This window comes from Mesorhizobium sp. M0898 (genome assembly GCF_040319695.1).
Classification (GTDB): domain Bacteria; phylum Pseudomonadota; class Alphaproteobacteria; order Rhizobiales; family Rhizobiaceae; genus Mesorhizobium.
In genome coordinates, this window is record NZ_JAMYOE010000032.1 from 1 (window position 1) to 57,671 (window position 57,671).

General features: G+C 55.9%; 46 protein-coding genes, 1 tRNA gene and 4 pseudogenes (1 of these 51 running past the window's edge). 41 read left to right on the plus strand and 10 right to left on the minus strand.

Translation table 11 applies throughout. The annotated features are described in order from the left end of the window. Nucleotides 1-911: 911 nt before the first annotated feature. Nucleotides 912-2,978: a hypothetical protein gene (locus NKH90_RS25615; protein WP_352821666.1), complete on the minus strand. Its 2,067-nt coding sequence runs from the start codon at nt 2,976-2,978 to the stop codon at nt 912-914. Between the two features lie 1,212 nt (nt 2,979-4,190). On the opposite strand from NKH90_RS25615, the gene NKH90_RS25620 reads away from it, so the two are divergent. Further along, on the plus strand, nt 4,191-5,183 hold the full coding sequence (locus NKH90_RS25620) for an NAD-dependent epimerase/dehydratase family protein (RefSeq protein WP_352821668.1): 993 nt from the start codon (nt 4,191-4,193) through the stop codon (nt 5,181-5,183). A gap of 940 nt (nt 5,184-6,123) precedes the next feature. On the opposite strand, the gene NKH90_RS25625 is transcribed toward NKH90_RS25620, so the two are convergent. Beyond that, nucleotides 6,124-6,972: an IS3 family transposase gene (locus tag NKH90_RS25625; RefSeq protein WP_352821770.1), complete on the minus strand. Its 849-nt coding sequence runs from the start codon at nt 6,970-6,972 to the stop codon at nt 6,124-6,126. Between the two features lie 106 nt (nt 6,973-7,078). Here NKH90_RS25625 and NKH90_RS34895 point away from each other — a divergent pair. Further along, a pseudogene (locus tag NKH90_RS34895) lies at nt 7,079-7,243 on the plus strand (transposase); the annotation flags it as partial. A gap of 44 nt (nt 7,244-7,287) precedes the next feature. Here NKH90_RS34895 and NKH90_RS25635 read toward each other — a convergent pair. Beyond that, nucleotides 7,288-7,362 (minus strand) — tRNA-Gln (locus NKH90_RS25635). Nucleotides 7,363-7,468: 106 nt separating this feature from the next. Continuing rightward, nucleotides 7,469-7,827: pseudogene (locus tag NKH90_RS25640) on the minus strand (VOC family protein). Nucleotides 7,828-8,014: 187 nt separating this feature from the next. Between NKH90_RS25640 and ppdK the strand changes: the two are divergent. From ppdK to NKH90_RS25655, 3 genes are all read left to right on the plus strand, one after another. Further along, nucleotides 8,015-10,693 carry a pyruvate, phosphate dikinase gene (ppdK, locus tag NKH90_RS25645; RefSeq protein WP_352821670.1) on the plus strand — a complete coding sequence of 893 codons (2,679 nt, stop codon included), beginning with the start codon at nt 8,015-8,017 and terminating at the stop codon, nt 10,691-10,693. 135 nt (nt 10,694-10,828) lie between these two features. Next, nucleotides 10,829-11,932, plus strand: a complete 1,104-nt coding sequence (locus NKH90_RS25650) for a glycosyltransferase family 9 protein (protein ID WP_352821672.1) — start codon at nt 10,829-10,831, stop codon at nt 11,930-11,932. A gap of 140 nt (nt 11,933-12,072) precedes the next feature. Beyond that, nucleotides 12,073-12,810: a polysaccharide deacetylase family protein gene (locus NKH90_RS25655; RefSeq protein WP_352821674.1), complete on the plus strand. Its 738-nt coding sequence runs from the start codon at nt 12,073-12,075 to the stop codon at nt 12,808-12,810. On the opposite strand, the gene NKH90_RS25660 is transcribed toward NKH90_RS25655, so the two are convergent. Both NKH90_RS25660 and NKH90_RS25665 read right to left on the minus strand, forming a co-directional pair. Further along, nucleotides 12,811-13,200 carry a DUF427 domain-containing protein gene (locus NKH90_RS25660; RefSeq protein ID WP_352821676.1) on the minus strand — a complete coding sequence of 130 codons (390 nt, stop codon included), beginning with the start codon at nt 13,198-13,200 and terminating at the stop codon, nt 12,811-12,813. A 126-nt stretch (nt 13,201-13,326) separates the two neighbouring features. Further along, a complete protein-coding gene (locus NKH90_RS25665) occupies nt 13,327-13,713 on the minus strand; it encodes a hypothetical protein (protein WP_352821678.1) in 387 nt (128 codons plus the stop codon). Nucleotides 13,714-13,887: 174 nt separating this feature from the next. On the opposite strand from NKH90_RS25665, the gene NKH90_RS25670 reads away from it, so the two are divergent. Together NKH90_RS25670 and NKH90_RS25675 are read left to right on the plus strand one after the other, a co-directional pair. Further along, nucleotides 13,888-15,516, plus strand: coding sequence for a fatty-acid--CoA ligase (locus NKH90_RS25670; protein WP_352821680.1), 1,629 nt, complete (start codon nt 13,888-13,890; stop codon nt 15,514-15,516). 83 nt (nt 15,517-15,599) lie between these two features. After that, nucleotides 15,600-16,385, plus strand: a complete 786-nt coding sequence (locus tag NKH90_RS25675; protein ID WP_352821682.1) for a DUF1499 domain-containing protein — start codon at nt 15,600-15,602, stop codon at nt 16,383-16,385. 13 nt (nt 16,386-16,398) lie between these two features. On the opposite strand, the gene NKH90_RS25680 is transcribed toward NKH90_RS25675, so the two are convergent. Beyond that, nucleotides 16,399-17,307, minus strand: coding sequence for an MBL fold metallo-hydrolase (locus NKH90_RS25680; protein WP_352821684.1), 909 nt, complete (start codon nt 17,305-17,307; stop codon nt 16,399-16,401). 114 nt (nt 17,308-17,421) lie between these two features. Here NKH90_RS25680 and NKH90_RS25685 point away from each other — a divergent pair, with 114 nt between their 5' ends. The 32 genes and pseudogenes from NKH90_RS25685 to NKH90_RS25840 all read left to right on the plus strand — a co-directional run bounded on the left by NKH90_RS25685 (nt 17,422) and on the right by NKH90_RS25840 (nt 53,464). Then, a complete protein-coding gene (locus tag NKH90_RS25685; protein ID WP_352821687.1) occupies nt 17,422-18,012 on the plus strand; it encodes a biotin transporter BioY in 591 nt (196 codons plus the stop codon). 403 nt (nt 18,013-18,415) lie between these two features. Continuing rightward, complete coding sequence (nusG, locus tag NKH90_RS25690) at nt 18,416-18,979, plus strand: transcription termination/antitermination protein NusG (RefSeq protein ID WP_352821689.1); 564 nt, start codon at nt 18,416-18,418, stop codon at nt 18,977-18,979. 145 nt (nt 18,980-19,124) lie between these two features. Beyond that, nucleotides 19,125-20,444, plus strand: a complete 1,320-nt coding sequence (locus NKH90_RS25695) for a UDP-glucose dehydrogenase family protein (RefSeq protein WP_352821691.1) — start codon at nt 19,125-19,127, stop codon at nt 20,442-20,444. Nucleotides 20,445-20,484: 40 nt separating this feature from the next. Next, nucleotides 20,485-21,762, plus strand: a complete 1,278-nt coding sequence (locus NKH90_RS25700) for a sugar transferase (protein ID WP_352821693.1) — start codon at nt 20,485-20,487, stop codon at nt 21,760-21,762. A 161-nt stretch (nt 21,763-21,923) separates the two neighbouring features. Next, nucleotides 21,924-23,018, plus strand: a complete 1,095-nt coding sequence (gene gmd / locus NKH90_RS25705; protein WP_352821695.1) for a GDP-mannose 4,6-dehydratase — start codon at nt 21,924-21,926, stop codon at nt 23,016-23,018. 21 nt (nt 23,019-23,039) lie between these two features. Then, nucleotides 23,040-23,792: a glycosyltransferase family 2 protein gene (locus NKH90_RS25710; protein ID WP_352821698.1), complete on the plus strand. Its 753-nt coding sequence runs from the start codon at nt 23,040-23,042 to the stop codon at nt 23,790-23,792. Nucleotides 23,793-24,135: 343 nt separating this feature from the next. Beyond that, nucleotides 24,136-25,107, plus strand: coding sequence for a UDP-glucuronic acid decarboxylase family protein (locus NKH90_RS25715; protein WP_352821701.1), 972 nt, complete (start codon nt 24,136-24,138; stop codon nt 25,105-25,107). Between the two features lie 268 nt (nt 25,108-25,375). Beyond that, complete coding sequence (locus NKH90_RS25720) at nt 25,376-25,651, plus strand: FkbM family methyltransferase (protein WP_352821704.1); 276 nt, start codon at nt 25,376-25,378, stop codon at nt 25,649-25,651. A gap of 22 nt (nt 25,652-25,673) precedes the next feature. Beyond that, nucleotides 25,674-26,048 (plus strand): annotated as a pseudogene (locus NKH90_RS25725) (FkbM family methyltransferase); the annotation flags it as partial. An 808-nt stretch (nt 26,049-26,856) separates the two neighbouring features. Beyond that, nucleotides 26,857-27,165, plus strand: a complete 309-nt coding sequence (locus tag NKH90_RS25730) for a polysaccharide pyruvyl transferase family protein (protein WP_352821775.1) — start codon at nt 26,857-26,859, stop codon at nt 27,163-27,165. A gap of 4 nt (nt 27,166-27,169) precedes the next feature. Next, nucleotides 27,170-28,489: a lipopolysaccharide biosynthesis protein gene (locus NKH90_RS25735; RefSeq protein ID WP_352821707.1), complete on the plus strand. Its 1,320-nt coding sequence runs from the start codon at nt 27,170-27,172 to the stop codon at nt 28,487-28,489. 1,608 nt (nt 28,490-30,097) lie between these two features. Beyond that, nucleotides 30,098-30,856, plus strand: coding sequence for a hypothetical protein (locus tag NKH90_RS25740; protein ID WP_352821710.1), 759 nt, complete (start codon nt 30,098-30,100; stop codon nt 30,854-30,856). Next, nucleotides 30,843-31,898, plus strand: coding sequence for a glycosyltransferase family protein (locus tag NKH90_RS25745; protein WP_352821712.1), 1,056 nt, complete (start codon nt 30,843-30,845; stop codon nt 31,896-31,898). The genes NKH90_RS25740 and NKH90_RS25745 overlap by 14 nt, the downstream gene beginning before the upstream one ends. After that, on the plus strand, nt 31,888-33,099 hold the full coding sequence (locus NKH90_RS25750) for a glycosyltransferase family 4 protein (RefSeq protein WP_352821714.1): 1,212 nt from the start codon (nt 31,888-31,890) through the stop codon (nt 33,097-33,099). The genes NKH90_RS25745 and NKH90_RS25750 overlap by 11 nt, the downstream gene beginning before the upstream one ends. 109 nt (nt 33,100-33,208) lie before the next feature. Next, complete coding sequence (locus NKH90_RS25755) at nt 33,209-34,429, plus strand: glycosyltransferase (protein ID WP_352821717.1); 1,221 nt, start codon at nt 33,209-33,211, stop codon at nt 34,427-34,429. Beyond that, the gene (locus NKH90_RS25760) at nt 34,419-35,609 is read left to right on the plus strand and encodes a glycosyltransferase (RefSeq protein WP_352821720.1); all 1,191 of its coding nucleotides are present in this window, start codon (nt 34,419-34,421) and stop codon (nt 35,607-35,609) included. Before NKH90_RS25755 ends, NKH90_RS25760 begins: the two co-directional genes overlap by 11 nt. Nucleotides 35,610-36,007: 398 nt before the next feature. Further along, the gene (locus NKH90_RS25765) at nt 36,008-36,211 is read left to right on the plus strand and encodes an LbetaH domain-containing protein (protein WP_352821722.1); all 204 of its coding nucleotides are present in this window, start codon (nt 36,008-36,010) and stop codon (nt 36,209-36,211) included. Between the two features lie 62 nt (nt 36,212-36,273). Continuing rightward, the gene (locus NKH90_RS25770; RefSeq protein ID WP_352821725.1) at nt 36,274-37,179 is read left to right on the plus strand and encodes a glycosyltransferase family 2 protein; all 906 of its coding nucleotides are present in this window, start codon (nt 36,274-36,276) and stop codon (nt 37,177-37,179) included. Between the two features lie 494 nt (nt 37,180-37,673). Beyond that, entirely contained in the window at nt 37,674-38,456 is a 783-nt protein-coding gene (locus NKH90_RS25775) for an FkbM family methyltransferase (protein WP_352821727.1), read from the plus strand. 345 nt (nt 38,457-38,801) lie between these two features. Further along, the gene (locus tag NKH90_RS25780; RefSeq protein ID WP_352821729.1) at nt 38,802-39,266 is read left to right on the plus strand and encodes a hypothetical protein; all 465 of its coding nucleotides are present in this window, start codon (nt 38,802-38,804) and stop codon (nt 39,264-39,266) included. A 543-nt stretch (nt 39,267-39,809) separates the two neighbouring features. Next, nucleotides 39,810-40,301 (plus strand): hypothetical protein, encoded by a 492-nt coding sequence (locus NKH90_RS25785; protein ID WP_352821732.1) that lies wholly within the window; start codon nt 39,810-39,812, stop codon nt 40,299-40,301. 562 nt (nt 40,302-40,863) lie between these two features. Continuing rightward, a complete protein-coding gene (locus tag NKH90_RS25790; RefSeq protein WP_352821734.1) occupies nt 40,864-41,673 on the plus strand; it encodes a tyrosine-protein phosphatase in 810 nt (269 codons plus the stop codon). Beyond that, the gene (locus tag NKH90_RS25795) at nt 41,670-42,455 is read left to right on the plus strand and encodes a polysaccharide biosynthesis/export family protein (protein WP_352821735.1); all 786 of its coding nucleotides are present in this window, start codon (nt 41,670-41,672) and stop codon (nt 42,453-42,455) included. Before NKH90_RS25790 ends, NKH90_RS25795 begins: the two co-directional genes overlap by 4 nt. A gap of 48 nt (nt 42,456-42,503) precedes the next feature. Next, on the plus strand, nt 42,504-44,882 hold the full coding sequence (locus NKH90_RS25800) for a GumC family protein (RefSeq protein WP_352821737.1): 2,379 nt from the start codon (nt 42,504-42,506) through the stop codon (nt 44,880-44,882). A 43-nt stretch (nt 44,883-44,925) separates the two neighbouring features. Continuing rightward, complete coding sequence (locus NKH90_RS25805) at nt 44,926-46,032, plus strand: tetratricopeptide repeat protein (protein ID WP_352821777.1); 1,107 nt, start codon at nt 44,926-44,928, stop codon at nt 46,030-46,032. Beyond that, nucleotides 46,029-47,342, plus strand: coding sequence for an O-antigen ligase family protein (locus tag NKH90_RS25810; protein WP_352821739.1), 1,314 nt, complete (start codon nt 46,029-46,031; stop codon nt 47,340-47,342). The genes NKH90_RS25805 and NKH90_RS25810 overlap by 4 nt, the downstream gene beginning before the upstream one ends. A gap of 228 nt (nt 47,343-47,570) precedes the next feature. Further along, nucleotides 47,571-48,641, plus strand: a complete 1,071-nt coding sequence (rfbB, locus tag NKH90_RS25815; RefSeq protein ID WP_352821742.1) for a dTDP-glucose 4,6-dehydratase — start codon at nt 47,571-47,573, stop codon at nt 48,639-48,641. Between the two features lie 549 nt (nt 48,642-49,190). Beyond that, complete coding sequence (cysD, locus tag NKH90_RS25820) at nt 49,191-50,096, plus strand: sulfate adenylyltransferase subunit CysD (RefSeq protein ID WP_352821744.1); 906 nt, start codon at nt 49,191-49,193, stop codon at nt 50,094-50,096. A gap of 2 nt (nt 50,097-50,098) precedes the next feature. Beyond that, nucleotides 50,099-52,036, plus strand: coding sequence for a sulfate adenylyltransferase subunit CysN (gene cysN, locus NKH90_RS25825; RefSeq protein WP_352821746.1), 1,938 nt, complete (start codon nt 50,099-50,101; stop codon nt 52,034-52,036). Between the two features lie 10 nt (nt 52,037-52,046). Next, complete coding sequence (gene cysQ, locus NKH90_RS25830; protein ID WP_352821779.1) at nt 52,047-52,835, plus strand: 3'(2'),5'-bisphosphate nucleotidase CysQ; 789 nt, start codon at nt 52,047-52,049, stop codon at nt 52,833-52,835. Between the two features lie 233 nt (nt 52,836-53,068). Then, nucleotides 53,069-53,305: a type II toxin-antitoxin system VapB family antitoxin gene (locus tag NKH90_RS25835; RefSeq protein WP_352821748.1), complete on the plus strand. Its 237-nt coding sequence runs from the start codon at nt 53,069-53,071 to the stop codon at nt 53,303-53,305. A 9-nt stretch (nt 53,306-53,314) separates the two neighbouring features. Next, nucleotides 53,315-53,464 carry a hypothetical protein gene (locus NKH90_RS25840; protein WP_352821751.1) on the plus strand — a complete coding sequence of 50 codons (150 nt, stop codon included), beginning with the start codon at nt 53,315-53,317 and terminating at the stop codon, nt 53,462-53,464. Here NKH90_RS25840 and NKH90_RS25845 read toward each other — a convergent pair. Beyond that, on the minus strand, nt 53,461-55,047 hold the full coding sequence (locus NKH90_RS25845) for an adenylate/guanylate cyclase domain-containing protein (protein WP_352616530.1): 1,587 nt from the start codon (nt 55,045-55,047) through the stop codon (nt 53,461-53,463). The two genes, NKH90_RS25840 and NKH90_RS25845, sit on opposite strands and share 4 nt — an antisense overlap. A 328-nt stretch (nt 55,048-55,375) precedes the next feature. Between NKH90_RS25845 and NKH90_RS25850 the strand changes: the two are divergent. Continuing rightward, nucleotides 55,376-55,552 (plus strand): annotated as a pseudogene (locus NKH90_RS25850) (3'(2'),5'-bisphosphate nucleotidase CysQ); the annotation flags it as partial. A gap of 164 nt (nt 55,553-55,716) precedes the next feature. Further along, complete coding sequence (locus tag NKH90_RS25855; RefSeq protein WP_352821754.1) at nt 55,717-55,950, plus strand: DUF6429 family protein; 234 nt, start codon at nt 55,717-55,719, stop codon at nt 55,948-55,950. Nucleotides 55,951-56,251: 301 nt separating this feature from the next. Here the strand turns inward: NKH90_RS25855 and NKH90_RS25860 are convergent, their stop codons facing one another. Together NKH90_RS25860 and NKH90_RS25865 are read right to left on the minus strand one after the other, a co-directional pair. Continuing rightward, nucleotides 56,252-56,800, minus strand: a complete 549-nt coding sequence (locus NKH90_RS25860; RefSeq protein ID WP_352821756.1) for a class I SAM-dependent methyltransferase — start codon at nt 56,798-56,800, stop codon at nt 56,252-56,254. 124 nt (nt 56,801-56,924) lie between these two features. Beyond that, nucleotides 56,925-57,671, minus strand: the 3' portion of a protein-coding gene (locus tag NKH90_RS25865) for a PA3715 family protein (protein ID WP_352821758.1). Its footprint extends 60 nt past the window's final position; the window shows 747 of its 807 coding nt (coding positions 61-807); the start codon falls outside the window, past its right edge; it ends in the stop codon at nt 56,925-56,927.

Here is a 57,671-nt window from a genome sequence, read left to right on the forward strand (position 1 = left end):
CATAATCCCTCATTTTGATTCGATAGCGCCCCGCGGATGTCTGCCTACTAGAGGGTGTATATTAGCGCCAAATCACATACCTGCACGCTCTGATAGAATGGTTGATCGCCAATAGGAATGCTGCGCCGCAACAAAAATGCAAATAAATATATCGAGCATACTACGCAATCGGGACGGTCATTGACCCTTATATTCAGCAATGTTGATAATCATGTGTGTGGATTACATCGGGGAATTTCCAGCAATGTCAAAAAGTAAGTATTAAGAGAAATAGCGCGTGAGTTAGCTGATCTGAGGAGAAAGCTTCACCGGCCTAATTTCGACAGATTATATATTTATGAATATACGTAAGAAAACCTATTATACTGACGTTAGTGCTTACTTTTTACTAGGCAACAGTCCGAACTATGACTAGAGCGACAGCACGGAGTGAGAAAAAAGGTATTCTTCTACGAAATGCACTTGACTGCGGCCGAATCTCGGCGACGTTAAGCTAAGGCGTTCAGCCGATCAGGCTCTCTGCCGATAACACCAATTTGTTGTGGACAGATAGTGGGCAGGTGCTCGCTGGCGACCGAAATCACATCCGCAACCGAGATTGCGACACCGAGTGGTCAAGTTTGGCTATCTGCAATCTGCGCAAATCAATGTCCGACTTAGCACTCGGTCAACCGCTAGCGCTACAAGCGAACCGGTACGCTATGGGACTTGGTCCATGCCCCTGGAAATCGGAGCCGCATCCAAAGACAATCCTGCCACGCCCCATAGCTCTCAAGCCGCCGGCGGCGCTCCAAAGCTCGTTAAGCAGCTTGCTGCTTGGCGATCCAAGATTGTTCACAGTCGACGAACTTCATGGACCTTCTCGGGCCAGCGTGATCGGTTGAGAGCTAGCCATGAGCTGAGGTCTATTCTCATAGGAAAGTTCTGACTCCCTCGCAGCGAATCGACCACAGTGCCCCTTCGACGTCGGACCGGACGGAGAGGCCCTTGGTTACCCGTATTTCAACGATCCACAACGCCTTGTGGTCGATCGATCCACTATCCCCCGATGCCAGGTTGTACGTTCCTGACACGTCGATCACCCGGCACCCTGCCGTTTTTAAGTTCACGGTGAAGAGCGTAGCGCCGCCGTAGTTGCGGAGCCGCAGCGTTGCCGTCTCACTATTCCCAGTATAGGGCCGCAACACGTCAACACTAATGCGATTGATAAACATTCGTTTGCCGATCGGGTTGGCGATCGATCCTCCGGTGACCGGTATGACACGTTGGTCGAATGCGAAGAAATCCGGCCCGATGTCGGATGAATCAATATTGACCGGCGTGGCGATGGCTCTTCCGAGCGTCCTAATCTGCTTTCCGTACGGACCCCCAAACACAAGGTCGCGCGTCGTGATATTGCGGTGGCAAAATGCCCTGATTTTGTCGTCCGTGCTCAGGGAAGTGAGCGACTCCCCCTCGAAATAGACAACACCATCGATTTCATAAGGCATCCTGCCCAGCCGGAAAGCCGGGACCCCTATAGCCGTGTAGAACATCGCGTCGGGCGACATGAACCGCGCGATCTGCGACGAGTCGAATTGACTGCGCGAGATTGACAGCAGCGAATCGCTTTCCTTCGTGATCAATATCTCCCGATAATCGCCGGAGAAAAGGCACGTCTTCGTAGAATCGGTCACTATGAATTCGGTGCCCTCGATGGAGATGTTCTCCGTTAGCGAGCTGGTGGGGCCCAGAACGGAATTTCGACTGGCGGATAGACCAACCAGACGACCGCGCCTTACGATAAGGTTTTTGGCTGGCGATAGGTTCCAGAGATCCTGGGCTTGCACGTCCTCAAGAATGAGCGAACGCACGCCCACACCGGCACCTATTTTAAGGCACTTGGAACCGCGGAACACTACCTCGTCTATGCACTTGTCGAACTCTATCCCGCCACGGACATCAAGTTCGCTAGCATGGACGTACTTACCTTGGCTTACATACATACCGCCGTCCATCCGGCCGCCTCTGATCTCACAGTAATCAAAGCCGCCGATGGTCACGCGGCCATTTCGCGCAAGGTTAGCGCTAGCCGTCGTCCATTTCGGATTGGCAACGACATTGATGTCGTAAATAATGAGGCGGCGGTAGCCTTTGAAGTTGCTGCGATCCGCAGAGATGATGCGCGGAGCACCAAATACAAATGTACCGGAACCATCCGGCCACCGAGCGTCATAATCGTACTTCAGCCTGCGTCGGAGCGTGATGCTGCGGCCATCAACACTTTCGATCTCGTTGTATTCCGAGACGCGTGGGTCGGGCGGAAAACCAGAGAAGCCACCACCGCTGAAGCCATAGATGAAAACACGCGCACCAGCGGTAAGGCCAGTTCCATCCAAGGAACCTGTCACCTCGACGCCCGTGTCCCCTGCTGAGGCCGTAGCGATGGTCTCACCCGCATAGTAGTTCCCGGTGAAGACTTCATGACCATTGGTTATGAAGATGGTGCCGAAGTGCAACCCTTCGTTGTTCGAGACGAACCCGACATCTGTCACCCCGCCATGCGTGTTCATGATTGCGGAGCCATTGAAATCCAGCGTCAGGTATTCGATACCGCAGAACAGATGGGCATGTTTGGTCGTATAGGTCTTCCCTTTCTGGCCAATCCAGTGAAGGCGCCCATGCTCCCGGCCCCAGTTACACATGGCAACCATTGCGGCGTCGTCATCTGCCGTGCCATCGCCGACAGCGCCAAACATCTCGGCCGTCACGGCGGCCTGTTCCGCAATCTCTCCCAACCCCGCGACCGAGTTGCGGATTCGGCTATGGGCGCTCGTTGGGTTGATCGGGTTCTCGACGGTTCGTTCGTCAGCCTGTGTAGTCTGGGGCACGATAGCGGTACCCCCAAGCAGGCGAAGAAAGGAACGACGTTTCATTTGAATCACCAGTCGTGGGTTCTGCTCGCGATGGTCAGCCTTCAGGATGGTGGCACGAATCAATCAGAGTGCTTAATAAAGGAAATTTACGTGGGTTTGGCGATTGGGGATTGGGGCTGATCGAAGCAAAGGAAGCCTACTGGAACGGACCCTGTCAACAGCTCGCCCGATTGGAACCGGCTGGGCGGCGCCACCATGATCTTCGCGATATAGTGTTAGAAAAAGTTGCGCAGGACCCTTGGCAAGTAGGAGTGGGTGCAGTCTGAATCTGTCTTTCAGATCCGCAGCGTTTTGTAAGTGCCGATTTGCCGGTGAGGTACGGCTCGTTCAACAAGGAAATCCGAAACGCTTTGGATTGCGGATGAAGGGCGTGATCTTTTCGACAAAAGGAGACATTGTTCTGTCAGCCTGGTTGAAGCAGATTAGAGTCAGCCTGGTGAGAACACTAGGTCGCTCGTGCCGCCCGGCAATTCGTTGAGCTGCTCAGCGTGAATGTCAACTAGATTTAACCAGCAGTGGGACTTCGGTAGTTCGCCCATGGGACGTACAATGGAGAGCGGATATTTGCCTAGGTGGGGGTGCATGCGCAGAGCCAATCAAAATAACCGCATGCTTTCATAGAGTGGTTGATCGCGGACTGGATTGCCGTGTAGGGCGGAAAAATAAACGCATTCGATACCGCGAGATGAAAAGACAATTTAAGTACAACGATCCCCAGAATAATATCTCTGAGACTGCGACAAAAACAAAGCGGACTTCTCCACAATATGTCCTGGCTTCCGGCGAATCTGGCCGACGTTAGGCTTAAGGTTGCTACCAAAGTTATGTCTTCTAGCGACGATACCAAATTTGTCTACACCGATGACGGGCTACTCGTTCATGACCGGACTTGTTAGCACTTGGGTTGCCGACACGGAGATGCCCAAATTTAGCTATCTACCTTCGCCGGAAGGCAGGACATGCCAGGGACAGGTGACGGCGATGCGGCAGAATACCGCAGTGCAAGGCTCGCAACACGAGGCCTGCTGCGCGCCGTTGGGTGAGGCAGATCGCTCAGACGCGTAGGAGTTGGTAGCCCGATAGCCGCGCCAGACTCCCGGCCCAAGGACTAGTTGCACGCACCCCGGTCAACTTGTACCGTTCCCCAGTCGAATTCGAACCGTCGATCGAGCAGCACGGATTGAACCATCGAACAAGCAATGGTACCTAGCTCCGCTCCGCAGGGCGGACCGAAAAATGTCCTAGGTGCACTACCGCGCAGTCAGAGGGTTTTGCTTGCCAATCTTGGTCACAGGTGCCGCTGGCTTTATTGGAAGCCATGTTTGCCTCAAGCTTCTGGAGCGTGGCGACGACGTTGTCGGTGTCGACAATTTGAATGACTATTATGACCCGACATTGAAAAGAGTTCGCTTGGCACGCCTGCTCGGACGACGAGGTTTTTTCTTTCTGGAGACTGATATCGCCGATCCACTTGCTCTTGTAAGAGCCCTAAGCAGTCAGAGAATAACAAAAGTTGTTCATCTCGCGGCACAGGCTGGGGTCCGTCATTCGTTGGAAAACCCCCGAGCCTACATCCGCTCCAATATCGCCGGTCATCTTGAGGTCCTAGAATTTTGTCGTAGCTGCCCCGACTTTGAGCATTTGGTCTATGCATCATCGAGCTCCGTCTATGGAGGCAACCGGAAAGTACCTTTCAGCGAGGTCGATCGGGTCGACCATCCGGTGTCACTGTATGCGGCCACGAAAAAGTCGGATGAATTGATGAGTTACACCTACGCTCATTTGTTTGGCCTGCCTCAGACCGGTCTGCGATTTTTCACTGTTTATGGTCCCTTCGGCCGGCCTGATATGGCCTATTGGATGTTCACCAAGGCAATGCTTGAAGGCAAGGCGATCCGCGTCTTCAACAATGGCGAGATGTGGCGCGATTTTACATATATCGACGACGTCGTGGAAGCCGTTATTGCTGTGCTCGACAACCCGCCCTCAACGGACGTTCCGCCCAGCAGAGTCTATAATGTCGGGAACAACCAGCCAGCTCGACTGGGCGACTTCATTGATATTTTGGAGAATCTGTTGGGCGTAAAGGCGAACCGCCAATTCGAGGCGATGCAGCCTGGCGATGTGGCGCGGACCTTTGCTGACATGGCATTGTTGGAGCAGGACTTCGGATTTAAATCACGAACCCCACTGGAAATCGGTCTCGGCAGATTCGTAGACTGGTATCGATCGGAATGGGTGGCGAGAACAAGCGCAATCGGACAATGAGCCGAAAACATGTCTTTGAGCCAATCGACCTGCCAATGCGAGCCAACGCGGGCGCAGGTGTTGGCCAATCGCTAACGCTTATCGTGCAAAGCAAATAAGTCACAAGGATGCCAGGTCAGTCTTCCTAGTTGTCCGGAATTCGCGGGGGTCTTCGGCGGTTTAGTCCACCACCCCAACAATCTTGGATTCCCCTGGTACCAGAGACCGGGCTACGACAGCCGTCAAGTGGCCCGTCCAACAAGTGAAGTAGCACAGCTGACCGCTGCCAGACCGCACGCCATTCCAATGCAGTCGGCAGCCCAGTCGAGTCCATCAAAGTCTCGCTTTATCAGGGTCGTACCTTGAAGAACCTCTATCGCAGCGCCAACCAGAGTAAGAAACATTACTAGGCTCGCTTTGCGTTCTGGCCATCCGAGGCTGCCAACAAATTGCAGTACGGCGAAAGCGGAGGCGTGGTTCAGCTTGTCATAATGAAAACCCCACATCGAGTCCAAATTCTTTAAGGCGTGGCAAGGGTAGAAGCGCCAGCACAAAAACGGCAAGCAGCGTGACGGAAAAAGCGATTCGTTCAGTGACGGACCGTAATGTCATTATGTTCCAACGAGGGTCGGTTGCGGCTGAACTCCGGCAGACGAAACCCGATGAAGGTCGCGCGGAATCCAGCATGATATCGGGGGCGAGGCTTTAGCTCTCATTACCATCGCATTCGATGCTTCGAAAATCAAAGAAGGAATTGTGCACAGCTACAACAACCGGGTCAAGAACTTGCGATCCGCCACCAGATATAGACCTGTCTCCTCGTTTCTTGACTTCCTCGATCGCAGACCCTTGCGAGGGTGCCTCTCGGACACAATGTCCAGGATGGACCCTTTTGCGCGGCCTGAGACATAGGTGACGTTTTGTACCGGACACTAGAGTGCGCCCCTCGGACCGGACAGGGTCAAGCCGCAGTTTTGACCATCTGCCGGGCGTGTTGGTCCTCGAACTGTTGCGGGCTGAGATAGCCGAGCGCTGAGTGCAATCGGCGGGTGTTGTAAACCTCATCAATGAAGCGGGGAAGGTCCTCAGCGACGTCGGCGAAGGTTTCGTAGGCCATCGGATAGACGGCTTCGACCTTCATCGTCTTCATGAAGCTTTCCGCTTTCGCATTATCGTAGGGATTGCCGCGCCGGCCCATCGATCCAATAAGATCGTGCTCGGCGAGAACGTTGCGGTAGAGGAGTGCGGCATATTGCGACCCTCGGTCCGAGTCATGGACGCAGCCCGGCGGGGGTTTTCGTCGTTCGATTGCCGCCTTCAATGCTGCAACGGTTAAGCGCGCGTCGATCGACCGACCGATGGCGTAACCAACGACCTTGCGTGACCAGGCATCCAAAATGACCGCGACGTAGACGAAGCCCGCCGCAATCGTCACGTATGTTATGTCGCTCACCCAGAGCTGGTTCGGGCCGTCGGGTGTCACGTTCTTCACCAGGTTCGGGAAGATCGGCAACTCGCGATCGCTGTCCGTAGTGGCGATGAAGCGCCGCCTGATCCTGGGCTGCAGATCGTGCTCGCGCATCAACCGTCTGACCTTCTTGTGGTTGACGACGATGCCGCGCTGCCGCAGCGCCGCCTGCATGCGGCGATAGCCGTAAGCTTCGAAGCTGTCGGAGATCTCACCCATCGTCTCGACGAGCGCTGTGTCATCCACGGCGGTTTCGGGCTGATCGTAGTAGGTTGATCGCGCGATCCCCATCAGCCGGCATCCTTCAGCGATGGAGACACCGCCGGGCCGGTGATCACGGATGTAGTCCCGCTTCTCGGACGTGGTGCGCTTTTCAGAGCCCCCTTTAGAAACTCAATTTCCAAGGCTTGCCGGCCTACCAGCCGCTCCGCGCTGCGATCCGCGCCTCATCTCGACCGTGCTCGCCGGTCAGAGGCTGGGAATCAAGGAGATCGACGACGGCATTTGGCTCGTCAGCTTCATGCATTACGATCTCGGGTATATCGACTTGGAACAGAGGACCTTGCAGACCATCGACAACCCGTTCGGCACGAGGTTGTCACCCATGTCTTAAGTACAATCTGTTACCCATGTCTCCGGGTTGGACAATTTGAGTGGTGGCTGGGGCGCCAGGATTCGAACCTGGGAATGTCGGTACCAAAAACCGATGCCTTACCACTTGGCGACGCCCCAACAGCCGGAGCGTGCCCGCTGTGCGCGCGGCCTTATAGGACGAGCCGAGGGAAAGCTCAATGCCGACATATCGACTATGGGCGCCGATTCATAGATATCGCAATCGTCACTTTGAACGGACCAATTCACCCCAGACCGCCATTTCATTGCCGGCCGGATCGACCAAATGGAACCGCCTGCTGCCCGGAAATGAAAAGATCGGCTTGGTGATGGTGCCGCGGGCATTCTCGACGGCGCTCAATGTTTCCTACAGCCTTTCGGAATAGAGCACGGGCAGCGGCTTGGCCGGCGCATCTTCGGCATCCGCCTGAAAACCGCCGTCCAGCCCTTCGGCAAAAGCTGAATAGGTCGGCCCGTAATCGGTGAACGACCATGAGAAGGCCGCGCTGTAGAAAGCCCTCACGCGTCCAGCGTTCCGCCCGTCGCCGGCATTTCCAGATAATCGAGCTTTCCGGGCATTCTCATCGCTCTAACCTAATGTTCTCGTTATGTTCTACAACAAAGCTTTCCGAAAAGCAAGTCTTTTCGGCGTCGCTTTTCCTTAATCGATTGTAGAGGCCGGCCGGCTTGGTCGATGCCTTGCCTTTCGCACTGCAGCATCATATCGCTCGATTTGCCAATATTTCCAATCTCCTGCAACCGGGGAGCAAGCATGACCAAATGGGTGTATACCTTTGGCGACGGCGCCGCGGAAGGCCGTGCCGGCGACCGCAATCTGCTCGGTGGCAAGGGCGCCAACCTTGCCGAAATGTGCAGCCTGGGCCTGCCGGTGCCGCCAGGCTTCACCATCACCACCGAGGTCTGCAACGCTTATTACGCCAACGGCCACGCCTATCCGGCCTCGCTGGAAGCGGATGTGGCCGTCGCCCTCGATCACATCGGTCGGCTGACCAGGCGCCGTTTCGGCGACCCGTCGAAACTGCTTTTGGTGTCGGTGCGCTCCGGTGCCCGCGCTTCCATGCCCGGCATGATGGACACCGTGCTCAATCTCGGCCTCAACGACGAGACGGTCGAAGCCTTGGCCGCCGATTCAGGCGATCCGCGCTTTGCCTATGACAGCTATCGCCGTTTTATACAGATGTATTCCGACGTCGTCATGGGCCTCGACCATGAGGTCTTCGAGGAGATCCTCGAAGACCAGAAGGGTGGGCTCGGCCATGAGCTCGACACCGAGCTGACAGCCATCGAATGGCAAGGCGTAATCGCGCTCTACAAGGCCAAGGTCGAGGAGGAGCTCGGGAAGCCGTTCCCGCAGGATCCGAACGAGCAGCTGTGGGGCGCCATCGGTGCGGTGTTTTCCAGCTGGATGAACAACCGCGCCATCACCTACCGGCGCCTGCACGACATTCCCGAAAGCTGGGGCACGGCGGTCAACGTCCAGGCCATGGTCTTCGGCAATATGGGCGACACTTCGGCTACCGGCGTCGCCTTCACCCGCAATCCGTCGACCGGCGAAAAGCAGCTCTATGGCGAGTTCCTGGTCAACGCCCAGGGCGAGGATGTCGTTGCCGGCATCCGCACGCCGCAGAACATCACCGAAGCGGCGCGAATTGCCGCCGGCTCAGACAAGCCGTCGCTGCAGAAGCTGATGCCGGACGCCTTCCAGGCTTTTGTCAGCATCTCCGACCGTCTGGAAAAGCACTACCGCGATATGCAGGATCTCGAATTCACCATCGAGCGCGGCAAATTGTGGATGCTGCAGACCAGGTCAGGCAAACGCACCGCTAAGGCAGCGCTGAAGATTGCCGTCGACATGGCCAGGGACGGGCTGATCTCGAAGGAGGAGGCCGTCGCCCGCATTGATCCGGCCTCGCTCGACCAGTTGCTGCATCCCACGATCGATCCGAAGGCGGCGCGCGATATCATCGGCGTCGGCCTGCCGGCATCGCCAGGTGCTGCCACCGGCGAAATCGTGTTTTCCTCGAACGACGCCGAGGAGGCTAAGGCGCAAGGCCGCAAGGCGATCCTGGTGCGCATCGAGACCAGCCCCGAGGACATTCACGGCATGCATGCGGCGGAAGGCATCCTGACGACGCGCGGCGGCATGACCAGCCACGCCGCCGTTGTTGCGCGCGGCATGGGTAAGCCTTGCGTTTCGGGCGCAGGCTCGCTGCGCGTCGACTACAAGGCCGGCACGCTGATGGCGATGGGATCGACGTTCCGCAAAGGCGATATCATCACCATCGACGGCGGCAACGGCCAGGTGCTGAAAGGCGCGGTACCGATGCTGCAGCCCGAACTCTCGGGCGATTTCGCCGCCATCATGGAATGGGCCGACGGCGCGCGCCGCATGAAGGTGCGCACCAATGCCGAGACGCCGCTGGATGCACGCATGGCGCGGTCCTTCGGCGCCGAAGGCATCGGTCTTTGCCGGACCGAACACATGTTCTTCGACGGCGATCGCATCATTGCCATGCGCGAGATGATCCTGGCCGATACGGAAAAGGACCGTCGAACGGCGCTGGCCAAGCTGTTGCCGATGCAGCGCTCGGATTTCCTCGAACTGTTCGAGATCATGGCCGGGCTGCCGGTCACGATCCGCCTGCTCGATCCGCCGCTGCACGAATTCCTGCCCAAGACCGAGGAGGAGGTGGCCGAGGTCGCCGCCGCCATGAATGTGTCGCCGGACAAGCTCCGGCGGCGCACCGAGGCGCTGCACGAGTTCAATCCGATGCTCGGCCATCGCGGTTGCCGGCTTGCCGTCTCTTATCCCGAGATCGCCGAGATGCAGGCGCGCGCCATTTTCGAGGCGGCCATCGAGGCCGGCAGGAAGGCCGGCGCGCTGGTGGTCCCCGAAATCATGGTGCCGCTGGTCGGGCTGGCGAAGGAGCTCGACTTCGTCAAGGCACATATCGATGCGGTCGCCAAAAGCGTGATGGAGGAGACCGGTGTCAGGATCGACTATCTGACCGGCACGATGATCGAACTGCCGCGTGCCGCGATCCGCGCCCAAATCATCGCCGAGGCAGCCGAATTCTTCTCCTTCGGCACCAACGATCTGACCCAGACCACGTTCGGTATCTCGCGCGACGACGCGGCCTCGTTCCTCGAGACCTACCGGCAAAAAGGCATCATCGAGCAGGATCCGTTCGTGTCGCTCGACATAGAGGGCGTCGGCGAACTGGTGCGGATGGCGGCCGAAAAGGGCAGGGCGACGCGGCCCGACATCAAACTCGGTATTTGCGGCGAGCATGGCGGCGACCCGGCCTCGATCCATTTCTGCGAAAAAGTCGGCCTCGACTACGTCTCGTGCTCGCCATACCGGGTGCCGATCGCCAGGCTGGCCGCTGCGCAAGCGGCGGTGCAGGCTGCAAAGAACGGCCGCGGATAGGAGTTGGAGTCCACCGGCATCTGACCTTACCGATTTGTAACCGAATTCACGCGAACGTGCGTCTGTCGGCTCCAAATCCCGACATCGTTTCTGCCCAGTTTCCGGCCCCCGAACCCGCCCCGGTGCCAGAAACAGATGTTGCAGAACCCGCCCACGCACGTCCGCTCGATTCTCATCCTCCAGACGAAATTCATCGGCGATCTTGTCCTCGCTTCCGCGCTCGCCAGAAACCTGCGCCTCCAATATCCAAAGGCCAGGATAGTGTTCCTTTGCGAGGCGAGCTTTGCCAGTTTCCTGACGGCTCATGGCATCGCCTCGGACGTGGTGGCGTTCCGACGCGTACGCATGCGTGGCACCCCTGTGCAGCGTGGTCGCGAGCTTTACGCGATGGTGCGCGCTCTGCGCCGGTTCCGGTTTGACCTGACCATCGACCTGGCCGATTCCAAAACCTCACGCATCATCGTCAGGCTCGTCAACGCCAAGACCCGCGTCGGATATGATCCTCCCGAAAAACCGTTGCGCTGGCTGGAACGACAGCCCGCCAACGTCCTGGCCAAGCCGTTTGGCTTCGGTGGCCAGCATTATCTCTACCGCTATCTTTCGCCGCTTGAGGCGCTTGGCGTGGAGTTGCGTGCGCCGGTGCCAACGATTGAGCCGCTGTCGCTGGAGACCGCCAGGGCATTGGCGCTTCTCGACCGGCATCATCTCCGGCGTAGCGGCTTCATAGCCGTTCATGCAGGAGCGAGCTTCCGGGGGCGGCAATGGCAGCCGGAACGTTTTGCGCTGGCCATCGACGAGATCTCGCGACAGACCGGGTTGGACTTCCTGCTTGTCGGCGGCCCCGATGAACGGGCATCTGCCGAGCGCATCATCGCCAAGGCCGCTTCGCCGGTCGTCAACTTGGTCGGGGCGCTGTCGCTGGCAACGCTGCTGGCGGTCCTCGGCCAGGCACGCCTGTTTCTCGGGAACGAGAGTGGTCCGATGCACATGGCCGCCGCCGCGGGAACGCCGGTTGTCGGCCTGTTCGGCCTGACCGACCCGGCCGTCTGGGGCCCTGTCGGCGTGGCCACTGTTACGCCGCGGCCCTCCGTGCCTTGCGAGTGCATAGCCAGGGACCTGTGCCGCCGACTCGATCCGAGCAAGGCTTGCTGCGTCTGGCGACTTGACGTCAAAGCGGTGGTCGACGCGGTGCTCGCGATCCTTTCACGTAAGGTTAAGGACGTGGAGCACGCATTGTGACCTCGCGCTTGCCAAAGGTCAGGCCGGCGGTCAAATTGCCGCTGCCGACGCTTTTGCAGGGGCATCGTCCCGATTTCCGCCTTGATGCCGGTCTTGGGGTCGCCGCTTCAACTTTGATCTGGCCGACCTGGAAATAATCGATGCGCCCGTTCCAAAAGTATTTTTGCACCATTGCGATGTCGCTGTGGGCTGTTTCTCCCGGCAACGCCCAGTTGCTCGTCGCACCGACGCTGCACATCAAGGCCCAGGCGGGCGGCGGCCGCGTCGCGCTGACGCTCGATGCGTGCGGCGGAAGGACCGACACACGGATTCTCTCGGCGCTGGTGGAAAACAAGATTCCTGCCACCATTTTCGTCACCGGCATCTGGTTGAAGCACAACGCCGCCGCCATCGAGATCATGCGGGCGCATCCCGAACTGTTTGAATTGGAAAACCATGGCGGCCGCCATGTCCCGGCTGTCGACACGCCGCAAAAGATCTACGGCATTCGCAGTGCCGGCAGCCCGCAGGCCGTGCTGGCCGAGGTCGAATCGGGTGCTGCCGCTCTTGCCGTGACCGGCGAACCGGCGCCGAAATGGTTTCGCGGCGCAACCGCCGAATACAGCCCGTCGGCGATCGCGATGATACGCAAGCTTGGTTTCAAGATCGCCGGATTCTCGATCAACGGCGATGGCGGCTCATTGCTCGGCGCAAAAGAGACCGCCCGGCGCATTGCCGCGGCAAAGGACGGCGACGTCATCATCGCTCACGTCAACCAGCCGACCCATGCGGCCGGCGAAGGCGTGGTGCAGGGACTTCTGGCGTTGAAGGCCAAAGGCCTCACCTTCGTGCGTCTCGACGATGCCGACGGCATCGGCGATGAAGGCACCACCGACTGATCAGTCGGGCGTGGCCTTGATCGTCACCTTGTTTGGATAGAACGCACCGTGGTCGCAAATGTCTGACATCTCGTCGAACGGCCGCTCATAGGCCCACATCGCATCCTTGCCCGCATCGCCGGCGGGCAGCACGCTCCAATAGCTGGCATCGCCCTTGTAGGGGCAATGGGTCGAGAGCTCGGTCTTACCAAGCTGCTTGAAGTCGATGTCGTCGAACGGAATGTAGAAAACAGGCGGATAGGGCGGTTCGCTCAGCACCTTGACCTTGCTGGACGAGGCGATAACGACATCGCCGACGCGCACCGTCACGGTGCCCTTATAAGGCTCGACCGTGATGACCTTGTCCGGATTGCGTTGAAAGCCGGGTGACGGATTTGCGATCTGGTCCATATCGGATCTCCTTGCCTCCTACCCCAAGATGTGTCTGGCAAGCGCCTTGCGCAAGACCTGCCAGCCACCGGCGGGCATCGCCCGCGGGTGGCAGTCTTGCGCTTTCCTCCGGTATCCCGCCTAAAATCAGGCGGCGGCCTGGAAAGCGTCCATCAGCCCGGCATAGGCGGCGGCAATCCCGGCCACCGGATTGGTGCTTTTCGAGGTGGTCTCGACCTTCAAAGCACCACCGTTGGTCGGCAAGGTGAGCAGCAGGAACTGGCGATTGCCGCCATCGCCGACCGATGCGGCGGCGACGTGCTGGGCTTCGCCCTCGTTCTCGACACACATCTTGAACAAGAGCGTGCCGCCGACAGCTTCGAGGGCGCCGCCGACGACCTCGACGAATTCATCTTCGGAAACGGTTTTGGCGTCAGGCGCCAGATCAGCCTGCGCCACATCGGCCGCCACCAGATCGGCCAGGCTTTCGGCAAGCGTATTTTCGAGGGCTTTGTCGTCGAGCTGCGCGTCCATGCGAACCTCTTTCATTCGCCAATCGCGCCCCGCCGTTAATCAACGTTAACGCCGAGCATGGCCGGATTGTGGCGAATTCGGCCTCAATTGGCTCCACGCCCCGCTACAGCCCGATCCTGGCTGGACAATCCGCGGGTTCGTCCCACAATGGCGAAAAATAACGGGAGGAACAAGATGCTCGGGCTGATGCAGGAATGGCCGCTGCTTTGCCATAAGCTGATCGACAATGCCGAGAGGCAGCACGGCAGCCGCGAAATCGTGTCGCGTTCGATCGAGGGGCCGATCGTGCGCAGCACATATGCCGAAATCCATGATCGTGCCCTGAAGGTCGCCGAGCGGCTCGAGCGTGACGGTTTCGGGCTTGGCGACCGCATCGCGACCCTGGCCTGGAACACCGCGCGCCACATCGAGGCCTGGTACGGCATCATGGGTGTCGGCGCCATCTATCACACGCTCAACCCGCGGCTCTTTCCCGAGCAGATCACCTGGATCATGAACAATGCCGGGGACAAGGCGATCTTCGTCGACCTGACCTTCCTGCCGCTGCTCCAAAAGATCGCCGGCGCGGTCAAGTCGCTGAAGCAGGTTATCGTGCTGACCGACAACGCGCATATGCCGGAGACTGCGCTGCCCAATGTGGTTGCGTACGAAGAATGGCTTGCTGAAGCCGACGGCAACTTCGCCTGGAAGACTTTCGACGAAAACACCGCCGCCGGTATGTGCTACACCTCGGGCACCACGGGCGATCCGAAAGGCGTCCTCTACAGCCATCGTTCGAACGTGCTGCACGCCATGATCGAAGCGATGCCCGACGCCATGGGCCTGTCGTCGCGCGATACCGTATTGCCGGTCGTGCCGATGTTTCACGCCAACGCCTGGGGCCTTGCCCAGAGCGCGCCGATGATTGGCGCCAAGCTGGTCATGCCCGGCTGCAAGATGGATGGCGCTTCGATCTACGAGCTGCTCGACACCGAGAAGGTGACCTTCAGCGCCGCCGTGCCGACGGTGTGGATGATGCTCCTCCAGCATCTGGAAGAAACCGGCAAGAAACTGCCCTATCTGCAGAAAGTCGTCATCGGAGGCGCGTCCTGTCCACGCGCGATCACGACGAAGTTCCAGGACAATTACGATGTCCGGGTCGTCCACGCCTGGGGCATGACCGAGATGTCGCCGCTCGGCACGCTGTGTACCCTGAAGCCGGACTATACCGGGCTGAAGGGTGAGGCTCGCCTCGCCGTCCAGCAGAAGCAGGGCTTTACGCCGTTCGGCATCGAAATGAAGATAACGGATGACGACGATAACGAGCTGCCATGGGACGGCAAGACTTTCGGCCGGCTCAAAGTCCGCGGGCCGGCCGTCGCGCGCGCCTATTATGGCGGCATCGGATCCGAACAGTTCGATGAAGACGGCTGGTTCGATACCGGTGATATCGCGCATATCGACCCCGGCGGCTACATGCAGATCACCGATCGCGCCAAGGACGTGATCAAGTCGGGCGGCGAATGGATCTCGACCATCGAGCTCGAGAACCTCGCTGTCGGCCATCCCGACGTGGCGGAGGCCGCCGCCATCGGCATTCCGCATTCCAAATGGGGCGAGCGGCCTTTGCTCGTGGTCGTGCGCAAGCCGGGCAGGGATCCGTTCAAGACCGACATCCTCGCTTTCATGGACGGCAAGGTGGCGAAGTGGTGGATGCCGGACGACGTCGCTTTTGTCAGCGAAATCCCACACACCGCTGCCGGCAAGATCCAGAAGATTACCTTGCGACAGCAGTTCCGGGATTATCACCTGCCGACGGATTGACCGGAGATGCGGCGTCTTTGCGTCTTCAAGCCGGCGCTGAAAGGCACTATGCCTTTGTTCGGGTTGGGGCAGCGCGGAAAGCAATGACGGGAATTCCCGAGCGACAGACGTCGAGGGCTGCCGGTTGGTCGCGGCGCGCCGGCGCGTTTTCGGCAGTCCTGCTGCTAACGGTACTCATCGGCCACCGATCTGATCTCGTCGAGACGTCGGCATTCCTGTGGGTGCTCGCCATTGTCGCCTTGCTGGCCGCGTTTGCGCTTCTGTTCGCCGGGTTTGCCTTTGCGCGATTGTGGAATTTCGGTGATCGCGGCGGCCATGACTTGATCGTCGGCGCCTTGCTGGCGGTTCTGGTGCTCATCCCTTACGGCGTCGCGGCCTATTGGGTGGCGACCTATCCGCCGCTGCGCGATATCTCGACGGATCTGGACGACCCGCCGGTGCTCGATATTTCCACCCGGACAAAGGATATGAACAAGCTTTTGCCGACGACACCCGGCGAGCAGCGCCTGCAAATCGAAGCTTATCCGCTTGTTACCGGACGCAGCTACACCTTGCCTTTCGATCGCGTTCTGGAGGCGGTCAAAACGGTGCTCGATCGGCGCGGCTGGCGGCTCACGGCGCCGTTTCCAGACGCAGCAGGGCAAAGCGACGTGACGGTCGATGCGCTGGCCAAGGGCTTGCTGCTTGGCCTTCCCGCCGATGTCGCCATCCGCGTGACCGACGACGGTGATGCGGTCATCGTCGATATGCGCTCGGCCTCGCGTTACGGCCGCTACGACCTTGGCGACAATGCAGCGCGCATCACCGACTTCCTTGCCGAACTCGACCAGGAAGTCGCCGGGCAGGTGGGTGTGGCGCCGGCGGAATGATATCCAAAGTGTGCTACGTTGGCGGCGAATATATGCCGTCGATAGCCGGGGCGCCATCGGTGTGGACCAGGCCGCGCACCACCAGATCTTCCAGATGGGCAAGCACCGACAGGCCGGCCGCGCCATGCAGGCGCGGGTCGGTGTCTCGATAGATCGCGTCCACCATGTCCTTGATTGTCCGGTCGCCGCTGTTCATTCGCTCCAGAATTGCGCGTTCGCGCATTTTGCGATGCGTTTTCAATCCGCGCATGAAGCTGCGCGGCTCGGCCACCGGCCCACCATGACCGGGCAGCAGCAGCCGGTCGTCACGTTCGATCAGCCGATCGAGCGATGTCATGTACTCGGCCATCGCGCCATCCGGCGGTGCGACGATCGTGGTTGCCCACGCCATGACGTGATCGGCCGAGAAAAGGATGCCGGTTCCCTCCAGCGCGAAGGCCGCGTGATTGGCGGTATGGCCGGGCGTCAGCACCGTCCGGATCGCCCAGCCATCGCCGTCGATCACCATATCATCCGGCAGCGCGACGTCTGGAACGAACTCGATGTCGGCGCTGGCATCGAGCGGATTGACCTCGCCGGTGCGCAACGGCCGCGCCGGGCGATGCCGGCCCGCCGCCAGAATCACCGCACCGGTATGCTGCTTCAGCCGCGCCGCCAGCGGCGAATGGTCGCGATGCGTGTGGCTGACGAAGATATGGCTGACCGGCCTGGTCCCGATCGCTTCGAGCAGTGTTCTAAGATGTGCCTCGTCATCCGGTCCGGGATCGATCACCGCCACCGTCTCGCGACCGACGATATAACTGTTGGTTCCGTGAAAGGTGAACGGGCTTGGATTCGGGGCCGTGACGCGTTGAATACCAGGCGCAACGATCACGCCCTTGCCATAGGACGGTTCGAAGCGTGTATCGAATTTCAGCGCCATGCGAACGTCGCGACCTTTTTTGGGGCGAGGGCAAAACCGATTGCCGCATAGCACGGAAGCCAATATAGGAAAACGCAAGGCCGCGTTCGGCGGCAATCCGGAACGGGGAAGACCATGGCAATTGCAACGACGATGCGTCCGCTTATTTCTCTCGCTCTGCCCGAAAAAGGCGCGGCCCGGCTGGCAGGACAGCTTTTGCTGGCGATCGCCGGAACGTTGCTGCTGATCTTGTCTGCCAAGACCAAGGTCATGCTCGGACCGGTCGATATCTCGATGCAGACGCTCGCCGTCTTGCTGATCGCTGCCGCCTTCGGCATGCGCCTCGGCGTCGCCACGCTGCTTCTCTACATGGCTGAGGGCGCGTTGGGCCTTCCGGTCTTCCAGAGCACGCCGGAAAAGGGCATCGGCATCGCCTACATGCTCGGTTCGACCGGCGGTTATCTTGCCGGCTTCGTCGTCATGGCGACGATCGTCGGCTGGGCTGCCGACCGTGGCTGGGATCGCCATCCTATCAAGCTCTTCAATGCCATGCTGGTGGCCGAGATCGTCATGATGGCAATGGGCTTTGCCTGGCTGGCGCTGTTGATCGGCCCGGAAAAATCCTGGCAGTTCGGGGTGGTGCCCTTTATCGTCGGTGATCTGATCAAGGTTGCGCTGGCCGCGAGCCTGGTGCCAGCTGTCTGGTCGCTGCTGAAGCGTTCGTGAAGCCGGTCGAGCGGTGATTACCTGTTCTGCGCGACAGTGATTTTTCGCCGTAGTTGGTGTGGCCGTGCAGGATCTTTGTCGCTGGCGGCCGGCTTCTAGCGCGACGCCATCCGTCACATTAGCTTCAAGTCGACGGACTAAGTACCAGAACCAACGGGCGATTCGTCACGACCAGCGTAACCAAGCACCTGCGTATGGAAATAAATTGCTCGACATAGCATCTCAGCCAGCTGAAAAAGAAAGCGGCTCGGTGATTATTTAGGCACAGCTAAATTTCTGGACAATGTGTAGGAAATTCTTAACCCAACCGCCTTGACTTTAGTGGCTTGGTTGCTTGTTGGTATCCACACACTGTCGTAACCGTTGACCTGAGATCATGCCGCCGACCGCCGAAGGAAGACACGTGAGTAGCGCGGAAAAAACAACGAGCAAGGCAACAGCCCTGTCGCCTGAGCCGGCCGCCGCGCCGGCAACGCGCTGGTATGCGGCCAGCGTCTTTCCCGGGAAGGAGCATGTCGCAGAGCGGCATCTCCGGATCCAGGGATTCGAGCCCTTTGTGCCTCGCTGCGAGAAAACCGTGCGTCATGCCCGGCGGCTCGAAACCCGGTCTGCGGCGTATTTCCCGGGCTATATGTTCATCGCCCTTGACCTCGGACTGCAACGTTGGCGTTCAGTCAATGGAACATTCGGTGTGCGTTCCCTCGTTACGCAAGGCGACCGGCCTTTGCCGGTCCCCTCGGGTCTGGTAGAGCGTTTGATTGCGTTGACCGGTAAGGACGGGCTGCTTGATTTCAGCGACAGCCTCGCAGCCGGCGCTTCGGTCCGGATCCTGTCAGGCCCTTTCGCGGAAATGATCGGTCGCCTTGACCGGCTCGATCCAGCCGGAAGGGCTCGGGTTCTGGTTGCCATCATGAATGGCGAGATCCCTGTCGATCTGAATGCCAGGGATCTAGTAGCCATCGCGTAGTCGCAAGCGTAAGGCGCGGCGAGGCGATGTAAATTGTTGTAGGATCGGCTCTCGGGTTTTCACCCGGGAGTGCGGTAGCCGTCGTTAATGGGGATACGCGCTGTGTGGCGAAGTTACCTCATCGGCGCTGATTGAGAGTCCGCATATGCGAATAACAATGATTGGTGCCGGCTATGTAGGGCTCGTCTCGGGCGCCTGTTTCGCCGATTTTGGCCATCAGGTCTGCTGTGTCGATCGTGATGCGGAAAAGCTTGCCATGCTCAAGCTTGGCAAGATACCGATCTACGAGCCAGGGCTCGACGATCTCGTCACGACCAACACCCTGCAAGGTCGCTTGCGATTCGACGACAATCTGGCGGATGCGGTTTCTCAATCGGATGTCGTCTTCATCGCTGTGGGCACGCCGTCGCGGCGTGGCGACGGTCACGCCGATCTGTCCTTCGTCTACGACGCGGCCGCTGAAGTCGGCCGCTCGCTCAAGGGATTTACGGTCGTGGTGACGAAATCGACCGTCCCCGTCGGTACCGGCGATGAGGTGGAACGAATCATCCGCGAGCAAAATCCCGACGCCGATTTTGCGGTGGTTTCCAATCCGGAGTTTCTGCGCGAAGGATCGGCGATCGAGGACTTCAAGCGGCCCGATCGCATCATCGTCGGGACCGATGCCGAAAGGGCCAAAGCGGTGATGGGCGAGATCTACCGCCCGCTCTCGCTGAACGTCGCTCCGATTTTTCATACGAGCCGGCGTACGGCGGAACTCACCAAATATGCCGGCAACGCGTTTCTGGCCATGAAGATCACCTTCATCAACGAAATAGCCGATCTCTGCGAGCGGTTGGGGGCCGATGTGCAGGACGTCGCGCGCGGCATCGGCATGGACAACCGCATCGGCGCAAAGTTTCTTCACGCAGGGCCGGGCTATGGCGGCTCCTGCTTCCCGAAAGATACGCTGGCACTGGTCAAGACCGCGCAGGACGCGGCAAGCCCCGTGCGGCTTATCGAAGCGACGGTCTCGATAAACGACCAGCGCAAACGGGCGATGGCGCGCAAGGTGGTCGAGGCGTGCGACGGCTCGGTTCGCGGCAAAACCATCGGTATTCTCGGCCTCACGTTCAAGCCGAACACCGACGACATGCGCGATGCCCCCTCATTGGCCATCATTCAGGCACTCAAGGACGCGGGCGCTTCGATCAAGGCGTATGATCCGGTCGGCATGGAGCAGGCGCGCAAGATGATCGAGGGCATTGCATTCGTGGAAAGCGCCTACGCGGTAGCTGAGGGCTCGCATGCGATCGTCATCGTCACCGAGTGGAATGCGTTTCGGTCATTGGATCTGAAGCGGCTTCGTGCACTCATGGCGACGCCGGTTATGGTTGATCTGCGAAACGTCTACCGCGGCGAGGACGTCGTGAAGGAAGGCATAGCGTATTCGAGCGTCGGCCGAGAGCGGCATCCTGTCCTGTGAGCGTCCAGGTTTTCAAGGGGCCCGATTCGCGGGATTCAAATTGATCGCCACCACCATTCATTTACCCAACAAACGGCATCTCCTGCTCCGGATGCGGTTTCAGCTGCTTGGCGGATTGACGTTCGCGATTCTGCTGCCGGCGCTGATCCGCCTGTCGTTCGATCAGGAGGTAATCCGGTCACCGAACCTGCAGGTGACGATCTTTGCGGCACTTATCGCTCACATGACAGGTTATTTCATCTATAAGCGCATCGGCAATTTCCCGGGCGTTGCGGCGGCTGGGTACATCCTGCCAACCTTCGCCCTGACCTACGGTCTGGTGTTCGCGACGATCTTCTTCTTCAGATTCGACTACAGTCGGTTCCAGGCTGCGGCGAGCTTCATTCAATCGACATTGTGGTATTTTGGTTTGAGCTTGGCTACGCGGCGGCTCGATGCACACCGGCTGGCGATAATTCCTGGCGGAGACGTCAACAGGCTTGAGCACATACCGGGCGTTAACTGGCACAGGATTCATTCGCCCGACACGGTCGTCGAGTACGCGACCGGCGTGGTGGCTGATCTTCGAGCCAACCTTTCGGATGAATGGGAGCGGTATATTGCCGATCGCGCCCTCTCGGGAACGCCGGTTTATCACGTCAAGCAAATCAGTGAGTCGCTCACCGGCAGGGTAGAGATAGAGCATCTGTCTGAAAATACATTGGGATCCTTGAATCCAAACCAGGCTTACCTGAAGGTGAAGCAAGCAATAGACTTGGCTTCCGCATTGTTTGTGCTTGTCGTGTTCTCGCCATTGCTGTTGTTCGTGGCGATTGCCGTAAAGATCGATTCACCTGGACCGGCGCTATTTAGACAGAAGCGAATGGGCTACAGAGGGCATCCCTACGAGGTCTACAAGTTTCGAACGATGAAGCTCAGCGACACGGCTGCCGACGAGAAGGAAGCGGCCATCACGAAGGCCGGCGACGAACGCATCACCCGCCTGGGACAGCTCTTGAGAAAATCCAGGATCGATGAATTGCCGCAGGCCTTCAACATCCTGCGCGGCGAGATGAGCTGGATCGGTCCGCGGCCGGAAGCACTCGTGCTCTCGAACTGGTATGAGGCTGAGCTGCCATTCTATCGGTACCGTCACATCGTGCGGCCGGGCATTACCGGCTGGGCGCAAGTCAACCAGGGCCATGTTGCAGCCGTGGACGACGTCTTGGAAAAGCTTCACTACGACTTCTACTACATCAAGAATTTCTCCCCTTGGCTCGACGTGCTGATCGTGTTTCGTACCGTCCGAACCATGCTGACGGGATTTGGCGCGCGTTGACAAGGCGGCGAAGATCGCTGCTCGACGTAGCCAAGCCGCCGCTCACGAGCTTCGCAGGATGGGGATAACCACCAGCTTTTTTGAAATGGGTATTTTGCAATGTCAAAAGTTACGCTGATCACCGTTGAAAATACTGTCGTATCGACCTCGGAGAAAGCACAATGACTAGGAAGACCGCGCTTATTACCGGCATCACCGGCCAGGACGGCGCCTATCTGGCGGAACTTCTCTTGGCAAAGGGCTACGATGTCCACGGCATCAAGCGGCGGTCGTCGTCGTTCAATACGGGTCGTATCGATAATCTCTATCAGGATCCGCATGAAAAGAACGTAAGGCTGTCGTTGCATTATGGCGACATGACGGACGCTACCAACCTCATCCGCATCGTCCAGGAAGTGCAGCCAGACGAGATTTATAATCTCGCCGCACAATCGCATGTCCAGGTGAGCTTCGAGACCGCGGAGTATACGGCGAACGCCGACGCGATCGGTACATTGCGCCTTCTCGAAGCCATCCGGCTGCTTGGCCTGACAAAAAAGACGCGTTTCTATCAGGCATCGACTTCCGAGCTCTACGGCAAGGTGCAGGAGATCCCGCAGCGCGAGACGACGCCTTTCTATCCTCGGTCACCGTATGCGGCGGCAAAGATCTACGCCTACTGGATCACCGTGAATTACCGCGAAGCTTACGACATCCATGCTTCGAACGGCATCCTGTTCAACCATGAGAGCCCGATGCGCGGCGAGACATTCGTTACCCGCAAGATCACGCGCGCGGCCGCCGCAATCAGCCTCGGCCTTCAGGACAAGCTCTATCTCGGCAATCTGTCGGCTGAACGGGATTGGGGACATGCTCGCGACTATGTCGAAGGTATGTGGAGAATTCTTCAGCATGAGGTGCCCGACGATTATGTCCTTGCAACTGGGGTCAAGAACTCGGTCCGCCGCTTTGTCGAGCTTGCGTTCAACGAAGTCGGGACCGAAATCCAGTGGGTTGGTTCCGGAATCGAAGAAAAAGGCATCGACGCGAAATCCGGCGCCGTTCTGGTCGAAGTGGATCCGCGCTATTTCAGACCGACCGAAGTAGAGCTTTTGATCGGTGATCCCTCGAAGGCGAAGAGCGTTCTCGGGTGGAAGGCAACTACATCGCTGGCGACAATGATCCAGGAGATGGTCCAGTCCGACCTCGAAACGGTAAAGCGGGAATCCGAGCACCGGCGCCTGGACGAAGATCGGATGCGCGTTGCGGCCCAGTAAGCAGCGTCGGACCGGATTGACATGAAGATCTCGGTTCTGACGGTCTGCCGAAATTCGGCCGCGACCATCAAGCATACGATTGACAGCTTCTTTGCCCAGAATCATGCGGACAAGGAACTGGTAGTCGTCGATGGCGGTTCGTCGGACGAGACACTGGATATAGTCAGGTCCTACCCACAGGACCAGCTCCGGCTGATCAGCGAGCCGGACAGCGGAATGTATGATGCGCTCAACAAGGGGCTGCGCCTCTATACGGGTGATGCGGTAGGCGTGCTGAATTCCGACGATTGCTTTCACGACCGAACGGTGCTGGGGCGGATTTCCGCAGGGTTGGAACACGCCGACATTGTGCATGGCGATCTAAACTTCGTGGAAAACCATCTGAGCAAGACGGTTGTGCGGCGCTGGCGTGCTGCTCCCAGGCCCCTCAAAGGTTTTCGGACGGGTTGGATGCCAGCTCACCCGACGTTTTACGCTAAGCGGAAGGTCGCCGAAGCAGTAGGTGCATTCGACCTTAACCTGAAAGTCGCGTCAGATTATGATTGGATGTTGCGGGCCGTCGAACTCTATGAATTCAAATCTGCGAAGTGTGATCACATCTTAATAGATATGATGGTTGGCGGGGCTAGCACTAGCAGTCTTATGTCATATATCAACCATAACATGGAGGCGTTGCGAGCAAGACGTCGATGGCTCGGTTCAGGCATAGTTGACTACGCACTGGTGGCGAAGCCGGCGCGCAAGCTTGGGCAACTTGTTTTCACAAATGCTTAAGCAGCTATTCCTCGCCGTCTTTTGGTGCCGACCTCGGAGGCGTTTTTGAGGGGACGAAATCATTTCCCAAGTGTGCGCCGCCGATATCGTCGCGTGCCGAGAATCAAGTTACCTGCCAGCCAGCAGAGTCCGACATACTCAAGGCGGAACTTATGCCGGTCCAAAACTCGCCAAGTATCATACCCAGGTAAAACGTTCGATTGGCGCCGCGTCAGAAAGTCGGTAGGACGCAATAGCCAATTTGGTATTAAGCGATCAAATATCTTATGAGCTCTCAATTTGATCGGGATGAACATTACTTGTTATTAATGTATAGCAACAATGTAGATTGGGAATTAGTAGCGTGACAAAGCTATATGAGAGTAGAAAAAGGATCTTAGTAACCGGCGGCGCAGGTTTTTTGGGTTCGCATTTAATAGACCGACTGCTTCGCGATGGTAACGAAGTTGTATGCGCTGACAATCTTTTCACCGGCAGCAAGAGAAATATAGATCATCTCCACACAAATCCTCGGTTCGAATTTCTCAGGCATGATGTTTGCTTCCCGCTTTATGTGGAGGTTGATGAAATTTATAATCTTGCTTGCCCAGCTTCTCCGATTCATTATCAGCATGATCCAGTGCAGACAACTAAAACTTCGGTGCATGGCGCCATTAATATGCTCGGACTCGCTAAGCGACTTAGGTGCAAGATCCTGCAAGCATCGACAAGCGAAGTTTACGGGGATCCCTTCATACATCCGCAGACTGAAGAATATTGGGGCAACGTAAATCCTATCGGCCCCCGTTCGTGCTATGATGAAGGCAAGCGATGCGCCGAAACACTATTTTTTGACTATCATCGGCAGCACAATTTGAAGATAAAAGTAATGAGAATATTTAATACATATGGTCCGCGTATGCATCCAAACGACGGCAGAGTTGTTTCCAATTTCATAATGCAGGCACTGAGAGGCGAGCATCTTACTATTTATGGCAAAGGGGATCAAACAAGATCGTTTTGTTATGTCGACGATCTAATCGACGGGATGGTGCGTTTGATGGACTCTAGTGATGAGATCACTGGGCCAATCAACATTGGAAATCCGGTCGAATTTACAATAAAGGAGCTGGCCGAAGAGATTACAGCGAGGGTCAGGTCTAAATCGTCGCTCGTTTTTTTGCCCCTTCCCCTTGATGATCCTAAGCAAAGGCAGCCGGACATATCGAGAGCTCAAGCAATACTTAATTGGAGCCCAAAGATGCAGCTAAGGGAGGGGCTTGAGCATACGATCCGCTATTTTGAGACTTTCCTCGATAGGGATGACGATCGGTGAAACGGGTTTTACACACTGAAAAACGGTGGCTGTTTAGTAAGAGATATCCATGCGCTCAGTTCTGAAAACGATAAACTTCATCTTGGCTCATCCCCTTTGCTCAGGGCGACCGTGGAGCGCGTTGTGGCGGTATGTAAGATGGCAGGTTGAGAGCGCGATACGGCATGAGGTAGAGTTCAAATGGATGGAGGGAGCCCGGTTGGTCGTCCGGAAAGGTATGACCGGTGCTACCGGCAATATCTATTGCGGCCTACATGAATTCTCAGACATGGCATTCGTGCTCCATTTTCTGCGACCGGACGACAACTTTCTAGACGTTGGCGCTAACGTTGGGAGCTATTCTGTCTTGGCATCGGCTGTGTGTGGAGCGCGAACAGTTGCGATCGAGCCGGATTCGACGACAATAGGCTTTCTGACCCGCAACGTGAATGTCAACAGAATTCAGAGCCGCGTCACAATTATCGAAGCGGCGTTGGGTGCCACACAGGGGTCAGCAGAATTCACAGTTGGACGCGACACCAGGAACAAACTAGCAAAAATATAGTGATAATGAGAGCAAACAACTCTCAAGACGAGACGGTAGTGAAACGCGCCTTGTTCGAGTTGACACTCTGGATGAAATCGCCCGTAATGCAATTCCAATCTTGATGAAGATTGATGTCGAGGGTGCCGAAGTGGATGTTATTGCAGGGGCCGCAAATACACTAGCGAACCCAAAATTAATGGCGATTCTAATCGAAACGGTTGATGATGAGGTCAGAGAAGCGTTGAACCATTTTGGGTTTGTCGAAGTATACTACGAGCCGCGATCTAGACTTCTATCTCAGGGGAAAGACCGGGCAGCAAGAAGGGCGAACTTCCTTTTTGTGCGCTCTATAGACGCATGTTCTCAGCGGGTGAAACGTGCTCAGCAGCGAGAAATTCTTCACCAGTTCATATAAATTAGGAACAGCCCGATGCTAATTACAATATGAAGACGGTTGTCCATACGGACTTTGGGCGGAACGCGACGAAATACATCAAGGATCGGGTAACTAAGTGGTAACAATAGCTGTCGAAAATTCTACTTGGAACAACATAGGAGACGCATTCTACCAAATGTCGATCCTCGAGACGCTGCGGCGTACACTGACGGAGCATAAGATCGTTTCGTTTGACGGACCTATTCTCCGCGCTTTCCGGCCAGGAAAATTCTCCAAAAATGTCTTTGATGTAAGAGAATGGACGGAGGCTGATCATTATGTGTTTTCAGGCCCCATTTTACACCGCTTTGTAGAGAATTATGGAGAGATCATAAAGAGAATATTTGAGCGAGGTGCAAGCTATAGCTTTCTGAGTGTTCACTCAAACGCTTCCGAAAGTGAGTTGGTGCCGATCGCGGAGTTTTTAAGGAAATACCCGCCAACGGCAATCCATACTAGGGACCACGCCACTTTTCAGAAGATTGGTCATCTCTCCAATTCTGGACTGGACGGGATATGCTTTGCTTTTTTCGTTTCGTACATTGAAGGAATACCCCGTCTCACCCCCAGAGGTCCGTACATCTGCTCAAGCTTTCATGGCATTCCAGAACCCTTACTACGACTGTCATCTCCTATGTCGGAGTCGTTTGCAGAGGCTGGCGTGAGTTTTCAATTGAGAGCTGGTGGGAAAAGCTGGAGAATTGCCCGTCACCTGGACTTCCTTAGACAATATCCAACCAAGGTTGGACGATGGGGCATAGTGAGACCTGTCCATGGGTTCTATCCAATGCCACATTTGACATTTTCTCGCAGAGATTCCTACATCACTTACAACCCGTTAAATTTCTTGTCGATTTACAAGTATTGCGATGGCGTCCTAACAGATAGGGTTCACGCAGGCGTGGCAGGACTTTCGTTTGGCAAACCGGCTCGGGTTTTGAAGGTAGATAGAAGATTTGAACTATTTTCAAAGGCCCCACTTACCGTAGTTAACGGCGTGTTCACCCTCGACAAGGAGCGGTTGCACCAAGAATACCAACGGCATTGTGATTGGTTGCGAACTGACTTCGCTGGATCAATCGGCACTGGATCGTAGGTAAATGATCACCGCGAGCCCGCCGGGAAGGTGGATAGGCTTTATTTTTGGATCTCTAACAGCCTCATTTGTAGTTTTCGGCGCTGGCTTGGTATCAGGCATTATCGCTGCTCGAGCGCTTGGGCCGGAAGGTCGTGGCATCCTAGCAGTAGTTCTGACATTGGGAAACACATTGGTTTCGCTGGTCCAGATTCCGATCTCTGACGCCGTCATACTACAGAAGGGTAGTTCCCCGTCAGGGGGCAGTGCTGTCGAGAGGGCCAGCGTAGTGATGGCGCGGAATTTGTCGCTGATATTGGCCCCTGTCTGTGCCACTGTCATGTTTTTCATTATGTCCTCATACGGAGGGATACCAACAATTCCCGCAGTTATGTTTGTTGCTGCCATGACAGCGTTAGGGATTATCGGCGATGTCTATCGAGGTATATTGCGATCGCGAGGTGAGTTCTATCTGCTGCAGATATTTTTCGTAATGCAGCCGCTGATTTACTGTTTATTATGCGGTGTGTTGGCTATGTATAAAGCTCCTGTCAGTTATTTTATCGTCGCGCAAACAGGGAGCATCATTATCGTATTCCTCGTAAGGGGGGGCATTGTTCGCGTTCCAAAGAGCGGAGTGGAGCATTGGCCAATAATTAAGAAGCTGTTCGAGATTGCATTACCAGTTCACGGTATTGGGATCGTCAGAATGTTCACCGCTCAAGCTGATCGGTTAGCCGTAGTATGGCTTTCTCAATCCGAGGTGGTCGGCTTGTACTCGGTTGCTGTAACGGTCTCTTCGCTGTTTGTGGGGATGTTTAGCACAGCGATAAGATCAGTCACCTTGCCGGCCCTTGTGCAGCGCAAGGAACCGGAGCTAGCACGTGTTATAATTCGAATGTTGAGACTGACATGGGTAGCTTCATTAGCTGGAGGATTGCTGACGTGTGTGGTCTGTCCTATTCTTGTGCCGGTCTTGTTTGGTAAGGAATTTTCGTCGTCGTCAAATATGATTTACCTGCTATCCTTGTCGGTGGTATTAAATTCTGCCAGGGACATATTATGTGAAGTGTGCAAAATCTACGGAATGAATCGCATAGTATTAGCGGGAAATCTGGTGTTTTTGGGTGCCTTTTGCCCTATGTCGGTTGGGCTTTTTAACGTGGTGGGTGTCTATGGCATTATAATCGCGGGAACTTTCAGCAATTTCGCAAGTACTGTGTACATTTCTAAGAAGGTTGAAAAGCTGGTCCCCGCAGTTTCGATCAAAACGTGGATTTTCCCAACAAGCGCGACTGTTAAGGATTTGGTGTTGATGGTCCGCAACTTCGCATTTCGCAGATAATGCAGATAATGAGGAGAGACGCGAAGCTGTCTGGGGCCGATATCGATCGAAGTCGTTGAGGTCACGCGCTCAACCTCTACGACTGTGCCAGGCAGCCCGAACTAAGTTCGGCTGCGACCCGGCTTCGTCGGGGCGTAGTGAGGCCCGGCGGTGGCCCAATGCTGAGCAAAGGAAAGCTTTCCTGATGATCCGCTCGGGAGGAATTATGGTTTCGATACAATGCGGCTTGGCCGCGCCGGTTCTGACGCTTTGCAGGAAACCTAGCGACTGACGCTTTCGGCCGTGTCGGCAAGCGCCACGCCGATCATCTTAGGCCGAGATGGCCGGAACAGATACTCCTGATCAACACCGTCTTCATCGATCTTGCGCCGGCAAGGCATTGAGGACTTCACTGGCTATGATCCTGTCGCCAAAGGGGACCGTCGTCCAAGATCACCGCCGCTTAACCACCAAGCTGGCCTCCGCTTCCCAGATAAGGTGCTCAGCCAGGATGCTCCTCAAGCCCATCGGCATCCAGATTGACCGCGGTTCCGGTAGGCGGCCAAAACGCCATCGAGCCATTCTCGCGGAATTCAGTGGGCGGTCGAACTATGCAAGAATTTTAACGAGTTCTTTGTCGCCCGCAAACTTTCCATCAGATCGAGTGGCTCTAGCTAGCTACAGCCCCCAAGATGCCTGCGCGTGCCGACACATTGTCATCAAGGACCACAGCGTTCTCAGCAGCGGAGCCACCCCGTCTGGTCTGTTTTGAACCAGACAGCGGGTTACTTTTTTGCGGGCCAAGTTTAGAGCTGAAGGGTATTGCGAAAAGACAGCTTTGGTTCAACGCACGCAGTTTCGCTCTTTTTTGCATCATGCCTGTGGTGCAAAATACCTCCGACGGCTATATCGGGCTCAGGCGCCACGATGGATGGGATCGATGACTCCAGTAGGTCCAGTGACCTGACAGGCAGTAGCGAGCTGCAGATTGTTTTCGCGGAACACAAAAGATAGTTCAAGGGAAATCTGATAGACGCCGGTGCAACAACGATGCTGAGTGAAACAATATCATATCAAATACTAATATTCACTACAGGACTACTGTTAATCCTAGGCCTCTCTAAGCCAAATGGATATCTTAGGCTGCCAACTCTGTTTTCGGTCGTATACGCGGGCTGGGTGATCCCGCAAATAAGTCAGCTCCGCTATCAATTGAGCCCTCCGGATCTTAGTTACCTGGCGATACTGAATTTGTTTTGCGCTGCTTGCCTTCTAAGCGTAGAAGTTGGGTGGCGATGGGGTCAGAGCACACAAATCATTGGGGCACGCCCAACGCGACCTAAGTTTCGCGTATCCTACATAGGACTCATCAGGGTCGCAGCCGTTATAACTGCGATCTCATGGGCAATGTCGCTTGCAATGGGAATGCGAGATTTGGATGAGCGTAACGTCACTATGTGGACGGGGCCAATTACAATCATGTATTTCTTTTTCAATCTAAAGGTTCTTTCACTATTCCTATCAATTTACCTTGCCCTCACCTATAAAACAAGGCTGTCATACGTTATACTTTTTGCGAATTCGATGTTATATTTGCCGCTGTTGATTATATACTTTAGGAGGAGAGCAATGGCGGAGGTGTTTATTTGCACTTCGTTGGCTTTTTGGTTTGCTCGACGTGCTGTATTGCCCCGCCTGGCTTTGGTAATGATCCTTCCAATAGGCACCTTTGTTGTTTTTGGGATCAGCGCCCTGAGAGGCCTTGCCCGCGGTGACGGAACCTCAGAATGGCAAATGCCCGGTCTTTCAGAGATTTCTTCAATCGACTTTTGGGCACTGACACCCTTCGCGTCCGCGGAACAAGTCCCCGAATTGACAAACGCTTTCTATCTAATACGGCTTTCAAACGAACTCGGGTTTCACACTTGGGGAGCTGAAAGTTGGAACAGAATCGTGTTCCAATGGATACCCGCTCAAATTGTCGGCGTAGAAATTAAGAGCTCACTCATGTTCGATCTCGGCGTCGCCAACCTGCTGAGCAATTCCTATAACTTCGGCGCGCGCACCGGCGCGACGTCAACGGCTATGGGTCTAGCCTACATGGAATTTGGTCCACTCGGGATCATATTTTTCATTGTTGTTGCGTACGTCATGGGCAGGTGGTGGGTCCGTGCTAACAGTGGGGATGTGTGGGCGATGGCACTCTACACGTGTGGACTTACACTCGGGGCAATCATGCCAACGTCCTATCCAATCGTCTTCTTAAATCTCATGATGCTATACGGTGGGGCGCTATTTGCTTCACGACGCCTACTCAACCCTGCGCACCAAGAATCTCATCGGCCCTCGCATAAAGCTGGCGGGGGGAAGTTTCGTGTCCAATATTAATATTGCGTATTTTTCCCAGCCTGCGGTAGCGCCGCATCAGAACATGATGCTGGCGTATCTAAAGGAGAACCACTCTCATGAATATACGATCCGCGAGGTAAAAATACCTAGAGGAAAGGGAGTGTTCGATCAGGCGTGGACCGTAATGAAAGTCATGCACTTCTGCCTGTTTCACAGGGAGGACGTTTTATATTTCTCGGGGTTTGTCAGTGCAAGATATGCATATCTTGCATATGCGCTCGGCCACCGCAGATGGGTGTATCACTCCCAAGATTGGATTTTTGACAGAAAGGATTTTAGGGCCCAGCTCGAAAGGGTCGTTGTTCGCAACGCGCCTGCGGTGATCTGGAACGAACACATTCGAGCTAGGGCTGCGCGCAAGGTTTCGGGTAGGCGGTCCGCCATACATGTAGTCCCGACTTATCTCCCGATCGCGTACACCCTGCCGGATCCTTGTCCAAATTTGAGGGAAAAAATTAAAAATAACGGCATCCAGTGCTCGGACCAAACTGCAATTGTATTTGCGGGAGGGTACTCTGAGGCGCGAATGTCTAAATACCTGGTCGCCGCCTTTGAAAAGGTGGACGAGAATTGTGTCTTGGTTTTCACCGGATCAGAGCGAGTTCCTCGGCCGTGGCCGCGAAATGTTATGGATCTCGGAGAATTAAGCTACAAGGAAATGCTCTCGGTAGTGTCTGCCTCTGATATTGGAATTCTGCTTTACGACTACAAGAAGAGCTTCGGGAACAGGATTCAACAGCCTGGCAGACTTACAGAATATCTTCGAGCCGGTCTGTCCGTGATATCGACACCGTTCCCCGTGGCTAAGAGGATTGAACGCGAATTAGACTCGTATATATGTGTGAATGGCTATGATGTTGAAGAATTGAGAGTTGCGTTGAAGTCTCTTTGTAGCACTGTGTGTGTGAGGCGCAACAACCGCTCAAGAATAATCACTTATGCGGTTGACAACCTGGGCTACGAGAGGGCCGCAAAGAAAGTGATATCTGAAATAATTGAGAATCACCTAAATGACAACTAAAGTCGTTGTTCAGCAGATCGGCGCCCGGATGGATTACGCTGTTGCTCGCGGGCTACATAATCAGAACATGCTGGCGAAACTTGTTACAGATCTGCATCTGCCAAAATGGATAGCCGAGATGAGTGGGAAGGCTCGCCGTTACGAGTCTGGAATGGAACCAGAAGTGGTTTCGAGTTCCATCGTCAGCGGTTTTCTCTACAAGGCTTTCCTTCGTGCTGGAAGCGGCGCTGTATGGCCTCACATATTTGCGGCCGAGGCCATAGCTCCGCGGACAGTTAAAGCGGTGAGAGAAACGAAGGCCAGAATTCTCTATGGCTATGACACTGCATTGCTCCCCGTGATTCCGCAGGTCCAGGAGCTTGGCTGCGATGTGGTCTTGGAACAGTGCATTGCCCCTCGTCGTCATCTAATTGAACAGTTGCCGAGGCTGTCGAAGAAGCTGGCTGAAATAGGGATTTCGCAGACGGAAGCCGGTATCCGGGAATTATTCGGGTATTTGGAGCTGTTGTCCGCGATTGAACAATCAGAGTGGCGAGGAGCCTCGCTTATAGTGTGTCCATCTGAGTTTGTTAAGGATGAACTTGTTAAGTCGGGAGTTCCGCCAGAGCGTATTGTCATCATACCTTACGGAGTAAATGTAGCTTCTGGTGGTATAGCGAGGAAGCCTGTAAATCTGAGTGGCATGCCAAAGGTTGCATTTGTCGGTGGCTTCTCATACAGGAAAGGCGCTATCGAGTATTGCAGATTGGCAGAGCGATACGCTCAAACCGCAGAGTTTCACTGCTTTGGTACCGTTATGATTCCAGAAAAGGTAATGAGGGGGGTTTCCGGAGGCGTTGTCTTTCGAGGACATCTTTCCAGAGAGCATCTGTTTCGCGAATTGGCCGGGTTCGATATACTGGTGCTGCCTTCGTACTCAGAAGGCTCCGCCACTGTAATATATGAGTGCATGGCGTTAGGTCTTGTATGTGTCGTTAGTAAAGAATGTGGATCTGTTATAAGGACAGGTATTGACGGAGTAGTGTTTGATGCTGGGGATGATGAGGGGCTTTACAGCGCTTTCGAGGAAGTAGCCTCGTCACCAAATTTAAGAGCGGTGTTTGCTAGAGAGGCTGAGGCAACGTCTAGAAGATATACGAGAGAAGGCTACGGATTGCGCGTGACTGAAGCGATAAACTTGTTCAGAAACACCTTGCAGTAATGGCGGACGTGTTGGGAATAAGGAACTGTATCTCGGAGAGATCACCTGGCTACCTGATAGCGGTGGCTGCTAAAACTACTCACGCCTACTTCGAGGGGGAGGGTTGCGGATGCGCGTGTCGATAATAGTTAGACAGATTGGCCATTATCACGATGCTCGCATTCGTGCAGTTTTCTCATTTGTGCCTGATCTTTCAGTCCTGTCGATCGTCAATGAGGCCGGTTTTTCCGAGTTTCTTTCCTCTGATTTAGGAAGGTACGATGTGATCAGAATGTTCTCTGGTCGTTCTGAGTATGAGGAGGCGGTAAGGACAGGGACGGTTGGCTTAGCTGTAGGCGCAGCATTGGATCGGATTGAGCCTGACGTTGTCGCGATTTCCGGGTGGGCAACTGCGGAGAGTTTTGCGGCTATCAACTGGGCTCGGACGAAATCGCGGGGCATTGTCGTTATGGCGGAGAGCCAACATGGGGACGCAACGCGGTCATTCGTACGCGAGTACATGAAATCGAGAGTGGTTCGGCTGTGTGATGCCGGTCTGGTAGGCGGGAAGCCACACATGGAGTATCTGGAACGCTTGGGTATGCCTTCCAATAGAATTTTTCTCGGTTATAACGCTGTTGCCAACGAACACTTTGGAAGTGGCGCAGAGTTGGCGAGAAAAAACGATTGCGATTTGCGTCGTCGGCTCGGGCTGCCGGGTCGTTATATTCTGGCTTCCGCCAGGTTTATCCCAAAAAAAAATATTGAAGGCCTTATCGAAGCTTTTGCCGCAAGTTGCGCCAAAAACCAGAACGCTCCGGATCTGGTAATTTTGGGCGATGGCGTTGAGAGAGCTAAGATAGACGCCGTTATCTCAGCTCGGAATATCGGAGCTAAGGTTCACCTGTTGGGGTTTAAACGATATGATCAATTGCCTGCGTTCTATGGCCTTGCCGAGGCTTTTGTGCATGTTTCCTTGATTGAGCAGTGGGGACTGGTCGTTAACGAGGCAATGGCCTCCAATTTGCCTGTTGTGGTGTCGAGCACATGCGGGGTTGCAGGTAGCTTAATAGAAGATGGCGTTAACGGAATTGTTGTTGATCCTACTTCTCTCGAAAGTATCGCGGCAGGCCTTGATCGTATTTTTAAGCTGGACGGCGATGCGCGAACGTCTATGGGACGGGCCGCAGCAAATACGATTTCAAGGTGGGGTCCACAACGATTTGCAAAGGGGTTGAATTCGGCCATCGAATCTGCGACCGAAAGCGGCAATCTGGGCCGCGGTCTGACGCAATGGGATCGGTTTCTTCTTTCCCGACTGTCACGTAGGTCGATGCACCATGTCTCATAGTGGCAACAGAAAGCTGTCTGTAGGGATCGTTTTAGGGAGCGCTTCCCGGGCGGCTGGGGGCTTATTTGTTTCAGTTCGGAGAACAGCACAGGCACTTGCAACTGCTGGTTGCGATATCACAGTATACAGCTTAGGAGATCGCTACACGAAGGATGATTTGGAGGCGTGGGCCCCTGTTCGAACGATAATAGTCAATCGGCAAGGGCCAGCATCAATTGGATACTCTTCAGGCATGGGAATGGCATTGGCTCGGGGCGATCATGATGTTATCCATCAGCACGGGATCTGGCAGGTTTTTTCTCGGCAGGTTTTTTCCCGAAGCCTGCGGTCGCGCCGGCCCGTAATTATATCACCCAGAGGCATGCTTGATTCTTGGGCGTTGGGCGTTTCATCGATGAAAAAGCGAGTTGCCTATGCTGTCTATGAGGGGGCAAATTTGAAAAACGCTGCCTGTCTTCACGCCTTGAGCAGTTCGGAGGAGGCGTCCATGCGAGACTTTGGACTGACAAATCCAATCGCTGTTATTCCGAACGGAATTGATCCTGCCCCCAGATCCGCCAAGTTCCACCGACCGCGCTTCATGCCGAACGACGGAAAGAAAACGCTGCTGTTTATCGGGCGGCTACATAGAAAAAAGGGACTGACTGAACTCATACAAGCTTGGGCAACTCTTCTGAAGCTGAACACACCTTTGTTTGAACGATGGCGTTTAGTCATAGCTGGCTGGGATGACGGCGGCTATGAACTGCAGCTCCGATCCGCGATTGCAGAGGCCGGTATTTCCGAGAATGTTGTAATTTCCGGTCCACTCTTCGATGTAAACAAAATTGCCGCTCTGCACCATGCTGACGCCTTCATTCTGCCGTCACACTCAGAAGGCATGCCAATGGCAGTTCTTGAGGCATGGGCTCACAGTCTGCCGGTCTTTATGACCTCTGCTTGCAATTTGCCGGAGGGATTTAGGGCTAACGCTGCCATGCAAATTTCGGTTGAGCCGACGATAATGGCTCAGCAGTTGATAACCGGCCTCTCCGCGTCAGACCTCCCTGAGATTGGCCGAAATGGACAGGCGCTGGTCTCCAATACATTCTCTTGGGCCAGTGTCGCTGAGAGCCAGCTTGGTGTTTACCGATGGATGCACCGCGGTGGAGATGCTCCTGGCTGCGTGAGCTTCGCTTGATCCAGTCGTGTGCAGTCGAGCCATTCTGCAGAAAAACAAACAATATGAGCGATCTCGACATAGCAGAAAATCGACGCGCTAGGAAATGGAGTCGGCGCGAGCAAGTGGGTCGAGTCCTCTGGACATTTGGAGCTCTACTATTCTGTTTGTCGCCGCGCCCGATGTGGCGGTGGCGTTGCACAATCTTGCGGCTGTTCGGGGCCCGAATTGCATCGAATGTGCATATTTACCAGACGGTGCGAATTGCCATACCGTGGAACATTGATATAGGCGCATATTCAGCTATAGGCGATCGGGTAATACTTTACTCCCTCGGCCCAATCAAAATTGGAAGCAAGGTCACTATCTCGCAGGGCGCTCACTTATGCGCAGGAACGCACGATTACAAGAATCCGCTTATGCCGCTAATCAAGTCGCCAATTGTCCTGGGAGACGGCGTCTGGGTTTGCGCCGATACGTTCGTTGGACCGAATGTAAAAATAGGTGCTATGGCAGTAGTTGGTGCACGCTCTGTTGTCGTGAAAGATATTCCAGAATGGACCGTAGCAGCCGGGCATCCGGCCAAGAAAATTGCACATCGCGAATTTTACCCGAAAACATGAAATTGAGACTAGACGGCAAATTGGTACGTTGGGCTGGGACTCTCGGGCTGTAGGAGCAATAGGTGAGACTTGAAGCCGTTATCTTAACTTTCAACGAGGGAAAGCATTTAAGGCGATGTATTTCAAGCTTGACAGGTGTTGCAGACCGGGTGCTCGTTGTTGACTCTTTTTCCTCAGATGACACCGTCATGATAGCTACTGAATGTGGCGCTCGTATTTTGCAGCGGAAGTGGCTGAACTACGCGGATCAATTTAACTGGGCGCTGGCGAATCTCGATTCTGAAACGAATTGGGTCCTACGGATTGATGCCGACGAATTTCTCACTCCAGCCTTAGCCAATGAAATTCGTACTCGATTGCCGAGTCTCGGTGACGAGATAGATGGGGTTACCTGCGGTCGCCGGATGATATTTCAAGGCCAATTGATCCGATTTGGTGGCGTGTTTCCGGTCCGACTGATTCGGCTGTTTAGGCCAGGTCGTGGAGAGTGCGAGAACCGTTGGATGGATGAACACATAAAGGTGACTGGTCCAACTGTCGACTTTACCGGAGATCTTATTGACGAAAATTTGAATTCGATAACATGGTGGACTGAAAAGCATAACCAGTATGCGAGTCGCGAGGCAGTAGACTTACTTAATCTCGAGTATGGTTTTGCGGTCCACGATTCCGTAGCTGACCTCGGAGACCGATCGGAAGCCACGATCAAACGCCGGATCAAGGAACGGGTGTACGCAAAATTGCCACTGGGCTCTCGAGCGTTCTTTTACTTTGTATATCGTTATGTCTTCCGGCTCGGCTTTCTTGATCGGAATGGGGGGGCAAACTTTCATCTACTTCAGGGATTTTGGTATAGGTACTTAGTCGACGCGAAAGTGTCCGAGGTAAAAAGAGAGATGAAGTTGAGCGGGGACAACCCAAAGCTTGTTATCAGACGAGTGCTAGGGATAGAGCTACAGCCCCGATAATATTTCTTCGTGTCGGCGGGGTCTGATGATGCACCCCCGATGTTGGGTAGATCGAACTTGCTTGTGACGTGCAAACGACTTGCGCTGACGTGCTGCGTAACCGACATCCAGACAGTGCGACGGCAGGGGAGCACTGAGAGGCATTCGCTTCGTCCCGACAAGAGCTAGGATTTTCCGCTTGCCAGTTTCGCCGAGCGGTTGCGGAAGTCAAAAGCAGTCCCCAATTGGCCGTTTGCTGCCACGAATTCTTTGTCCGCCTACTTGGCCTGTGATGTCGACGCGCAGCTACTTGAACGCCAAGGATAGATGAAATTTTCCGATCTCGAGCCCAACAGTTCTATCGCGGGTGGTGCTACGGCATCCGAGTTTGCCAAAAAATTGAAATGGGCAAGGTCATTCCCGAACGTCGCTGTTTTGATTTTAGACGTTACGGATGTTCCGTTAGTCATACAAGAAGCAACATTGAATTTGTCAGTTAAAATGGAGGTAGAACGGTGCGAAGAAGCATTAGGAATGCGGTAGGCAAGTTTCTTGCTCGCTATGATGTTGCCATAACCAGGCGCAGCTCTCTTCATGCGCTGCGTGAAAATGAAAAGTGTAGTTTTGACCTTCAGTTTGTGAGGGAGATGAACCCTGAGTCAAGGTCAGAGATTGTGGAGCTCCTGAGGGAGTCAAAGTCACAATTGAGGCAAGATCTCTTTGTGCTGTCAGAGCTTGATTTCAAAAAGAACGGTTTTTTTGTTGAGTTTGGAGCAACGGATGGCGTTAGTCTTAGTAACACGTTTTTATTGGAAAAGGAGTTTTTATGGAATGGAATAGTGGCTGAGCCCGCAAGAGTTTGGCACGACGCTCTTTCTAAGAACAGAGGCGTAAATGTGGAGACGAAATGCGTTTGGGAGAATTCGTCGTCTGCCTTAACGTTCAACGAAGTGCGATATTCGGAGTTGTCTACGATAGCCTCATTCAGTGGAAGCGACGGCCGCGCACGAGAGCGAGAAGTGGGAAAAACTTACACTGTAGATACCATTTCACTATTGGATCTTCTAAGAAAATATAAGGCTCCGTTCGAAGTAGACTATCTTTCGATTGATACGGAAGGTAGCGAATTGAAGATTCTTGAGGCGTTCGATTTTGATTTATACAACATTAAGGTCATAACTTGCGAGCACAATTATACGCCAATGCGTGAGAGAATCTTTGCGTTGCTAACAAGAGTCGGCTACGAGCGAAAACACGAGAAAATCTCGAAATTCGACGACTGGTACGTTAGAAAGTAAGAGTGATAAATTCGAATAGGCGCGCCGCTTAAGCTCCCTTTCACCCGCTAGAACGAAGCGAGTTGCTGTCTTTGCACTGCACTAATCGCAGCATATAGGTTAGGTTCGCTCACCGTTCCATCGAATCCTATTGCATCCCCGACGAGGGGCGGACGGATTTGACCTCCTTCCGCGCGATAAGCTAGTTTATTGCTGGAGGATCAGTGAATGTCGCATCAGGGAAAGCCACTGAAATAGAGTCTTCGGGCGGACGGTTTTTTGGGGAACCGGCATGGTGCGACCCTGTGGTTTGGAATCGTCAGACTATACAGATCTTTGATAGCTCCTGATAAATGGTAGAGGGACTTGAAAAAGAAAACGATAACTATTTTGGGAATTGGCGCCGTCCTTTTTACCCTTGGCTTCGCAGCGATTGTATTCAGCCAAATGAGACAACGGAAGGCTCCGGAGACGGTGACGCCGCAGGCAGAATTCAAAGGGAATCTGTCCATCCACACTATTCGCGACATGAGGGTTGCCGGTAGAAAAATCACTCTGTGCGGCGTCTCCTACACCAAACCACCGGGAATAGAGAAGCTGATAAGCGAGGCGGCGCGCAGTGATTACCAGGGGAGAGCCGTAACGTGTCGCCCCGTTGGGACTGGGACCCCTTGCGACGGAAGAGTAGCTGCTAAGTTTGGCGGTTCCGTTGTCGCTCAGTGTTTTACGTCTGACGGAACGGATCTCGCGCAAGAGTTTTCAAAGCGAGGTTTTCTTTGCGATGTTCCGGCGCAATCCGGTGGCCGCTATGTGGCGTGTGGCAAACCCTGAGTTTCCGGTTAGCCGTTGTCCTCGATGAGCGAACAGCGCAAGTGGCGCAAACTACGAACGCGAAGATCGGTGTTTCGAGCGCTGCACGACGACCGCTATGCCCCGGTCAGTTCGTCCGCGAGCGCATCCGAGAGGCGTTCGGCTGGATCAACGCCCCCAGTCCCGTCGGGCAGCCCCAGCAGACGGCCTGCCCCAAAAGCCTTACTAACCGCCAAACTCGCGGCTCTTGCCGGTGCTCCGATGAAAGCCCGTTGCCTTCTCACAGCATCCGCGACTGCAGACTTGCACGAGCCTGGCGCGATCTCTGCGGATCGGATCGCAGGTACCCAGGATATCCTTTCTGACAATCGCTGTTACAGCCAGGTGTAAAGATGGTATGTTCGCTTCAGTAATGGGTGTGGTCAATCAACCACACCGAAACCAAAAATTGTCTCGCATCTGCGAAATGGGTTGGAATTGGCGCAGAAAGCTGTTACGCGCTAATTTCAGTACCTTGGTGGTTGGGTGGGCCTCAGGTGACGTGGGACAGAAGGATCGAAACGGATGAACTTTGTTGTCAAAAGTGCGTTGGCCGGATCTGTAGCCTTGCTCGGCTTCGCTCCGGTATCGTCTTTCGCCCAGGATGCTTCTTGCACCTGTGCAACTGCGGATAGCGGCGTAAATCCGATTGGATCGCTAGGCCGCGTCAATGGCGACGTAATGATCTCGCAGGTAGCTGGCTATGGTCCAGCGCAAGCGGGGGGCGCGCTGGATTTCGGCAGCCGCGTGGTGGTCGGCGCCAAGGGGTCGGCTTCGGTTCGTGTCGGTGGCTGCAATTTGAGCGTGCCCGCCAATTCAAGCCTCGATATCTCCCGTGTTGAGAACAGGATTTGCCTCAATGTCGTGGGTTCTGAGCAGACGGCCGCCACTGATCCATCCGGCAACAATGTCAATCCCAATCGGAGCCGACTGCCGTTTTTGATCTTCGGTGGCATGGCTGGTGCAGCTGGTATTCTGGCCGCGACGGAAAATAAGCACCACGGCGTCAGCAAGTGAGTTGGCTATAAGGCGCATGGCGGCAGCAGATGCACGCGGCGCTTCTGGTGCGTATCTGTTATTGACGACAGGGCTGCCTTGATCTGCGTGCTGGCGTTGTGGCCGGTGTATTGGTCTGATCGCTTCAGCCCAAGGCGGCATGCGAATATTTGGGGCTGGTGAATATGGCGGAGCGAAGGTCAGAGGCCAGCCTATCGAGGCGTTATGACCGAATCGCAATCTTCCGCTTCGCTGCTTGTGGGTGTAGGTCGCAGTTCCGACGTCCCTCAAACGCGACGATTAAGTCAATCCGGTGGGGGGCGGCATGTGCATAGCGCTCGGTACATCGGGCGCGTTTATTGCCGCTCGCGGTGTGGGGCAAGGCCTTGTGCTATTGGGCGGCGGTGCGACGCTGATCGTCGGCCAACATGATGACTACAACTCTATCCGCCAGTAGCTGGGGCCTGGCATCCATCCCGCCGCACGAGCTTGACAAAAGCATCATTCGCTGTCGCGCGGGTGACACACTTGTATTTTTTTGGGATGACGTTGCCATGCTGCTCTTTTGCAGCCACAAACGCCAATGATAGATTTGCATTCCCATATCTTGCCTGGCCTGGACGACGGATCATCCAGTCTAGCTGAATCGCTGGAGATGGCTCGACTGGCCGTGGCCGACGGAACGACCCACATGGCGTGCACGCCCCACGTGACGCCGGGCGTTTACGAGAATGGAACATCGAACATCGTCCGAGCGGTTCAACTACTGGATCAGGCGCTGCGCCGCGCCGCCATACCACTTGCTCTCTACGTCGGCGCCGATGTTCACATAGCGCCGGATCTTCCGGACCAACTAGCGGCGGGCGGCGTGCCAACGTTAAACAGGTCCCGCTATTTTCTATTCGAACCACCGCATCATGTTTTACCTCCACGAATGGAGGATCTTGCCCTACGCCTCATAAACGCCGGTTTCATCCCGATTCTTACCCATCCGGAGCGTCTAACCTGGATCAAAACGAATTACGAAGTCATCGAGAGGTTGAACGCGGTTGGCTGCCTGATCCAGCTTACGGCAGACTCGATTATTGGTGCTTTTGGACGCACGGCGCTTTATTATTCGGAAAAGCTGATTGACGAAGGCAGGGTGGATATCATCGCGTCGGATACTCATAGCGCTACGCGCCGGCGCCCTGGGCTTTCGCAGGCGGTTGCGGCTGCCGCGAAACGGTGCGGGGAAGATGAGGCCACCGACATGGTGTTGAGACGCCCAGGCGAGATTTTAGCAAACCGGCCTCTTGAGCCAGTTGGAAAAGCGCGCGTGAAAAAATCACACCCCAGCAATATTGGTCGCTTTGGCGGATTAGGTCGCCTGTTTAAGGGCGGGACAGCATGATGGAGGGTTTTCGTTTTGCAAGGACCTGGCCAGGCGGCATATCTATCTTGTTCGCCTCACTATTGATGTCTGCCTGCACGAGCACGTCGTCCACAACTGCATCTTCGGCGGCTTCGGTCGACGCGCTGCAACTGACGTCATCCTCGACGCAACTTTCCGGCGGTGGGGTTTTGCACGTTGTGAAAGACCTGCCCGCACCGCAAGATACCCAGAACGGCAGCGAGCAGCCTCTGTCTCCAAACGACGTGCTTGAGGTTAATGTATTTCAAGTGGACAATCTGAACAGAACCGTTCAGGTCGATGCCGGTGGGCAAATTTCGTTACCGCTTATCGGAACCCTCACCGCGGCAGGAAAGACAGTCCGCCAATTAGAGAACGAAATCGAAACTGCATACGGCGCCAAGTATTTGCAGTCGCCCGATGTGACAGTCTTCGTTAAGGAGTCAATCGGACAGCGCATAACCGTCGATGGAGAGGTCAACAAAGCCGGTATTTATCCTGTGTCGAGCAATTCCTCTCTGCTTGACGCGATCGCTTTAGCGGGAGGGTTCAACCCCATCGGAGATGCAAGCAAAGTGTTTGTCTATCGTAATGTTGGCAAAAACAAGCTGGTCGCAAACTACAATGTCGAGGAAATTCGTGCAGGCAAGAACCGGAATCCGCGAATTTACGGTGGTGATGTAGTTGTCGTTTTTGCTTCAAAATCGAAAATTGCGATGAATAATCTCAAGGATGCCCTTGGAATTGCATCCAGCGCAGCCAGAATTGCAGTGATCCCTTAAGATGCCTTGCATCGCCAATAAAAAAGCCAACTAGGATCATCTTACGCTATGCTCGACCGCAATAGGCAGCATCAAATTGCAGGCCCCGTCCACGGCCAAATCCTGTCCGGCGAGACGTATTATGACGGTGCTCAAAACTATAGTTCGTATGGCCGAGATCACTCCGAGCAGGTTGAAGGCTTCAACCCGCTCAAGCTTCTTTTTTACGTTGTCCAGTATCGATGGCTAATCGCCATGATGGCGGCAGCCGGGTTGGTCGCCGGCGTCGTCGTCACGATGATGCAAACGCCAAAATATCAGGCGACAACGCAATTGGAAGTTCTGGTTCCATCGGCCAAGGTCTTCCAAGACATTGAGGTAGTTTCCGAAAGCAGCGACGTGCGGGCCTTTTTAACCGCTCGCGAGAAGCTCAAAAGCCGCGCATTGGCGCAGCGCGTTGTGTTCCAATTGGGCCTGAGCGAAAAGCCCGATTTCCTGTTTCCCACGCCCGACTTCTCTCTCAGTAACATTTTCTACCGCGCGTTCGGTATCTCTAAATCGCCTTCCATCCAGGAGAGAACACCGGAACAACGCGAGGCAATTGCCATCGGGCGCATCCTAAAAGATCTTACGGTCAATCTGGTCACCAACACGAGCTTGCTTTCGATAACATTCGTCGATCAGAAGCCGAAATATGCAAGTGATATCGCCAATCAGGTGGCGCAAAGCTTTATTGATCAACGCCTCGATCAGACGAGCGAAACTTCCGATCTGGCGCGCCAATTTATCCAAGAACAGGTTTTGCAGGTAAAGGAGAAGCTTCAAAAATCCGAAGAGGCGTTGGTCGCCTATGCAAAGGACGCTGGCATCACGGTTACTGCCGACGACAAGTCACTGATAGGCTCAAACATCGAGGCACTGAACACCGCGCTTGCGACAGCTATTCAGGAGCGGCTCGATGCCGGACGAGTGGTCGAGCAGATAGACAAAGGTCGCGGGTCGAGCCTAGGCCCAGTCTTGGAAAGCGAAGGCCTGCGAAAGCTCAGTGACAAACTGGCGGATTTAACCAGTCAATATCAACAAAAACTGGGCGTACTGAAGCCCGGTTTTCCGGAAATGCAACAGCTCCAGTCGCAGATCAAAGAGCTGCAACGACTCTATAACAACGGCGTGCTGGCAATCACGGATTCGCTTCGATTGAAATACCAAGAAGCGCTGAACAAGGAAGCCGACCTTAAGTCTAAACTTGCAGAGATGGAAAAGCAGCAGGTCGTCTTTAACGATAAAAACATCAAATACACGATTCTTAAGCGTGAAGTGGATTCGAATCGGTCACAGTATGACAGTCTCATTGCTAAGCTGAATGAGGTCGGCGTCAGCTCGGAATTGAAGACACAAAGTGCGGCAATTGTGGATTTCGCATCACAGCCGTCCGTTCCATACTCTCCACGTCTAAGTGTTAATCTTGCAATTGCGCTTGCTCTATTTATGGGCATAGGATCGTCTGTTATCTATGTCATAGAATTGCTGAACAATACCTTCACCAATCCTGAGCAGGTCGAAAAAGAGCTGGGATTGGCGATGCTCGGCATCTTGCCGCTTGTCGATGAGCGCGAATTTGTGGCCAGCATAGCCGATCAGAAATCCGGACTGTCAGAGGCGTACCGTTCGCTACGAACGTCGCTGCAATTCTCTGGAGCCGAAGGCGCGCCGCGGTCGTTGCTGGTCACAAGTTCGGAACCTTCCGAGGGCAAGTCGACCACATCATTCAAGCTCGGGCAAGATTTCGCGGCTCTTGGCGCAAGAGTTCTCATTGTCGACGGCGATCTTCGAAAGCCAAACCTTCATCGCCTTTTTGGTCTAGACAACACAATCGGGCTGAGCAATCTTCTCACAAACACCGTCCGGAAGGAGGATCTGGCGAGCATATTTAGGGCGACAAAATATCCCAATGTGACGGTCCTAACCTCTGGAACCATTCCTCCGAATCCTGCGGACCTGCTTTCTTCACCGAAAATGGCGTTAATCGTGACCAACCTCGGCAAGCGCTTTGACTTAGTAATAATCGATGCTCCCCCGATCGTCGGCCTTTCAGATGCGCCCATCCTCAGCCGGCTCGCCGAGGGCACGTTGATGGTCATTTCAACGAATCAGGTCACACGCAAGTCGGCGAAAACGGCGTTAAAGCGCCTGCGAGCTGCGGGGGCCAACGTTGTCGGAGCCACAATGTCGAAGTTTGCCGTGAACAAGTTCGATTACAATTATGCCTATAAATACATGAACTATCAGTACTACGATTACGGCGCGAGCACCCCGAAAATTGAGGGCATAGTCGATGACGGAGCAGACCAGCCCGCTTATGCAAAATCTTCGGCGTTCCAGCGTTTGGTTCGTCGCATCCGTTCTAGCGTTGTCGGCTTCGTCGATCGGGCTAAGTCGATTTCTTGAGACTGAAACACCTGGCGTTTCTCTCGCGCTTGACCCCTTGAACGTGGATGCGTTAATTACCGAAATTACCGACGAACTTAACGATACAAGCAACGCTCCTCCTGATCTTGAGGCATTGCTCACTAAGGCTAGAGGTGCGCTTCGCTTCGACGTGGCAGACGCACGTCTCTACAGCCTGATTGGCGAGGCCGAATATCGACAAGGTGAAAAAGAGAAAGCCTATGAGCTTTTCGATCAGGCCCGAAGACTTTCGAAGACAGAGATCCATGCGCTCCAGAGGTCAATCGGCCACTCGATCGAGACACGCGATCTGTCAAAGGCGGTCGCTGACATCAATATAATGTTGCGGCGATGGCCGGACGAGTTTCCGGCCATCACAGAGGCGTTGCCGACAATTCTAGCCGACCCCGATGGATACCAGGCTGTCCTGACGGCCATCAAGGCAGACGCGCCGTGGAGGGCCAGCCTGTTCGCCGCTCTTGGCAAAACCTCCGACGGGCGCGATTTTGCAAATCGGCTGCTGCTGGATTTGGCCGACTCAAGCGCGCCACCTTTGTCGAGCGAGCTGTCGACAGTAATTAACGGGTACATTGGGGAGAAGAAATACGATTCTGCATATCGGCTGTTTCTTTTCAGCCTGTCTGATCATGAGAGGAAGTTAGGCGGATACATTTTCAATAGCACGTTCGAGCCGGTCTTCAGCGGCAAGCCATTTGATTGGCAGCTCCGCGATCAATCAGGTTTGCAAGTCACATTTGCAACATCTCAGGATGCGGTAGAGGGCGAGGGTGGGGCGACGGTCCGATTTTTGAACACGCCGGTCAAGAGCTCTGCTCTTCAGCAATACATTCAATTGCCTCCAGGGTCCTACAAAATTTCCCTACTTACATCTGGGAGGAATCTGAAGCTTCCAAAGGAACTGTTTTGGTCGATCAGATGCGTGGATCGAGCCGGCGAAATAACGCGCCTCATGGTTCCCGAGGGAAACTACAATCGTCAAATTCTGAGCGGGAATTTTACGGTTGGATCGCCCGCATGCCCTCTGCAATTGCTGCGTTTGGAGACTGCTGCGATAGCTGAGAGCTGGCGATTTCGGTATGTCGGTACGTTGGTAATGCACAAATTGAGCATTGAGAGACTTTCATCTTGATCGATCGACGGGCGGAATGGGATAAATATTTCCTTGGGTCAGTCTTGTTCTTATCTCTGCTGATCGGCGGTGGTACTGCAAGCGGCCTCTACACAGATAGTCTGATTCAGGTGGCGACGTTCCTCTCGGTGGCGGCCGTTTTTTCGCAAGGCTCTGGCCAAAGAATCCCCCATTCTGCCCTTTGGCTGTTGATGTTTGCCGTGGCCTGGGCAGCTTTGCAGGTCGTCCCGCTGCCGGCGGCCATATTCGACGGGTTGCGGCCCGAACTGCTGCTCGCGGATCGCTGGATGGCTGGAGAAACCCGCTTTCGCTTCATAAGCGTCGGAGTTGGTCGCACCACCGAGTGTATATTGTTTATGGCAGCATCAATAGCGTTGTTCTTAGGTATAACTCGGCTGCGTAGCGATCAAGTCAATGGACTTCTTCCGTTTTTCTTCATGGGAGTTCTTTGTAATGGATTGGCAGGCGCCATTCAATATTCGCTTTCAACGGACGTTGCTATTGTAGGGCTGTTCCCTTTTACAATCAACGCTGGGCTTTTCGCGAATCAGAATCATTTTTCAGCTTTGCTTTTCGTTTCGATTCCGTTCGTCGCGTACTATGGCCTGTTCCGAGGACATCTCTTGTCCGGGTCTTTGGGCTTGATCTCACTTTTGCTGCTTCTTTTGGCCGCCGGTTCACGTGCCGGCGTTCTGATCGGACTGGCGATCACCATAATATCCGTCGCCTTTCTTTCGGCTCGTTCCAGAGCCAGTGGTTTTACCACCCTAGTAATTTTTGTCGTGCTTTCCGTCTACACCATAGGCGCGTGGACAAAGATCGATGCAGAGGTGGTCGATCCGGCATTCGGCCGAGCAGAGTTTGCCCGCACTACCGTCGAAGGTATTAAAGACAACTGGCCAATTGGAGTTGGATTCGGAAATTTCCAAAAAGCCTATCAGATCTATGAAAAGGAAAGTATGATCTTCAGCCAATACGTCAACCATGCCCACAACGAGTATCTTGAGCTCGCCTTCGAAGGTGGAATTCCTGCTATTGTACTGATGATAAGCTACTTTGTACTGCTTTTCTCTGCGTTGGCTAGGGTGCGCCGCGACCCGTTTCAGAAAGCGGCATTTCTCTCGGTATCTTTTCTTCTCATTCATTCGCTGGTCGACTATCCGCTGCGGACCGAGGCACTAGCGATGACCTTTGCGTATATGAATGCCATCATCTTCCACAAGGGATTCGCCGAGCGTTTGGGCCGCAAGAGTGAGGTTATCGAGGTCGACCACAACGGCGACAAACTGTTTGTTCCCATCGGAACTTAGCTCTAGGTGTGGAGCGTCAATTGGTTTTCCTAGGTCACGCCAAGGCGGCCGATAGGTGATTTCGATTTGAGAGTGCTGTGTCGTCGATGCCAGTTATAGCTATGCAGCCATGCCCGTCGGTATCGCCACACTTTCGGAAAATGGGGGGCGCTTGAGATTTCCGCGGAAACAGGCTCGTGCCGGACACCCAAGGGTGCTGACGGGACAATCCGTTTCGAGGAGAATGGGGTGAACTTTCTGGTAACCGGAGGGGCCGGCTTTATCGGCTCAGCAGTCTGCCGGTATTTGTGCGGCAGTCCGGCCTACCATGTGACCAATCTCGACAAGCTCACCTATACAGGCAATCTGGCTTCGCTGCGGCTGATAGAGAATGCCCACAATTATAGGTTCGAGCACGCCGACATTTGTGACGACAGGACGGTTCTGGAGGTGCTGCGTCGCGACGAGATCGACATCGTCATGCATCTGGCCGCCGAAAGCCACGTCGACCGATCGATCGACAGGCCCGCTGCCTTTATCGAGACCAACATCGTTGGGACCTACCGAATGCTCAATTCGGCGCTGGAATATTGGCGCAGGCTCTCCGGCGAAAGAAAAAGCCGGTTCCGTTTCCACCACATCTCGACCGATGAAGTGTTCGGTGATCTGCCCTTCGACGGCAGTGTCTTCACCGAACAGACGTCCTATGCGCCGTCCTCACCCTATTCGGCTTCGAAAGCCGCGTCCGATCACCTGGTGCGCGCATGGCACAACACTTACGGCCTGCCGGTCGTGCTGTCGAACTGCTCAAACAATTACGGTCCTTGCCAGTTTCCCGAAAAGCTGATCCCGCTCGTCATTTTGAACGCTCTCGACGAGAAGCCGCTGCCTCTGTACGGCGCCGGCAGTAACGTCCGCGATTGGCTCTTCGTCGAAGACCACGCCCGCGCTTTGGCCCTAATCGCTACCCGAGGTGTAGTCGGCGAGAGCTACAATGTCGGTGGCGGCTCGGAACGCAGCAACATGGAGGTGGTCGAGGCAATCTGCAGCATTCTGGACGACAGACGGCCCCGTTCCGGGTCTCGGCGGTATCGCGATCTCATCGCATTTGTCGCGGATCGCCCCGGCCACGATCGCCGTTATGCGATTGACGCTTCCAAGATACGGCTCGATCTGGGCTGGGCGCCTCGCGAGACATTCGCCGGCGGCCTCGCCAAAACTGTCGACTGGTACCTCCAGAACGAATGGTGGTGGGGCCCGATCCGCCGCGACCACTATACAGGCGAGCGGCTTGGCGAGGCGCGCGTGGGTGTTGTGTGAGGCTTGTGTCACCACGCGAGGCCAAGTAGTTTATAGCTTGGTTGAGCGTATCTATTTGACCCAGCTTCGAGAGATCACTGTAGTCAGCCGGCCTCAACTCGATCCGGTGAGGCCGGAGATTTGCTCGTCGATCTGCTCGTTTCCGCCGCGGGCTGCACCGCCTCGATCAGGCCAAAGATGAACCGGACCTTGCCTCGGAGGTCAAATGGCGTGCTGGCAGCCAAGGTTTCGACAACGCAAGGCGGTTGGCCAATGGGGTGCACCATGACAGGATGCAGCGGCCTTTCCACGGCCTAGGTAATATTTTCCGGGCCTCCCAGACGCAACGGCTCCTTGAGCAGGAATTTCCCGATTTTGCTGGCCATACGGAAAATTCATTCCCGAACCATTCGGCCGCAGGCTTGTCTTGCATTGTTCTGGACCGGAACGATCTGCTAGAACGCCCGCACGAGAATAGATTGTCCAGAAGTGCAGTTTGAATCGGGCGGCTGAAGGTCGCCTCCGATGCAGGCCCTTCTATGGATCGGTACGAAAGAACGCTCGCAGTCCATGAACATCGCACTTACGCACCTTCAGCGGCTTGAGGCCGAATCCATCCACATTTTTCGCGAGGTGGCCGCGGCTTTCGCCAAGCCGGTGATGCTCTATTCGGTCGGCAAGGATTCGTCGGTGCTCATGCACCTGGCAATGAAGGCGTTCTATCCGGCCAAGCCGCCCTTTCCCTTTCTCCATGTCGACACGACCTGGAAATTCCGCGAAATGATCGCCTTTCGCGACCAGATGCAGCAAAAGCTCGGCTTCGACCTCCTGGTCCATGTTAATGAAGACGGTGTGCGCGACAACATCAACCCTTTCGACCACGGCTCAAACACCCACACGCATGTAATGAAGACGGTGGCGCTGCGGCAGGCGCTCGACAAATACGGGTTTGACGCTGCCTTCGGCGGCGCGCGGCGCGACGAGGAGAAGTCGCGCGCCAAGGAGCGCATCTTCTCCTTCCGCAACGCCCAGCACGTCTGGGATCCGAAGAACCAGCGGCCGGAGATGTGGAAGATTTTCAACACCCGCATCGCTGCCGGTGAATCGATCAGGGTGTTCCCGTTGTCGAACTGGACCGAGCTCGACATCTGGCAGTACATTCTCCAGGAAGACATCCCGATCGTGCCCCTGTATCTGGCCAAGGAGCGGCCGGTCGTCGAGCGCGATGGCATGCTTATCCTGAGGGATGACGAGCGCATGCAGTTGCGGCCTGGCGAAACAGTGGAGAACCGGATGGTGCGGTTCCGCACGCTCGGCTGCTATCCGCTGACCGGCGCGATCGAGTCGGAGGCCGACACTCTGGAGGCGATAGTCGGCGAAATGCTCACGGCGCGCACTTCCGAGCGGCAAGGTCGCCTGATTGATCGTGATGAAGCCGGCTCGATGGAAAAGAAGAAGCGCGAGGGGTATTTCTGAGTATGCGCCACATCATGGCCAAGAGCCTCGCCCCGACCGACGGCGTCCGCGACTATCTGGCGGCGCAGGAACGAAAGTCGCTGCTGCGCTTCCTGACCTGCGGCTCGGTCGACGACGGTAAGTCGACGCTGATCGGGCGCCTGCTTTCCGACACCAAGCAGATTTTCGAGGACCAGCTCGCCACGCTCGAGCGCGATTCGCGCAAGCACGGCACCACCGGCGACGACGTCGACTTCGCGCTGCTGGTCGACGGCCTCGAGGCCGAGCGCGAGCAAGGCATTACCATCGACGTCGCCTATCGCTTCTTCGCCACGCCAAAGCGCAAGTTCATCGTCGCCGACACGCCCGGCCACGAACAATACACGCGTAACATGGCGACGGGTGCATCGACCGCGGATCTCGCCATCGTGCTGATCGATGCCCGCCAGGGGGTGCTGCGTCAGACCAGGCGGCATTCGATCATCGCCTCGCTGCTTGGCATCCGCCACATCGTGCTCGCCGTCAACAAGATCGATCTTGTCGGCTTCGACGAGGCGGTGTTTAAACGGATCGTCGCGGATTACGGGCAGTTCTCACGTGAGCTCGGCTTCCAGACGATCGTGCCCATTCCTATGTCGGCCCGTTATGGCGACAACGTTACCGGCCGTTCCGACAGGACAGACTGGTTTTCCGGGCCGACGCTGATCGAACATCTCGAGACAGTCTCGGTCGACGAGGCCGCGGTCGAATTGCCGTTTCGGTTTCCTGTCCAATATGTGAACCGTCCCAATCTCGATTTCCGCGGCTTCGCCGGCACCATCGCCTCCGGCTCGGTTGCGCCGGGCGATGAGGTGGTCGTCGCCAAATCCGGCAAGTCCTCGCACGTCAGGCGCATCGTTTCGCATGGCGGCGACCTTCAGCAGGCTATCGCCGGCCAGGCCATCACTCTTGTCCTCGACGACGAGGTGGAAGTCTCGCGCGGCAATATGCTGGTGTCGCCGGCAGCGCGGCCGCAGGTCGCCGACCAATTCGCCGCCAACATCGTCTGGTTCGATGAGCATGCGCTGCTGCCCGGCCGCTCTTATATCCTGCGCACCGAGACCGACCAGACTAGCGCCACCGTCACCGACTTGAAATACCGGGTCAACGTCAACGACTTTGCCCATGAGGCGGCCAAGTCGCTTGAAATGAACGAAGTCGGCATCTGCAATATCTCGACGCGGTCGCCGATCGCCTTCGATCCGTTTGCCGAAAACCGCACCACCGGCGCCTTCATCCTCATCGACCGCATCACCAACGCCACGGTCGGCGCCGGCATGATCCTGCATTCGCTGCGCCGCGCCGAAAACATCCACTGGCAGTCGCTCGATGTCGGCAAGCGCGCCCGCGCCGATATGAAGAACCAGCGGCCGGCCGTGTTCTGGTTCACCGGGCTTTCGGGCTCGGGCAAGTCGACCATCGCCAATCTGTTCGAAAAGAAGCTGTTCGCCACCGGGCGCCATACCTACATTCTGGATGGCGACAACGTCCGTCACGGCCTCAACCGCGATCTCGGTTTCACCGACGCCGATCGTGTCGAAAACATTCGCCGCGTCGCCGAAGTGGCACGCCTGATGGCCGACGCCGGGCTGATCGTCATCGTGTCGTTCATTTCGCCGTTCAGCGCCGAGCGGCGCATGGCGCGCGAACTGATGGCCGACGGCGAATTCGTCGAGGTGTTTGTCGATACCCCCTTCGAGGAATGCGCCAGACGCGATCCGAAGGGTCTCTATGCGCGGGCGTTGAACGGCGAGATCAAGAATTTCACCGGCGTCGATTCACCCTATGAGGTGCCGGAAAAACCTGAAATCCATCTCAAGACCCTCGGCAGATCGGCCGAGGAGATGGTGGACGCCCTGGAACACTGGCTGAACGAGCGGGACATTGCCGAAGACCAATATGACAGCGGCGGCGGTATCTGACGACGAAGCGATGCTCGCCGTCTTCGAGCACCTTGCCTTGGCGGCAGGGCGCGAGGTGATGCGCGTCTTTCGTGCCGGCTGTGCGATCGACCAAAAGTCGGACAGTTCGCCGGTGACGGAGGCTGACCGCGAGAGCGAGAAGATCATCCTTGCCGGGCTGCGCGCCGCATTTCCAGAGATTCCATGCGTGGCAGAGGAGGAAGCCTCTGCCGGCATCATGGCACCGGATCTCGGCGACGCCTTCTTCCTGATCGATCCTCTCGACGGCACCAAGGAGTTCGTCAACCGCAGGACCGATTTCACTGTCAACATCGCGCTGGTTCGCCATGGCGTGCCGGAGATCGGCGTTGTCTTCGCGCCTTGCACCGGCCGCTTCTTTTCCGGCCGGCCGGGCAAAGCGGAGACGATCGAGACAAATGACGACTACGAGATCGTCGATCGCCAGCCGATTTCGGCAAGGGCCGGTATGGTGCCGCTGACCGTCGTTGCCAGCCGCTCCCACAACACGCCGGAAACCGAGGCCTATATCCGCGCGCTTGGCGCCGCCGAGATCGTCTCGGTCGGCTCGTCGCTGAAATTCTGTCTCATCGCCAGCGCCGAGGCGGACGTCTATCCACGCTTCGGCCGCACGATGGAGTGGGACACGGCCGCAGGTGACGCGGTGCTACGCGCCGCCGGCGGCATGACGCGCACGCTGGATGGTGAGCCGCTCGCCTACGGCAAGCGCAACCAGAGTGACGACGAGGATTTCGCCAACCCGCATTTTATCGCAAGCGGCAAGGCTGCTGGATTTGGCTAGACGGTGATTGCGCCGTTCCAGACCCGTACGAAAGTGCGGGTGTTGCACGTGACTTATGCAAGCGACCTCAGATACTGCTCGAGATCTGTAAACACAGCGGTACGATCCCATCCAGCCGACAGTTGGGTCGGCGTGGCCGATTTGCTTCGTGTCCGGTCGATGCTGCGGGGCCTTCACACGGTGTATCCAAATTGCTGTATACCGATACACTTGAACGGCTATACGAGGCAGTGATGGCGTTCCACATCAAAAATCCCGAGACCGACGCACTGGCCCGCCGGCTCGCCGCAGTTAAGAGGACTGGTCTGACAGAGGCCGTCCATGCCGCGCTCAAGCATGAGCTTGAGCGCGAACAGGCTAGACGGTCCCTGGTAGAGATCGGCGTCAGGTTCTGCCGTGATCTGCGAGCCTGGGGCAAGCCTGATCGCGGCAGGCCCGCCGACAAGGCGTTTCGCGACAGCCTGTACTGAGAATGACTGATGTTCACCGACGCCTCGGCCCTGACGGCGCTGATGACCAACGAGGATGATGCGCGAACTCCTGGCCGGGACCCGGCGCGCCTGAACGGTGTTGAACCGGACTTTACTTGGCTGGCCACGGTCCAGATTGGATCACGTTCAAGAACCTAAAGTGCGGCGGGCTTGCTTCGGATGGTTAAGGCCAGGAGCGCCTCTGAAAGTCGTTTCTTCGCCCGCTCCACCCCGTTCTCGTCGATTGCCTCAACATCGAGGAACAAGTCGAGACCAGTCGCATGCTCGCTGATGACCTGAGGGCGCTGGGCGAGTTCACCCAGGAGGCCCTCGACTTCGTAGGGGACAACCTCCCGGCTGATCCCCTTCATGGCAATGGGTGCTAACGGACGCGCCCGGACAAGGTCGCGCACGAGCGCGTAAGTCTCATAGCTGAGGCAGATGCCGCCGGGCTCGGCAATCGACTGCAGCCGGGCCGCCAAGTTCGCCTCGGCTCCAATGATCGTGTAGTCCATCCGATCATCGGAACCGAAGTTCCCAACATTGCAATAGCCCGTGTTGATGCCCATGCGAGCTCGGAAGGGCCGTTCAACTCCGCGGTCATGCCACACTCTGTTCAACTGCTCCAGCCGACGCTGCATGTCGACAGCCATGCGCAAGCAGGCTCTCGCGTCTTCCTCGACGCCTTGCGTCTCGGGGTCTCCGAAGAACACAAGAAGCGCGTCGCCGATGAACTTGTCGACGGTGCCGCCGTGTTTGAGCGCGATCGTCGACATCTCGGTAAAGTACTCGTTGAGGAGAAGCGTCAGATCCTCGGGCTGGAGCCGTTCCACGATCGCGGTGAAATCCTTGACGTCGGAGAAAAAGATCGTGAGCTTCTTGCGCTCGGTCGCGATGGTGACGTCCTTCTGGCCGCTGAAGATGCTTTTGTAGATTTGAGGCGAAAGGTATTTGGCGATCTTCAATGAAATCGCGGCCAGGAAGTCGTTTGCCTCCGAAAGCTCCTTGTTGATGCCCTGAATCAACGCGGACTGCCGACGCTGCAGGAGAATGAACGTCAGGCCCGCCGCCGCCGCGAAACCGAAATATAGGAGCAGATACTTGAAGGTCAGCACGTTCGCAGCGATAGGCTGATTGACTGATATCTCCTGGATCCCTCGGACATCCCCTACCTTCCAGTCCGTCTTGGGGCTGTCCGGGTGTGAGTTATGGCAGGTCACGCACACTTGTCCCATTATGACAGGGGCCGCGGCGCGGACCTGCCGGTCAAACAGTGAGCCCGAGACCTCGATGATCGGCTCCTTCGGGTTGGCGCGCAAAGCTAGGATTGCATTCCGCTCGAACGCATCGAGCTGGTGGGGCGCGCGACCTTTGAAAGGCAGATCCGAGACGAACCGATATTTGACCGAGCCGTCATGAGCGCTGATGCGCTTGCCGAGTTCGATCGAGAGGGTTGCTGGAATAGGGATCGCGCCTGGCACGTCCCGATAGTTGTGCGTCGCAGTCACGGCGCCGTTAGCTTGCAGCACGCGTCCCACGACGTCGCTGCCGTAAAATCCGCGCATTTCGTCGATGATGCGGCTGATTTCGCTGGCTTGCCTGCGCAGCATCCGTTCCGACAGGTCTCGGAGGTCGAGCCAGGCTGCGACGGGCAGACCGACAAGGCCGATGACCACTGCCGCCACCAGGAGCGGTCCCATGGTGCGCTGCTGACGCGCAATCTGTTCACCCAGTCCAGCCATTGTGCAAGCGCCCGGCCGTCTTAGTATGTGAACTATAGCTCATTCCCGCCGCGGTACCAGAGTCAGTCTTGGCTCGATGAAAACACGTCGGCCCTGCAACGTCGGACCGACCTCGAGCGGTTGTTGCCAAGCCGCGACTCTCACGGCGGATTTCGCATTCTGGCGCTGGACGGGCAGTGAATCAGCGAAGTGGATGTCGCAACGTCGGTTGTGGCCCGGAATGCGCTGCGCGATAGCCGCTCAGGTGTCAAAATTCGCGTCTCGCAAGGTCGAGAGACTTCTGCGGCCGGAGAGCGCGTCGGAGAAGAAAACGTCCCGCGAAACGTCTCCGCGCGTCGGTCGCACTATGAAATGGGACACCGCGGCGGGTGACGCGCGCTGCCGGCAGCATGACGCGCACCTGAATGGTGCGCCGCTCGCCCGCGGTAAGCGCAACCAGAGCGACGACGAGGATTTCGCCAATTCGCATTTCATTGCCAGCGGCAACCCTGCCACGGCCGCTTAGATATCATGATGAGTCCAATCCCGTCCCGGCTCGTCGGCCCCGTTGACGCCGTCGCGGATGCGACGCCTAGGTGAAGCATTTATTTTCAGGCGAACGCTCGTGGCAGGGAGTAACCATCCGGTGTGGATCGTGGCAGCGGCGCTTTCGCGTGTTAAACTGCTTGCATGGAGATCGACACCGACAAGATCGACGATGCCGTTATGGGCCTGCTTTGGCTGACGCTGCATGAAGAGAGGCGCGCCTGGAAGGGGTTGGATCGGAATGCTCTGGATCGCTTGCACGAGAAGGGGCTGATCGCGAATCCGGCAAACAAGGCGAAGTCGGTGGTTCTGACAGATGAAGGACTGCGGCGTGCTGAGGAGCTATTCCGAACCCTGTTCACTCGCCCGGCGCCCTGAGCCAGAGCGCTGGACGGGCGCCTGCGAGCTGATAGCGCACATGGCTGAATTTCGACACCGGCGGCGCGCCGACCGCAGGCGGGACGGCCGGTGCTCTCGCCGTGACGGCCAAATTGGTATTCGTCACCCACGCCAACGGGCGCATCCATTCTGTTAAGGCAGTGGCAGAGCATACCGCAGCCGCGAGATGCTTCTCCCGGCGAATGGGCGCTCCGGGCCGAGTTGCAGGCAGGCAGCGGGTCTGCGCCCGCTGCTGGCACATGGGATGTTGAAGAGGCAGATTACCACAAGCAATGTGTCATCATGGATGCGGATTTCCGAAGGCAGGTTTCTCAAGCACCAGCACATGACTGCCAAGAGGCGATGTGTGAGTGCTCTTGACCTGGAACCCCTCGTCAGAAAGCGTTTCGATGAATTCGCCATCCGTTCCAGGCGGAACGCGGGCAACGACGTTCGAGGTGCGCCTCACAATATTGGAAAGCACCCTTCGCGCCTTGCCTGGGCCGATGTTGCGCTGCATGTGCTGATAGACGGCCAGCAGCAGGACGATATCGTATTTCGGTAGAAGGATATTGCCGAGGCGCCGGCTGCCGAGATTCAGGCGATCGAACCGGGCATGCACCGGGGAGCCACTCAACAACATCTTTGCGGTCTCGATGTGCGGCTTGGCAATGTCGATCCCGTGGATCGAACTGGGTTTCAGCTTGGAGATCTCATAGGCGACAACACCCATATTGCAGCCAACATCGAGAATGGATTTTCCGGTGTAGTCGACCTTTGCGGAGAATAGCCCGTCAAGTCTGTCGTCCCACGTTCCGGCAAAACCCCTTTTGAATCTTGACCACCACAAATCATCAGCTCCTTTGAGAAGAGCCCCCTTGAGCGCCTCCTACCACGAGAGAATTAACGGTCGATACCCGTTCAACTGGAATTGATGACATTGACGAACCAAGGCAGGGACGTGTGCGGCCGCCTCACAACCCCATCACTTTGAGTGCCGCGGGAACCGCATAGCGGCTGCCGTCATAGCGCAGCCGGTTGGTGCGCTTCACAGGCTTGCCAGGATGGGAATGGCATTCGCCATTCTGGTCGGGGGAGGGACTATCGGTATTCGTCTGCTCAACCGCGGTGATATCGTGATAGCCCTGATGGCTCGCCGGGCTCATCGCCAGGCTGACCTGGCTGGAATGAAAGTATCCGGCGCAACTACCATCGCTATCGCCGCCAGAGCCGGCCACCACGAGGCCGTCGAGCACCATGCGTAGCGTATCGCCGGTGCGAGCGTAGAGCCGCAGGTCGGTTTCAGCGAACGGAGCGGTCAGCGAATGGTGTGCCAGTTCGATGCGCAGGCCGAAGGCGGTTACCTCAGGGGCCAGTGCATAGCGGCCGGTGTCGAATTCCACCTTCTCGATGACGATCGCGTCATCGGTCATCAGACCGGGCTGGAGCAGGCGCTGGCGCACACGCCGCGTATTCCTGTCGACGACCAGAAGCTCGATATCGCCGACATGCAGGTGGTCGCCGTTAGCGCTGTCAATCAGCGGCACTGCGACCAACAGCAGGTCGACATGGGCGGGCCAAATCTTGCAGACCAGGCCGAATGGCGCATCGGTCCCCGGGAGCGTTGAGGTGATGCTGGTATGAGGTTCAAGCGTGAACGAGGTGCCGTCGGCGCTCTTTCGGGCCTTGGGATAGGCCTGCTGCACCAGCGCGGCGGCATC

What these genes read in the sequence shown, in the direction of transcription:
- ppdK (WP_352821670.1), top strand. Translation starts at nt 8,015, where the DNA reads ATGACCAAATGGGTGTATACCTTTGGCGACGGCGCCGCGGAAGGCCGT.
- NKH90_RS25650 (WP_352821672.1), top strand. Translation starts at nt 10,829, where the DNA reads ATGTTGCAGAACCCGCCCACGCACGTCCGCTCGATTCTCATCCTCCAG.
- NKH90_RS25655 (WP_352821674.1), top strand. Translation starts at nt 12,073, where the DNA reads ATGCGCCCGTTCCAAAAGTATTTTTGCACCATTGCGATGTCGCTGTGG.
- NKH90_RS25660 (WP_352821676.1), bottom strand. Translation starts at nt 13,200, where the DNA reads ATGGACCAGATCGCAAATCCGTCACCCGGCTTTCAACGCAATCCGGAC.
- NKH90_RS25665 (WP_352821678.1), bottom strand. Translation starts at nt 13,713, where the DNA reads ATGGACGCGCAGCTCGACGACAAAGCCCTCGAAAATACGCTTGCCGAA.
- NKH90_RS25670 (WP_352821680.1), top strand. Translation starts at nt 13,888, where the DNA reads ATGCTCGGGCTGATGCAGGAATGGCCGCTGCTTTGCCATAAGCTGATC.
- NKH90_RS25675 (WP_352821682.1), top strand. Translation starts at nt 15,600, where the DNA reads ATGACGGGAATTCCCGAGCGACAGACGTCGAGGGCTGCCGGTTGGTCG.
- NKH90_RS25680 (WP_352821684.1), bottom strand. Translation starts at nt 17,307, where the DNA reads ATGGCGCTGAAATTCGATACACGCTTCGAACCGTCCTATGGCAAGGGC.
- NKH90_RS25685 (WP_352821687.1), top strand. Translation starts at nt 17,422, where the DNA reads ATGGCAATTGCAACGACGATGCGTCCGCTTATTTCTCTCGCTCTGCCC.
- NKH90_RS25695 (WP_352821691.1), top strand. Translation starts at nt 19,125, where the DNA reads ATGCGAATAACAATGATTGGTGCCGGCTATGTAGGGCTCGTCTCGGGC.
- gmd (WP_352821695.1), top strand. Translation starts at nt 21,924, where the DNA reads ATGACTAGGAAGACCGCGCTTATTACCGGCATCACCGGCCAGGACGGC.
- NKH90_RS25710 (WP_352821698.1), top strand. Translation starts at nt 23,040, where the DNA reads ATGAAGATCTCGGTTCTGACGGTCTGCCGAAATTCGGCCGCGACCATC.
- NKH90_RS25720 (WP_352821704.1), top strand. Translation starts at nt 25,376, where the DNA reads ATGGCATTCGTGCTCCATTTTCTGCGACCGGACGACAACTTTCTAGAC.
- NKH90_RS25730 (WP_352821775.1), top strand. Translation starts at nt 26,857, where the DNA reads ATGCCACATTTGACATTTTCTCGCAGAGATTCCTACATCACTTACAAC.
- NKH90_RS25735 (WP_352821707.1), top strand. Translation starts at nt 27,170, where the DNA reads ATGATCACCGCGAGCCCGCCGGGAAGGTGGATAGGCTTTATTTTTGGA.
- NKH90_RS25740 (WP_352821710.1), top strand. Translation starts at nt 30,098, where the DNA reads ATGGCGGAGGTGTTTATTTGCACTTCGTTGGCTTTTTGGTTTGCTCGA.
- NKH90_RS25750 (WP_352821714.1), top strand. Translation starts at nt 31,888, where the DNA reads ATGACAACTAAAGTCGTTGTTCAGCAGATCGGCGCCCGGATGGATTAC.
- NKH90_RS25755 (WP_352821717.1), top strand. Translation starts at nt 33,209, where the DNA reads ATGCGCGTGTCGATAATAGTTAGACAGATTGGCCATTATCACGATGCT.
- NKH90_RS25760 (WP_352821720.1), top strand. Translation starts at nt 34,419, where the DNA reads ATGTCTCATAGTGGCAACAGAAAGCTGTCTGTAGGGATCGTTTTAGGG.
- NKH90_RS25765 (WP_352821722.1), top strand. Translation starts at nt 36,008, where the DNA reads ATGCCGCTAATCAAGTCGCCAATTGTCCTGGGAGACGGCGTCTGGGTT.
- NKH90_RS25785 (WP_352821732.1), top strand. Translation starts at nt 39,810, where the DNA reads ATGAACTTTGTTGTCAAAAGTGCGTTGGCCGGATCTGTAGCCTTGCTC.
- NKH90_RS25790 (WP_352821734.1), top strand. Translation starts at nt 40,864, where the DNA reads ATGATAGATTTGCATTCCCATATCTTGCCTGGCCTGGACGACGGATCA.
- NKH90_RS25795 (WP_352821735.1), top strand. Translation starts at nt 41,670, where the DNA reads ATGATGGAGGGTTTTCGTTTTGCAAGGACCTGGCCAGGCGGCATATCT.
- NKH90_RS25800 (WP_352821737.1), top strand. Translation starts at nt 42,504, where the DNA reads ATGCTCGACCGCAATAGGCAGCATCAAATTGCAGGCCCCGTCCACGGC.
- cysD (WP_352821744.1), top strand. Translation starts at nt 49,191, where the DNA reads ATGAACATCGCACTTACGCACCTTCAGCGGCTTGAGGCCGAATCCATC.
- cysN (WP_352821746.1), top strand. Translation starts at nt 50,099, where the DNA reads ATGCGCCACATCATGGCCAAGAGCCTCGCCCCGACCGACGGCGTCCGC.
- cysQ (WP_352821779.1), top strand. Translation starts at nt 52,047, where the DNA reads ATGCTCGCCGTCTTCGAGCACCTTGCCTTGGCGGCAGGGCGCGAGGTG.
- NKH90_RS25835 (WP_352821748.1), top strand. Translation starts at nt 53,069, where the DNA reads ATGGCGTTCCACATCAAAAATCCCGAGACCGACGCACTGGCCCGCCGG.
- NKH90_RS25840 (WP_352821751.1), top strand. Translation starts at nt 53,315, where the DNA reads ATGTTCACCGACGCCTCGGCCCTGACGGCGCTGATGACCAACGAGGAT.
- NKH90_RS25845 (WP_352616530.1), bottom strand. Translation starts at nt 55,047, where the DNA reads ATGGCTGGACTGGGTGAACAGATTGCGCGTCAGCAGCGCACCATGGGA.
- NKH90_RS25855 (WP_352821754.1), top strand. Translation starts at nt 55,717, where the DNA reads ATGGAGATCGACACCGACAAGATCGACGATGCCGTTATGGGCCTGCTT.